We start from the raw sequence: 42680 nt of genomic DNA on the forward strand, positions 1-42680 counted from the left end.
CATCCAGGTAATCATCACATAAATGCCTGACGGCTCGTGACCTGCGGATCCGTCAGATCCGCCGGACGCGCTTCGGCGTGTCGCTACGGCCCCGCCGCAAACGTGGCCCCGACCCCCCCTACGCGCGCCCGCGCCACGGCAGCTCGGCCACCACCACCGTCCCCGCCCCCGGCGCGGACTCCACCACGAACCCCCCGTCAACGGCCCGCACCCGCTCCGCGAGCCCCGCCAGCCCGCTCCCCCCGGACATCCGCGCCCCGCCCCGCCCGTCATCCGCGACGCGGATCAGCAGCCGCGCCCCCTCCCGCCACACCTCGACGCCCGCGCCCCGCGCGGCCGCGTGCTTGCTGACGTTCTGCAGCAGCTCCGACACCACGAAGTACGCGATCCCCTCGATCGCCTCCGCCGGCCGCTCCTCCAGCCGCACCGACACCCGCACCGGCACCAGGCACCGCGCCGCCACCGAGGACAGCGCCGCGTCCAGCCCCCGGTCGGTCAGCACCGCCGGATGGATCCCCCGCGCCAGGTCCCGCAGCTCCTGCAGCGCGAGCTTGACCTCCCCGTGCGCCTCGTCGACCATCGCCGCCGCGCCCTCGGGGTCCTCCAGCAGCTTCTCCTTCGCCAGGCCCAGCCCCATCGCCAGCGCCACCAGCCGCGCCTGCGCCCCGTCGTGCAGGTCCCGTTCGATCCGCCGCAGGTCGGCCGCCGCCGTGTCCACGACCACCCCGCGCCCCGACTCCAGCTCGGCGATCCGCCGCTCCAGCTCGTCGGAAGGCGACAGCAGACCGCGTACCATCGCCCGGTCCAGGTTCGCCATCAGGCGGACGAGGTACGGCAGCAGCGGCCACAGCAGGAACAGCCCCACCAGGGCGATAATGAAGGTCAGCATCCCCCAGGGCAGCCGGACCAGCTCGAACAGCACGGTCCGCCACGCCACCGGGTCCTTGATCCCCGACCACAGCCAGGGGAAGAACCCGCCGGAACGGCGCGGCCCCGGCAAGGGGCTCGGCTCGTCGACCCGCACACCCAGCAGGCCCCGCGCCCGGGCGCGTTCGAGCACACCGAGCTGCCGGGACAGGTACAGGCCCGCCAACAGCACCGGCAGGCCGACCACCGTCACCGCCAGCGCGCCCGCCAGCGCGAGCATGACGATCGTGTAAACGAACCCGATCAGCGCCACCGGGAAATTGGTCAGCAGATAGGCGATCTCCTTCCAGGTGACCGCGTCGAAGGCGGGCCGTACGGGAGGAAGGGCGGGAGCTTGATCGTTCGCGGTCATGCGGCCAGCCTGTCAATTCCACCCCGGCAATGCCATGGGGTGGCCAGGCGCGAGTAAACGGGGGGTAACCCCACCCTGTGCGGACCAGGGCCTAGACTCCCGTCCGTACCAGATCACCGAGAACGTCGACAGTGGCCGAGGAGCGAGGAACGGACGTGCCCGAACCAACGGTATCGAGCGGCGCCGTGACGGGGACCGTGACCGCCGCGGACTACTTCCACGGTTACTCGGTCGTCGGCCTGCTCGCCGTCGTCGGCGTGCTCTTCGTCGCCGTGGCCTTCGGCGCCGGCCGCCTGCTGCGGCCCGTGGTCCCGACCCCCGAGAAGCTGCTGACGTACGAGTGCGGCGTGGACCCCGTGGGGGAGGGCTGGGCGCACACCCAGGTCCGCTACTACGTCTACGCGTTCCTCTACGTCATCTTCGCCGTCGACTCGATCTTCCTCTTCCCGTGGGCGACGGTGTTCGCCGCCGCCGGTTACGGCGCCACGACCCTGGTGGAGATGTTCATCTTCCTGGGGTTCCTGGCCGTCGGCCTGCTCTACGCGTACAAGAAGGGCGTCCTCGAATGGACGTGACACCGGCCGCCGCGGCACCGGAGCCCGTTTCCCTCCCGGAACCCAGGAGGCTGGGGGTCCTCTCCCGCCTGGCCCCCGAGCCGATGAAGGTGGTCCTGAACTGGGGCCGCCGCTACAGCCTGTGGGTCTTCAACTTCGGCCTCGCCTGCTGCGCCATCGAGTTCATCGCCGCGTCGATGGCGCGGCACGACTTCATCCGGCTGGGTGTCATCCCGTTCGCGCCCGGCCCCCGCCAGGCGGATCTGATGATCGTCTCGGGCACGGTGACGGACAAGATGGCCCCGGCCGTGAAGCGGCTGTACGAGCAGATGCCCGAGCCGAAGTACGTCATCTCCTTCGGCGCCTGCTCGAACTGCGGCGGCCCGTACTGGGACTCGTACTCGGTGACGAAGGGCGTCGACCAGATCATCCCCGTCGACGTCTACGTGCCCGGCTGCCCGCCGCGCCCCGAGGCCCTCCTCCAGGGCATCCTCAAGCTCCAGGAGAAGATCGCCCGGGAATCGCTGGCCGAGCGGTACGCGGACCGGCCGTCGGTCGCGCAGCTGACCAGCGGCCTGGTGACGCCCCCGCCCGCCCCGGGGGCCGGCGCGTGAACCTCTACGACTCCCTCCCCGACGGCGCCGCGACCGTCTTCGGCGCCGAGGCCGTGGCCTCCGTCGCCTACGACGTCCTCACCGTGGACGTCCCGGTCGGCTCCTGGATCCCCTCGCTGGAGATCGCCCGCGACAAGCTGGGCTGCACCTTCTTCGACTGGCTGAGCGCCGTCGACGAACCGGGCACCGGCTTCCGGATCTGCGCGCACGTCGTCGCGCTGGAGGGCGGCCGCGTACGCCGCCTCCTGCTCCGCACGACCGTCCCGCACGCTTCCGCCTCCCTCCCCTCCGCGGTCGCCGTCTACGCGGGAGCGGCCTGGCACGAGCGCGAGACGTACGAGATGTTCGGCGTGGTCTTCACCGACCACCCGCACCTCGTCCACCTCCTCCTCCCCGAGAACTTCGAGGGGCACCCGCTGCGCAAGGACTTCGTCCTGGCGGCGCGCGTCGCCAAGGCCTGGCCCGGCGCCAAGGAGCCGGGCGAGGCGCACGACCCGGACGCGCCCAAGCGCCGCCAGATGCTCCCGCCCGGCGTCCCGGACCCGAACGAGTGGGGCCCCCTCAAGGGCCAGCTCCCCCCGGCCCCCGCCCGCCCGGCCCGCACCCCCCGCGCCGCCGGCGCGGCGGCCCGCCCCCCGCGCGAGGGCGCCCCGGCCCGCCGCGTCCGCCCCACAACGGACACCCCGCCCCCGACGGCCACACCCGACCCCACGACGCCCCCGGCGGCCGCACCGGGCGAACCCGCCGCCGAGGCCCCGCGCCCGGCACGGCGCACCCGCTCGGCATCGGACGGCTCGGCCAGCCAGGCCACCCCGTCACCGGGCGACCCGGCCGCCGAGGCCCCGCGCCCCGCGCGCCGCAGCCGCTCGGCGTCGGACGACTCGGCCAGTCAGTCCGCTCCGTCGACCGATTCCCCCGCCGGGGCGCCGGACGACCCGGCCGCCGCACCGGGCGACCCCGCCGCCGAGGCCCCGCGCCCGGCACGCCGCAGCCGCTCGGCGGCCGACGGCTCCGCCAGCCAGGCCGGCCCCGCGCCGGACGCCGGCGCCCCGCGCCCGCCCCGGCGCAGCCGGTCCGCCGCGGACGGGTCCGCCGGTCAGGCCCCTGCGCCGGAGCCGGAGGCTCCCAGGCGCCCGGCCCCGCGCAGCGCGGACGCGCCCTGGCACAACCCGAAGCCCGCCTTCGAGGAGCCGGCCCCCGAGCCCGGCCCGAAGCCCGAAGCCGGGCCCGACCCCGATTCCGACCACGACACCACCGGAGGCGACGCGTGAACGACGTCCTCGACGTCGCCCTGCGACTGATCGTCGTCTTCGCCGTCTTCCTCGTGCTCCCGCTCGTCATCGGGCAGACCGAGCACAAGGTGATGGCGCACATGCAGGGCCGCCTCGGCCCCATGTACGCCGGCGGCTTCCACGGCTGGGCCCAGCTCGTCGCCGACGGCGTGAAGTTCGCGCAGAAGGAGGACATCGTCCCGGCGGCCGCCGACCGGCGGATCTTCCAGCTCGCCCCCGCCCTCGCGCTGCTGCCCTACCTCCTCGTCCTCATCGTCATCCCCATCGGCCCCGGCGAGAGCGCCGTCGGCCAGTCCATCGACGCCGGGCTCTTCTACGCCCTCGCCGTCATGGGCGTCGGCGTCCTCGGCAGCCTGATGGGCGGCTGGGCGTCCGCCAACAAGTTCTCCCTCCTCGGAGGCCTCCGCACCGCCGCCCAGCTGCTCGCCTACGAGCTGCCCATGCTGCTCGCCGCCGCCTCCGTGGCGATGGCCGCCGGCACGGTGTCCCTCCCCGGCATCGTGGGCGCCTTCGAGTGGTGGTGGCTGCCCTGGCAGATCATCGGCGCGCTCGTCTTCTTCACCGCCGGCCTCGCCGAGCTCCAGCGGCCCCCGTTCGACATGCCCGTCGCCGACTCCGAGATCATCTTCGGCGCGTACACCGAGTACACCGGCCTGCGCTTCGCGCTGTTCCTGCTCGCCGAGTACGCCGGCATCGTCGTCCTGTGCGCCCTGACCACCGTCCTCTTCCTCGGCGGCTGGCACGGCCCCCTCGGCGCCGACGGCCTCGGCTGGGTCTGGACCCTCCTCAAGACCGCGGTCCTGGCCTTCGTCGTCATCTGGCTGCGCGTGAGCTACCCCCGCCTGCGCGAGGACCAGCTCCAGAAGCTCGCCTGGACCGTACTCATCCCCCTCGCGCTCGCCCAGATCGCGCTCACCGGCATCGTGAAGGTGGCGATCCAGTAATGCCCCCGATCCCCGGATCCGGCCTCGCCAAGGGCCTGGCCGTCACCCTGCGCACGATGACCAAGCGCGCGCACACCGCCCAGTACCCCGAGGTACAGCCCGAGCTCCCGCCCCGCAGCCGCGGGGTCATCGGCCTGTTCGAGGAGAACTGCACGGTCTGCATGCTGTGCGCCCGCGAGTGCCCCGACTGGTGCATCTACATCGACTCCCACAAGGAGACGGTGCCCGCCGCCACCCCCGGCGGCCGCGAGCGCAGCCGCAACGTCCTCGACCGCTTCGCCATCGACTTCTCCCTCTGCATGTACTGCGGCATCTGCATCGAGGTGTGCCCCTTCGACGCCCTCTTCTGGTCGCCGGAGTTCGAGTACGCGGAGACCGACATCCACGAGCTCACCCACGAGCGCGACAAGCTGCGCGAGTGGATGTGGACGGTCCCGGCCCCGCCCGCGCTGGACCCCGGCGCCGAGGAGCCCAAGGAGATCGCCGCCGCCCGCAAGGCCGCCGAGAAGGCCGAGGCGGCAGCCGCCGCGGCCGCCGAGGCCGTGGCCGCCCCGCCCGCCGACGGCACCCCCGACACCCCGGCGGGAGGCACCGCCTGATGTACGCCGCCCAGCTCACCGCGGCCGCGGTGAAGGCCGCGACCGCCGTCACGGCCGCCGCCCCCGCGGGCCCGGCCCCGACGCCCGGCCCCGGGTTCCTCTCGCCGACCGGCGTCGAGATCGCCTTCGTCCTCGTCGGCCTCGCCACCCTCGGCGCGGCCCTCATCACGGTCACCACCAAGCAGCTCGTGCACGCCGCCCTCTGGCTGGTCGTCGCGCTCGGCGGGATCGCCGTCGAGTACCTGCTGCTGACCGCCGAGTTCATCGCCTGGGTCCAGGTCCTGATCTACCTCGGCTCCGTGGTCGTCCTCCTCCTCTTCGGACTGATGCTCACCAAGGCCCCCATCGGCCGCTCCCCGGACGCCGACTCCGGCAACCGGTGGGTCGCCCTCGGCGTCGCCGTGACCGCCGGCGCCGCACTCGTCTGGGTGGTCGCCGACGCCTTCCGCACCACCTGGATCGACCTCGACGGCCCCGCCCAGGGCTCCACCAAGGTCTCCGGCGAGATCCTCTTCCAGCACTGGGTGCTGCCCTTCGAAGCGCTCTCCGTCCTCCTCCTCGCGGCCCTGATCGGCGCCATCGTGCTCTCCCGACGCAGCACCCCCGCCGAGGAGGCCGCCGACGCGGCCGACGCCGCCGCCCGCACGGGCACCGAGAAGGGGCAGAGCTGATGCACCTCGCCTACCCCGCCGTACTCGCGGCCCTGCTCTTCGCCACCGGCCTCTACGGCGTGCTCGCCCGCCGCAACGCCATCCTGGTCCTGATGTCCGTCGAGCTGATGCTCAACGCCGTCAACCTCAACCTGGTGGCCTTCGACGTCTGGCTGCGCGACACCCTGCACGCCGGCCAGGCCCTCACCCTCTTCACCATCGCCATCGCCGCCGCCGAGATCGGCATCGGCCTCGCGATCGTGCTGATGGTGTACCGCAACCGGGGCACCTCGGACGTGGACAGGCTGCGCGACACCGCCGAGCCCCACGAGCCCGGCCACCCCGACGACCCCACCGCCACCACCGCCCGGCCGGAGGTCGCCGCGTGAGCACCACGACCCTCGCGGTCCTCGTCCCCCTCCTCCCGTTCCTGGGCGCGGTGGCAGGACTCCTCCTCGGCCGGACCGCACCCGGCTTCGTCAGGCCGCTCGCCGTCCTGCCGGCGCTCGCCGCAGCCGTCCTGGCCGTGCTCGTCGCCGTCCGCCACGGCGGCAGCAAGGCGATCGACACCGCCACCGAGCTGACCCCGACCGGCTCGGTGCCCATCGAGCTCTCGCTCCACCTCGACGGCTTCGCGGTCCTGGTCGCCGTCCTGGTCGCAGTCGTGGCCACCTGCGTGCAGCTCTACTCGACCGCGTACCTCCGCGAGGACCCGCGCTACCCGTCGTACGCCGCTCTGGTCTCACTGTTCACCTCCGCCATGCTGCTCGTCGTCTACTCCGGCGACCTCATGGTGCTGCTGGTCGGCTGGGAGATCATGGGCATCTGCTCGTACTTCCTCGTCGGCCACTACTGGGAGACCGAAGCGGCCCGCTCCGCCTCCCTCAAGGCCTTCCTCGTCACCAAGCTCGGCGACGTCCCCTTCCTCATCGGACTGTTCGCGCTCGCCGCCGACGCCGGCTCCTTCCGGATCACCGAGATCCTCGGCACCGTCGCCGCGGGCGGGCTCGACCACCCGACGCTCATCGCGCTGCTCCTGCTCGCCGGCGTCGCCGGCAAGTCCGCGCAGTTCCCGCTGCACACCTGGCTCCCCGACGCCATGGCCGGCCCCACCCCGGTGTCCGCGCTGATCCACGCCGCGACGATGGTCGCCGCCGGCGTCTACTTCATCGCCCGCCTCCTGCCCGTCTTCACGGCCTCCCGGGCCGCCCTGGTGGTCATGGCCGTCATGGCCGCGACGACGATGGTCGGCTCGGCCCTCGCCGCCCTGGCCCAGGACGACATCAAGCGCGTCCTCGCCTACTCCACGGTCGGCCAGCTCGGCTACATGACCGGTGCCCTGGCCGTCGGCGACCGGGGCGCCGCCGTCTTCCACCTCCTGTCCCACGGCGCCTTCAAGGCGCTGCTCTTCCTCGGCGCCGGCGTGATCATCCACGCCGCCGGCACCAACTCCCTCGCCGCCATGTCCCGCATGGACGGCCTGGCCAAGCGCATCCCCGACGCCTTCTGGACGATGACGATCGCGCTGCTCGCGCTCGCCGCCATCCCGCCCTTCGCCGGCTTCTTCTCCAAGGAAGCCGTCCTCGTCGCCGCCGAGCACGCCGCCGGCGGACACTCCGACCTCGCCCCGAGCGCGGCCGGCTGGGTGGTCCTCGTCGCCGGCGTACTGACCGCCCTGCTCACCGCCGCCTACGCCACCCGGCTGTGGCTGATGGCCTTCCGCGGCCGGGGCGCGGCCGCCCCCGACCACGGCAGGGAGCCCGTCGCCATGACCGGCGTGCTGTGGCTGCTGGCCGTCCCCTCGATCGCCTTCGGCCTCGCCGCGGGCCCCCTCGCCGACTGGTTCGACGGCAGGGAACTCACCCCCACCGTGACCACCTCGGTCCTCGGCACCGGCGCCGCCCTCGTCGGCGTCATGCTGACCTGGGCCCTGTGGCAGCGCGCCACCGCGAGGGCCGCGGCCGGTATCCGCAACGGCGGCGCCGTCCCGGCCTCGGTGGCCGCGGCCGAATCCGCCGCCGAGACCCCCGAGGTCGCCGAGGTGACCCACGAGCACCCCGCCGTCCCGGCCACCCCCGCGGCCGACCCCGGCCGGGCCCTCCTCGGCCCGCTGCACCGGCACGCCGCCGACGGCTTCCACCTCGACGCCGTCTACGACCGCCTCTTCGTACGCCCCGTCCGCGCGGCCGCGAGCCTGGTCCGCTTCCTCGACCGAGAGGTCGTCGACACCTACGTCCGCGGCGCGGGCGCCGGACCCCGGCTGCTCGGCGGCCTCGTCCGCCGGGCCCAGACCGGCAACGTGCAGAGCTACCTGAGCGCCCTGCTCGCCGGCGCCGTGGTCCTGGCGATCGCCACGGCCGTCCTCGCCAACCTCAACGCCGGATCGTGAGCCGAGAGTCAGCCGTGATCGATATCAGCCCGTCCGTGATGCAGTTCCTTCTGGCGTTCATCGTGGCCGCACCGCTCCTCGGCGCCGTCGCGGCCCTCCTCCCGGCCCCGCCCGGGCTCAAGGGCAGGAGCCCCGAACAGGCCGTGCTCCGCCACGGCGTCACCGTCACCGGCGTCATCCTCGCCGCGGCCGTCGCCCTCACCCTGGGCTTCGACCACGACAACCCGTCCCGCTTCCAGGCGACGACGGACATCAGCTGGATCCAGGCGCTCAACATCCGGATCCACCTCGGCGTCGACGGCATCTCGCTCCCCCTCCTCCTGATGACCGCGCTGCTGTTCTTCCTCTGCGCGGTGTACAGCTACTTCAAGCTCCCCGAGGGCCCCTCCCCGAAGGCCTTCGTGGCACTGCTGCTCGTCCTCGAGTCCGGCACCCTCGCGACCTTCGCCGTCCTCGACCTGATGCTGTTCTTCCTTGCCTTCGAGATGGTCCTCATCCCGATGTACTTCCTCATCGCCCGCTGGGGCGGCGCTCAGCGGCAGGCCGCCGCCTGGAAGTTCATCCTCTACACCCTCCTCGGATCCGTGGTCATGCTCCTCGGACTGCTGCTGATCGGAGTGAACAGCGGCACCTTCGACATGGTGGCACTCGCCTCTGACAACGGCCGCGGACTGAGCCACACCACCCAGCTCCTGGCCGTCCTCGCCATCGGCATCGGCCTCGCCGTGAAGACCCCGATGTGGCCGCTGCACACCTGGCTGCCCGACGCCCACACCGCCGCCCCCACCGTCGGCTCCGTGCTCCTCGCCGGCGTCATGCTGAAGATGGGCACCTACGGCTTCGTCCGCATCCTGCTGCCCGTCACCCCCGACGGCATGCACACCTTCGCCCCCTACCTGGGCGCCTTCGCCGCCGTCGGCATCGTCTACGGATCCCTCGCCTGCCTCGCGCTGACCCGCCGGAACGGCAAGGGCGACCTCAAGCGCCTCATCGCGTACTCCTCCGTCGGCCACATGGGCTTCGTCCTGCTCGGCATCGCGACGATGACCCCCACCGGCGTCAACGGCGCGCTCTTCGCGAACATCGCCCACGGCCTGATCACCGGCCTCCTCTTCTTCCTGGTCGGCGCCCTCAAGGACCGCTACGGCAGCAGCGACCTCGACACCCTCGCCGGAGCCACCGGCGCCGCCCTCTACGGCCGCGCCCCCCGCCTCGGCGCGCTCCTGGCCTTCGCCGCCGTCGCCTCCCTCGGCCTGCCCGGCCTGGCCGGGTTCTGGGGCGAGATGCTGGCCCTGTTCGGGGCGTTCGACCCGGCCGAGGGCCTCTCCCGCCCGGCCTTCCTCACCTACATGGCCGTCGGCGCGTTCGGCACCCTGCTCACCGCCGCCTACCTGCTGATCGTCGTACGGCGCGTCTGCATGGGCGACCCGAAGGCCGGACCCGAGCTCGCCGTCGCCGACGTCCACCGCTACGAGTTCGCCGCCTGGACCCCGCTCGTCGCGCTCACCGTCCTCGCCGGCCTGTGGCCCGCCACCCTCCTCGGCCTGACCGACCCGGCCGTCCAGAAGCTCCTCGCAGGAGGCAACGCATGACGGCCCTGACGGCCCTGGCCGCCGACACCCCCAGCCTGGTCCAGTCCGTCGACTGGCCCGCGATCACGCCCGTGGTCGTCCCCGCCGCCGTCGCCCTGCTCGTCCTGGTCGCCGACCTCTTCACGCCCGAGGCCCGCAAGCCGGTCCTCGGCTGGATCTCCGTCGCCGGCCTCGCCGCCGCCACCGCCGCCCTGCTGCCGCTGCGCGCCGGCGACCGCACCACCTTCTGCCTCACCGCCGACCCCGGCGCGTGCAGCTACACCGCCGACCACTTCGCGCTCGTCGTCCAGTTCCTGGTCCTGGCCGGGGCCCTGGTCACCGCCCTGCTGTCGGTCACCGGCGTCCGCGACGGCCGCGTCCCGGCCGGCGAGTACTGGTTCCTGCTGCTCTCCTCCGCCGCCGGCGCGGCCCTGCTGCCCGCCTCCCGCGACCTCGCCACCCTGATCGTCGCCCTGGAGGTCGCCTCCCTGCCCGCCTTCGCCCTCGTCGGCATGCGGCGCGGCGACCGGATGTCCTCCGAGGCCGCCCTCAAGTTCTTCCTGTCCTCGGTCACCGCCACCGCCGTCTCCCTGATGGGCGTCAGCCTCGTCTACGCCGCCACCGGAACCCTGCACCTGACGCGGGTCGCCGACCGGCTGGAGGACGTCCCCGGGCAGCTCGACACCCTGGCCATGGCGGGCGTCGCCCTCACCCTCGTCGGCTTCGCCTTCAAGACCGCCGCCGTCCCCTTCCACTTCTGGGTCCCCGACACCTACGTGGGCGCCCCGCTGCCCGTCGCCGGCTACCTGTCGGTGATCGGCAAGGCCGTCGGCTTCACCGGCCTGATCCTCGTCACGGTCATCGCCTTCCCCGCGTACTCCGACGTCTGGGGCCCGGCGCTGGCCGTGCTCGCCGCGCTCACCATGACGATCGGCAACGCCGCCGCCCTGCGCCAGTCCGCGGACCGGCCGCAGAGCGCCGTCCGGCTGCTCGCCTGGTCCTCCGTCGGCCAGGCCGGCTACCTGCTGGTCCCGATCGCCGCGGCCGCGTACTCCGGCCGCGACCAGATCGGCTCCACCGTCGCCTACGCGCTCATGTACGCCGCCGTGAACCTCGGCGCCTTCGCCGTCGCCGCGCTCGTCGCCCGGACCAGGCCGCTGCACCGGATCAGCGACTACCGCGGCCTGTACGCCGAGCGGCCCGCCGCCGCCCTGGCGCTGGCGTTCTTCCTGCTCTGCCTGGCCGGACTGCCGCCGGGCATCATCGGCCTCTTCGCGAAGGTCACCGTCTTCCGGTCCGCCGTCGACGCCGGCCTGGGCTGGCTCGCCGTGGTCATGGCCGTCAACGTCGTCATGGCCCTGTACTACTACCTGCGCTGGACGGCCCTCCTCTTCCACACCCCGCAGACCGAGGGGCGGGCCCCGGCCGTCACGAAGGCCCCCTGGCCCCTCACGGCCGCCATCGCCCTCACCGCCGTGGCCGCCCTGGCCCTGTCCGGCGCCCCGCAGCTGGTCCTGCGCTTCGCCTCGGGCAGCCTCTTCCCGCTGTAACCCGGCCCCGCCCGCCCGCCCTCACCCGTACGGAGCAACACCCGCCGCCGCTCCCGGCCCCCGCCGGAGCGGCGGCGGGGGCCCGCCGTGCCCCGGGAACCCGGCGCCCCCACCTCGCGTTGACAACAGAGGGAGGGTCCACTGGACCGAAGACCCTCAGATCCACGACGGGGCTCCCCTGACGCACCACTTGGAGGGCGTACCGTGCACCGCCGGCACAACGGGCTGAAGACCGCCGTACTCCTCGGCGGGATGTCCGCACTCATCATCGTCATCGGCAGTTTCTTCGGGCGGGGCGGCCTGATCGTCGCCGTCCTGGTGGCCCTCGGGACGAACGCGTACGCGTACTGGAACAGCGACAAGCTGGCTCTACGCGCGATGCGCGCCCGGCCCGTCAGCGAGTTCGAGGCCCCCGAGCTCTACCGCATGGTCCGCGAGCTCTCCACGTCCGCGCGCCAGCCCATGCCCCGCCTCTACATCTCGCCGACCGAGGCCCCCAACGCCTTCGCCACCGGCCGCAACCCGCGCAACGCCGCCGTCTGCTGCACGGAGGGCATCCTGCGCATCCTCGACGAGCGCGAGCTGCGCGGGGTCATCGGCCACGAGCTGAGCCATGTCTACAACCGCGACATCCTCATCTCGTCGGTGGCCGGAGCGCTGGCCTCCGTGATCATGTTCCTGGTGAACTTCGCCTGGCTGATCCCGGTCGGCCGCTCGAACGACGACGACGGCCCCGGCATCTTCGGCATGCTGTTGATCATGCTCCTCGGCCCGCTGGCCGCGTCCGTGATCCAGCTCGCCATCAGCCGGTCCCGCGAATACGAGGCGGACGCCTCCGGAGCGCAGCTCACCGGCGACCCGCTCGCCCTGGCCGGCGCCCTGCGCAAGCTCGACGCCGGCACCAAACAGCTTCCGCTGCCGCCCGAGCCCCGCCTGGAGACGGCGAGCCACATGATGATCGCCAACCCCTTCCGGCCCGGCCAGGGACTGTCCAAGCTGTTCTCGACACACCCTCCGATGGCCGAGCGCATCGCCCGGCTCGAACAGATGGCAGGCCGCAGCCAGTGAAAACCATCCTGAACGTCATTTGGCTCATACTCAGCGGGATCTGGCTGTTCCTCGGCTACTGCGTGGCCGGCCTGATCCTCTGCATCACCATCATCGGCATCCCCTTCGGCATCGCGGCCTTCCGCATCGCCGTCTACGCCCTCTGGCCCTTCGGCTACACCACCGTCGAGCGCCGCGACGCGGGCGCGCCGTCCTGCGTCGGCAACGTCCTGTGGCTGGTCCTGGCCGGCTGGTGGCTGGCGCTGGGCCACATCGCCACCGGCATCGCCCTCTGCCTCACGATCATCGGCATCCCCTTCGGCATCGCCAACTTCAAGATGGTCCCGCTCTCCCTGCTCCCCCTGGGCCGCGAAATCGTCCCGACGGACGCCCCCTTCGCCGCCCGCTGACGCCCCCGGGCCTGAGTTATCCACAGGCTCGGACGGCTGTCAGAGGTCTGCGTCACCATGAACACATGAACGAGACCGAGCAGTTGCTGGAGCAAGTGACCGAACGCGTACGAGACTCCGTGCGCGACCACGGCAAGCCCCTTCCCGTACCGCTGGGGGCGGGGGAGGGCGACCGGGCCGCGCACCGGCTGGGCTTCGCCCTCCCACCCCTGCTGGCCGCGCTCTACACGCGCGTCGGCGACGGCGGATTCGGGCCCGAGTACGGACTGCTGCCGCTGCGTCAGGCCATGGCGGAGTACGAGGCGGGCCGCGCGTCCGACTGGGGCTGGCCCGAGGGCGTCCTGCCCATAGCGGACCTCGGCTGCGGCATGTACGCCTGTGTGGACTGCCGCTCCGAGAGCGCCGGCGTCCTGCTCTTCGAGCCCAACCCCGGGGATCCCGGCCTCGCCTGGTACCACCTCTCCCCGAGCCTGGGGCACTGGCTCCGCGACTGGCTCGACGGAACCGGCTGGTTCCGGGAGGAAGAGGAATGGGGCGAGGAGGAGATGGAGCAGGGCCTCTGGGCGGAGTTCAGCTCCCGGATGTGAAACGGCCCCGCACCGCGTAGGCCAGCGCCCCCAGCGCCAGAACCGCCGCACCCGTGACCGCCGAAGCGGCGGGCAGCGTGCAGGCCAGCAGCACACAGCCGGACAGCCCCGCCGCTGCCACGGCACGACCCTTGACATCTGAACCGAGAGTCCATGCGGAGGCGTTCGCGATCGCGTAGTAGGCCAGCACTCCGAAGGAGGAGAAGCCGATCGCGCCCCGCAGATCGGCGGTGGCCGCGAGCACCGCCACCACCGCGCCCACGGCCAGCTCCGCGTGGTGCGGCACCTGATGCCGGGGATGCACGGCGGCCAGCGCGCGCGGCAGATGCCCGTCCCGGGCCATCGCCAGCGCGGTCCGCGACACCCCGAGCACGAGGGCCAGCAGAGAGCCCAGCGCGGCCAGCGCCGCACCCACCCGGACGACCGGGACCAGTTCGGGCCGGCCGGCCGCCCGCACCGCGTCGGCCAGCGGGGCGGACGACCCCGCCAGGGCGCCGGCACCGAGCACCGACAGCGCCGCCACCGCCACGGCGGCGTACACCAGCAGGGCGATCCCCAGCGCGATCGGCACCGCGCGCGGGATCGTGCGCTGCGGATCGCGCACCTCCTCACCCAGGGTGGCGATCCGGGCATAGCCCGCGAAGGCGAAGAACAGCAGGCCCGCGCCCTGCAACAGCCCGGCGGCCCCGCCCCACCCCCCGCCGGCCAGCCGCCCGGAGTCCGCCGCGCCGGAACCCAGGCACACCACGACGACCCCGGCCAGCACCGCCAGCACGGCCGCCACGATCAGCCGCGCGATCCGGGCCGACTTCCGCACCCCGCCGTACCCCGCCGCGGTCAGCGCCACCACCGCCGCCACGGCCACCTCGTGCTCCCGCCCCGGCCACACGTACGCCCCGACGGTCAGCGCCATCGCGCCGCAGGAGGCCGTCTTGCCGACGACGAACCCCCAGCCGGCCAGGTACCCCCAGAAGGGGCCCAGCCGCTCGCGCCCGTACACGTAGGTCCCGCCGGAGGCCGGATGGCGGGCGGCGAGCCGCGCCGAGGAGTGCGCGTTGCAGTAGGCCACGAGGGCCGCCACCGCCAGGGCGGCCAGGAGCCCGCCCCCCGCCGCGCGCGCCGCCGGGGCCAGGGCGGCGAAGATGCCGGCGCCGACCATCGCGCCGAGTCCGACCACGACGGCGTCGGACACCCCCAGGGTGCGCTTGAGCTCGTTGTCCACGGGCGGGAGGGTAACCGCCCTAGATGACGCCCTCCCTGCCGGGCAGCGGCATCCGCGTGCGCTCCCAGCCCTCCAGCGCGGTCAGGCAGGCGTGGTCCAGGTGCCGCAGCCCGCTGAGGTCGAGCCGCACCGCCGGGCCGTGGGGCAGGGCCTCCAGGGAGTCCAGCAGCTTGGGCAGCCGCAGGAAGCTGGCGTTCCCCACCACCCGCACGCACAGCTCCTCGCCCTCCCACACCTCCTCGACGTGCACGTGGGAGGTCTCCCAGGCGGCCTTGGCCACGGCGAGGCCCAGCCCGACCAGCACCCCCTCGAACAGGCTGGTGGCCAGGATCGAGACGGCCGTCACCACCAGCACCACCGCCTCGCCCCGGTGCGTGCGCCACAGGGCGGCCACCGCCCGCGCCGGCAGCAGCTTCCAGCCCGCGTGCAGCAGCACCCCGGCGAGCGCCGCCAGCGGCACCACCTCCAGCAGCTGCGGCAGCGCCACCGCGAACAGCAGCAGCCAGCCGCCGTGCAGGATCCGGGAAGCCCGGGTGCGCGCCCCGGCCTCCACGTTGGCGGAACTGCGCACGATGACGGCGGTCATCGGCAGGGCCCCGAGCAGCCCGCACACAGCGTTGCCGAAGCCCTGGGCGACCAGCTCGCGGTCGTAGTCGGTCCGCGGCCCGTCGTGCATCCGGTCGACGGCGGCGGCACTGAAGAGGGTCTCGGCGGAGGCGATCAGCGCGAGCGCCACCACGGTCCCCAACGCCCCGACGGAGGCCAGCGCGCCGAAGTCCGACCAGCCCGGCGGCGCCACGGCGTCCAGCACCCCGGTCACCCGGACGGTCTCCACCGGCAGCCGCAGGGCCGCCGCCGCGGCGGTGGCGGCCGCGACCCCCACCAGCGCCCCCGGCACCACCCGCAGCCGGGCCGGCGCCCGCCGCCACAGCACCAGGACGGCGATGGTCCCCGCCCCGAGCGCCACGGCGGCCCAGTCGGCCTGCGCCCCGAGCTCGTGCACCCCGCCCAGCTTGGCCAGGGTCTTCCCGGGAGCCGGCACCCCGCCCAGGGCGTAGAGCTGCCCGGCGATCAGCACGAGCCCGATCCCGGCCAGCATCCCGTGCACCACGGCCAGGGAGATCGCCCGGAACCACCGCCCGAGCCGCAGCGCGCCCAGCCCCAGCTGGACCATCCCCGCCGCCAGCACGAGGACCCCCAGCGCGGGCAGGCCGTAGGTGCCCACGGCCTCGTAGACGAGCACGGTCAGCCCGGCGGCGGGCCCGCTGACCTGGAGGGAGCTGCCCCGGAACCAGCCGGTGACCAGCCCTCCCACCACCCCGGTGACGATCCCCAGCTCGGCCGGTACGCCGGAGGCGACGGCGACCCCGACGCACAGCGGCAGCGCCACCAGCGCGACGACGACGGACGCCCCGAGGTCCGCTCGGAAAGTGCCGGCCCCAGGCATGCGGGTACCCCCTCGTGAGGACGGTGACGGATGCCACCCAGCCTGTGGGGCGCGCCCGGCCGCGCCCAGTGGCCACCGGGGGGCCGGACGGGAGCGTGCGCCGTTCACGCCCGGCACACACCACGGGCGCCGAAACGGCGAAGGGCACAACGCGGGCGCCCGCCGGGAAAGGCCCCGGCGATCCGCCCCCGTTGTGCCCCACGGGGTCCGACCAGTGACGTACGCGCAGGTCAGCGGTAGTTCACGAACTGGATGGCGAAGTCCAGGTCCTTGCCCTTCAGGAGGGCCTGGACGGCCTGGAGGTCATCGCGGCTCTTGGAGCTGACGCGCAGCTCCTCGCCCTGGACCTGGGCCTTGACGCCCTTGGGGCCCTCGTCGCGGATCATCTTGGCGACCTTCTTGGCGTTCTCCTGGGAGATGCCCTCCTCGATCGACGCGAAGATCTTGTACTCCTTGCCGGACAGCTGCGGCTCGCCGGCGTCGAGCGCCTTCAGCGAGATGCCGCGCTTGACCAGCTTGGTCTCGAACACGTCGAGGACGGCCTTGACGCGGTCCTCGGAGTTCGCCTCCATCAGGATCTTGTCGCCGGACCAGGCGATCGACGCGCCGGTGCCCTTGAAGTCGTAGCGCTGCGAGAGCTCCTTGGCGGCCTGGTTGAGGGCGTTGTCGACCTCCTGCCGCTCGACCTTCGAGACGATGTCGAAACTGGAGTCGGCCATGTGCTGTGGCTCCTTGAAGTCGGCTGTGGTGTGCCCCGGAGGGCCGCGGCCGGACATCCCCGGCCCGCTCCGCAAAGCCTAGCCACCGCACCCGTGTGAGGCGCTGATCAATCCGGTGGCGAAGCACCCCCGTACATCGGGTATCGTTTACGTCGTTGCCAAGGAACAACGCCGAAAGGCGGAGGAACCCAGGCGACATCCCATGGCGGTGTGCCCGAGTGGCCAATGGGAACGGACTGTAAATCCGTCGGCTCTGCCTACCCAGGTTCGAATCCTGGCGCCGCCACGCGAGTGGAACCCCCGTTCATCTGCGGAAACGCAGTGAGCGGGGGTTTCTTCGCATAGCCGCGGACGGGCTAGGGAGCGGTCACCGTCAGGTGGTAGGTCGTGTCGACCCAGAAGCCGTTGGCCGCCGCCGCGTCGATCTCCAGGACGAACTGGCCCGCCGGGAGCGGGTCCAGAGCACACCACAGCCCCCAGGCGACCTGGGGTATCCCCAGGACGGGGAACGGCTTCGAGGTGAACTCGCGCAGGGGCAGCGGAGAGCTGTTCAGCGCCGCCGACGCCCGCGTCGTCTCCAGCCGCCACGGCTTCGTCAGGAACGGCACCGCCGGGCGCCGGGTGTTCAGCACGGGGAAGAACAGCGGACGCCCCGTCGGAACCTCGCACCGGCGCACCACCCGGCCGCCGTAGGTGCCCGCCAGGAACCACAGGTCCCCGGGCTGCCGCCGCCCGGCGTACGCGCCGGTGGAGTCCGCCACCGGGTTCTCCTCCTGCGGGGCCGACAGCACCCACTTCCACCACCGGGCCGCGAGCCGACCCCCCTCGGCCGCGCCGACCTGCCAGTTCCCGTCACCCATGCCGTGTCCCGGTCCCCCCTGCGGCCGCCCCCTGCGGCCGGATCGCGGTGACCCTATCGGCCCCCACCGCGCACCGAACCGGGCGGCCGGTCGTTCAGGGGGCGTGAGATGGACTTCGGACACACGCGGAAAAGCCGCGGGCGGGGTACTGGCGGCCCTGCTCGGTGCCGGGATCCCGGCCCTGGTCGGGGCGGCGCTGCACGGCCACGCGGGGGAGCCCTACCGGGAGACGCGGCTGTACTTCGGCACCCAGCGCACCGACGGCCGCCCGCCCGTCGCGAAGGGCGAGTTCATGCGCTTCCTGGACCGCGAGATCACCCCGGACTTCCCCGAGGGCCTCACCCTCCGGGACGGGTACGGCCAATGGCGCGGCGAGGACGGCACGATCGTCCGCGAGGCCTCCTACGAAGTCGTGCTGCTCTACCCCGAGAAGGAGGCCACCGCCCGCGGCGACCGCGTCGAACGGATCCGGCGCGCCTACGAGGAGCAGTTCCGCCAGGACTCGGTGGGACGCTCCGACGACGAGCTGGAGGCCGATTTCTGACGGGCCGCCGGCCGGGCGGTACGGCCTCAGTTGCCGGCCACGTCCTTCACGGCGACCGCGACCGGCGTCGAACCCGACAGCAGCTCCAGCGTCAGACCGGCCGTCGCCGGAGTCTCCACCAGCTCGGCGAGGACCGCCGCCACGTCGTCGCGCGTCACACTGCCCGGCCCGGTGCGCGCCTCCAGCCGGACCAGCCCCGTACCGGGATCGTCGGTCAGCACGCCCGGGCGCACGATCGTCCACTCCAGACCGAGCCGCGTCCGCAGGTGGTCGTCGGCCTCGCCCTTCGCCCTCAGGTACGCGTCGAAGACCTCGCCCCCCTCGTGCCGGGCGTCCGACCCCATCGAGGAGACCATCAGGAAGCGGCGCACCCGGGCCCGTTCGGCGGCGTCGGCGAACAGCACCGCCGCGCCCCGGTCCACGGTCTCCTTGCGCGCCGGACCGCTGCCCGGACCGGCCCCGGCCGCGAACACCGCCACGTCCGCGCCCTGCAGGATGCCCGCCACGTGCTCGACGGAGGCCGACTCCAGATCGCACAGCACCGGTTCGGCGTCGGCCTCGCGCAGATCGGCGCCCTGTTCCGGGTCCCGGACGATCCCGGCGACCTCGTACCCGCGCGCGGCGAGCAGGCGCTCCAGCCGCAGCGCGATCCGACCGTGTCCACCCGCGATGACGATGCGCATGTCCCGACCGTACGACGACCGGGCCCCGCCCGCCCGCGAACGCCCGGGCGCGTTCAGGGGCCGGGCTCCATACGGCCCTGCCGGGGCAGGTCCAGGGCCACCGCGACCGCCGAGTCGCAGTACTCCCGTACGGCACTCGTCCGGGCTACCACCCGGCCCCGGTGGATCACGATCCGGCTGTAGGCCAGCGACAGCACCCCGGCGATCCGCTCCCCGCGCACCGCGAGCAGCTCCGCCGGGAAGCCCGCCTCCACCCGGACCTCCGGCAGGGCCATCACCTCGCGGGCGGCGGCGCTGACCGACGCGTACGCCTCGGCGGCGCGCAGCCCGCCCTGGGAGGCCAGCAGGTAGGCGGCCTCCAGGGGGTCGCCCCGCCCGACCGGGTTCCCCGCGTCCCGCAGCGCCCCGCTCCCGGCGGCGACGCGGACCCCGGCGGCGCGCAGGAGGCGTACGGGGGCGGTGCGCAGGCCGCGCCGCTCCAGCGCGGCGCAGTCGCCCTGGGGCAGGCAGGTGACCCGTACGCCGGCCGCCGCGAGCTGGTCCGCGGCGCGGGAGGCGGCGTCCAGCGGGAGCCGGGACAGGCCGCCGCAGGGGCCGATGGTCACCCCGGGCCGCAGCCCCCCGGCCATCGCCGCCAGCCGGGCGAGGCGGCCGGGGTCGTCACCGTCCGTGTGCAGGTCCACGGGGCAGCCGTGCTCGGCGGCCAGCTCCAGGACCGCCTCGACGAAGCCCGTGGGGTCGGGGTCCAGGTCGGGGCAGCCGCCGATCACCGAGGCGCCCATCTTGACCGCGTCGCGCAGCATCGCGAGCCCGTCGGCGCCGGCCACCCCGGTCAGCAGCCGGGGCACGGCGACCGTGGTCAGGTCGGTGAGCCCGCGCAGGGAGCGGCGGGCCTGGAGGGAGGCCTCCAGCGGGCCCAGCCCGTGCACGTCGCCGATCCGGACGTGGGAGCGCACGGCGGTGGCGCCGTGCCCCAGCTGGAGCAGCGCCGCCTCGGTGGCCCGGCGCTGCACCTCGTCGGGGGCGTACGAGACGGGTCCCTCGCCGTCGGCGGTGAGGGCGGTGTCCCCGTGGGCGTGGGGTTCGGCGGGGGCGGGCAGGAGCAGGTAGCCGCGCAGGTCGACCCGGGCCAGTGCGGGGGCGGGGAGGCTGCCCGCCGTGCCGACGGCCTGGATGCGGCCCCCGCCGAGCCGGACGTCGACGGTGCGGCCGTCGGTGAGCCGGGCCCCGGTGAGCAGGAGTCCCGTCTGCGGTTCCGCCTCGGGCGCGCCGCCGCCGGGGGCGCGGGCCGGGCTGCGCCCCGAGCCTTCGGCCGGACCGCGGCCGGGGCCTTCGGCCGGACCGCGCCCGGAGCCCCCGGACGCGCTGCGGCCCGGCCCCCCGGAGCCCCGGGACGGCCCGCCCGCGGAGCCCTTGGGCGGACCGCCGCCGGGACCGCCTCCGTGCCCCGCGCCGTGCCCCGTGCCGTGGCCGCCGCCGTGACTCGTGCCGTGCCCCGTGCCGTGGCCTCCGCCCGGGCTTGCCCCCGTGCCTCCGCCGGTGGCGCCGGACGGGCCCCCCGCCGGGTTGCGCGGGGAGGGGGAGGGCTGCTGCGGCTGGCTGTCGGACATCGCGCTCCTGCGGGGGGCTCGGGCGGTTCCTGAGCCGTGGCCGCAGCCCGCGGCCCAAGATCACGCAGCGTGCTCAGAGCCTAGGGCGCGGGGCTCTCCGGTTCGCGGAAGAGGCAAATAGTCGTACCGGTGTGGTGCCCGCACGCCCCGGAGTCCACGGCCGCGCCCGCGCGCGGCGGCCGCGCCTGTGACCCCGGCCACAAAAAGGCGCGATTGTGGCTCCAGGGGCGCCCGAGCTGGATCGGGAAAGACCTGCCGAGGTCTTCCGAGCCCAGTCCCCCCAAAGGATTTGGGCGATCGGCGCGCAACCGTGTAATGTCTTCCTCGCTCGCCCCAATAGCTCAGTCGGTAGAGCGTCTCCATGGTAAGGAGAAGGTCTGCGGTTCGATTCCGCATTGGGGCTCTGGTGAGAGAGGTTCCCCACCCTCGGGTGGGGAACGGATCTCATCAAAGCGGCGTAGCTCAGTCGGTAGAGCAAGCGGCTCATAATCGCTGTGTCACCGGTTCAAGTCCGGTCGCCGCTACCAAACCTAGTAGCCGATTGCGGGGTCGGTCTCCCGATCGGCTACTCTTTTATGCGTTCATCCGTCCCATAGTCCGTCAAGGAGCACTCACGTGGCTGCCACCGACGTCCGCCCGAAGATCACGCTGGCCTGCGTGGAGTGCAAGGAGCGGAACTACATCACCAAGAAGAACCGGCGTAACAACCCGGACCGCATGGAGATGAAGAAGCACTGCCCGCGCTGCAACTCGCACACCGCGCACCGCGAGACCCGCTAATCACTGGCGAAGTCTCCACATAGGCACAGTCACGAGGTCGTCCCCTTCCAGGGGGCGGCCTCGTGTCGTTTCCGCACCGGTTCCTTGATCCGGAGTCCGTTCAACAGGAGGTAGTGAGCCATGGCCCTCGACCAGAGCTTCGTGGGGCGGACCTACCCGCCCACCGACCCCTACGAGGTCGGGCGGGAGAAGATCCGCGAATTCGCGGTCGCGGTGGGTGACGCCAATCCCGTCTACACCGACCCCGAAGCCGCCAAGGCGCTCGGCCACCAGGACGTGATCGCCCCCCCGACCTTCGTGTTCGCCATCACCTTCGCGGCGGCGGGCCAGGTCGTCGAGGACCCCCAGCTGGGCCTGGACTACAGCCGCGTCGTGCACGGCGACCAGAAGTTCGCCTACGTCCGCCCCGTGCGCGCGGGCGACCGGCTCACCGTGACCTCCACCATCGAGGCCGTCAAGTCCCTCGCCGGCAACGACATCATCGACATCCGCGGCGAAGTCCACGACGAGTCCGGCGAGCACGTGGTGACCGCCTGGACCAAGCTCGTGTCCCGCGCCCCCGAGGAGGCCTGAGATGACCGCCCAGATCCAGTACGCCGACGTCGAGGTCGGCACCGAGCTCCCGGCGGCGTCCTTCCCCGTGACCCGCGCCACGCTCGTCCGCTACGCCGGCGCTTCGGGCGACTTCAACCCGATCCACTGGAACGAGCGGTTCGCCAAGGAGGTCGGGCTGCCGGACGTCATCGCGCACGGCATGTTCACGATGGCTGAGGCGATCCGCGTCGTCACCGACTGGGTCGGCGACCCGGGCGCGGTGGTCGAGTACGGCGTCCGCTTCACCAAGCCGGTCGTGGTCCCGAACGACGACCAGGGCGCCCTGATCGAGGTCACCGCCAAGGTCGCCCAGAAGCTGGACGACAACCGGGTGCGGGTCGACCTGACGGCGATGAGCGCCGGCCAGAAGGTCCTGGGCATGTCCCGCGCGGTGGTCAGGCTGGCCTGAGCGGCCACCCGGCCGCCCGCCCACCCGGCCGCCCGGGGGCGGGTGGACGGGCCGATGGCCGACGGTTCGACGGGCCGACGGACCGACGGGCCGAGGCGCGGGGAGGCCCCCCGCGCCCCCGCGCCGCCGCGCCGCCCGTCCGGTACCCGCGCACCACACCCCTTGACTTAGTTAGTGATTGAGCACTAACTTTCTGCCCATGGCAAGGATGAGTGCGGACGAGCGACGCGAGAGCGTCATCCGCGCCGCGATCCACGAGTTCGCGTGCGGCGGCTACTACGGGACCTCCACCGAGGCGATCGCCAAGCGCGTCGGGGTCTCGCAGCCGTACCTCTTCCGGCTCTTCCCGGGCAAGAAGGCCATCTTCATGGCCGCCGCCGGCCGGTGTCTGGAGAGCACCCGCAGGGTGTTCGCCGAGGCCGCCGACGGGCTGCACGGGGAGGAGGCCCGCTCGGCCATGGGCGAGGCGTACGTCCGGCTGATCGCCGAGGAGCCGGAGATGCTGCAGATGCAGCTCCAGATGTACGTCACCGTCGCCGCCGCCGAGGCCGCCGGGGACCACGAGCTCGGCGAGCTCGTACGAGCCGGATGGCTGGAGCTGTGGGACACCGTCGGCATCCCGCTCGGCGACGTCCGGGAGACCACGGCCTTCATGGCGCAGGGGATGCTCATCAACACCCTGTCCGCCATGGGGTTCCCGTCGGGCCACCGGATCTGGCACGGCTTCCCGGGCGGCGTCGACAAGGCGGCCGGCGCGGCCGGCCCGGGCGGCGGCCGCACGGTGTGACACGCGGGGCCCGGGCGGCCCCGCGTCCTTCTGCCCATCAAAGTTAGTCAGCAATAACTAACAACCGCTCCAGGGGGAAGCATGACCCAGCAGAAACTCGGACCGTCCGCGGTCTGGGCCCTCGTCCTCACCGGCGCCGCGAGCTTCATGGCCGCCCTCGACAACCTCGTCGTCACCACCGCCCTCCCCGCCATCCGCGCCGACCTCGGCGGCGGCCTGGAGGACCTCGAATGGACGGTGAACGCCTACACCCTGACCTTCGCCGTCCTGCTGATGTTCGGCTCCGCCCTCGGCGACCGCTTCGGCCGCCGCAGGCTCTTCACCGCCGGCCTCGCCCTCTTCACCGCCGCCTCCGCCGCGGCGGCCCTCTCTCCCGACATAGAACGGCTGATCGCCGCCCGCGCCGTCCAGGGCGCCGGAGCCGCCGTCATGATGCCGCTCAGCCTCACCCTCCTCACCGCCGCCGTCCCCGCCGCCCGGCGCGGCACCGCCCTCGGGATCTACGGGGCCGTCACCGGCCTGGCCGTCGCCTCCGGCCCCCTCATCGGCGGCAGCCTCACCGAACACATCTCCTGGCAGTGGATCTTCTGGCTGAACGTGCCCATCGGCCTCGCCCTGATCCCGCTCGCCCGGATCCGCCTCGCCGAGTCCAGCGTCCCGCGCGCCCGCCTCGACGCCCCCGGCACCCTCCTCATCAGCGGCGGCCTCTTCGGCATCGTCTACGGCCTGGTCAACGCCAACGCCCACGGCTGGACCAGCGCCCCCGTCCTCACCGGGCTCATCGCCGGCGCCGTCCTCGTCGCCGGCTTCGTCCGCCACGGCCTGCGCAGCGCCGACCCCGTCCTGCCCATGCGGCTCTTCCGCGACCGCGGCTTCCTCGGGATCAACCTCGCCAGCCTGCTGATGTACCTCGGCATGTTCGGGTCGATCTTCCTGCTCAGCCAGTTCCTCCAGGGCGTCGCCGGCTACTCGCCCACCGAGGCGGGCCTGCGCATGCTCCCCTGGACCGGCATGGGGATCGTCGTCGCCCCGGTCGCCGGGATCCTCGCCGACCGGATCGGCGGCCGTCCCGTCGTCGCCGCCGGCCTGACCCTCCAAGCCCTCGGCCTCGGCTGGTTCGCCCTCGTCCTGAGCCCCGACGTCTCCTACGCCGCCCAGCTCCCGGCCCTCGTCCTCAGCGGGATCGGCATGTCCCTGTACTTCGCACCGGCCAACCACGTGCTCATGTCCACCGTGGCCCCCGCCGACCAGGGCAAGGCCTCCGGCACCAACAACGCCCTCCGCGAGGTCGGCGGAGCCCTCGGCGTGGCCGTCCTCGCCTCCGTCTTCTCCGCCCACGGCGGCTACCGGACCCCGCAGACCTTCACCGACGGCACCGTCCCCGCCCTGTGGATCGGCGCCGCCGCCATCGCCCTGGCCGCCGCCCTGACCCTGCTCCTCCCGCGCCGGGCCAAGACCGCCCCCGCCACGGCGGACCCGGCCGCCGCCCCGGTCCGCGTCGGCTGATCCCATCCGTGCAATGTAGTACCCAAACTCAAGCAGAGACTATTACGATGCGTGCGACCCGAAGAGGTTGAGCGCCCCCACCCGCAAGCCTGATCCGTGCAGAGGAGACCCGTCATGCCCGACATCCCCTGGTCCACGCCCACGCAGGCCGCCCCCGACGCCGAGGTCTACGTCATGGCCTCCCGCTTCGAGACCGCCACCCTCGCCGGCGCCCTCAAGTTCTTCCTCAAAGCGCCCGGCATCATCCTCCAGATCCGCAAGGCCCCCGGCGCCCACGGCGTGGCCCTCCGCGCCCGCGTCTTCCGCCGCACCTTCCTCACCCTCTCCGCCTGGGAGGACCGGGACGCCCTCTACCGCTTCGCCCGCAGCGAGCCCCACCGCTCCAGCTCCCGCGCCGCCAGCGCCTACATGAGGGAATCCGCCTTCACCTACTGGACCGTTCCCGCCGCCGAACTCCCCCTCACCTGGGCCGAGGCCGAGCGGCGCCTGGCCGAGCAGAACCAGGGCCACTGAGTGCCCCGCCGGGATGCGAGGGGGACGGACCGTACTCTTGTCCACGTGCAGGAACTCCACGACGCCCCCCTCGCCCCGCTGACCACCTTCCGCCTCGGCGGCCCCGCGGCCCGGCTGGTCACCGCGACCACCGACGCCGAGGTGATCGAAACCGTCCGCGCCGCGGACGCGAGCGGCACCCCGCTCCTGGTCATCGGCGGCGGCAGCAACCTCGTCATCGGCGACGGGGGCTTCGACGGCACCGCCCTGCGCATCGCCACCACCGGCTTCACCCTCGACGGCACCACCCTGGAGCTCGCCGCCGGCGAGAACTGGAGCGACGCCGTCGCCCGCACCGTCGAGGCCGGCCTCGCGGGCATCGAGTGCCTCGCCGGGATCCCCGGCTCCGCCGGCGCCACCCCGATCCAGAACGTCGGGGCGTACGGCCAGGAGGTCTGCGACACCATCACCGAGGTCGTCGCCTACGACCGCACCACCGGCGAGACGGTCACCCTGACCGCCGCCGAATGCGCCTTCCGCTACCGCAACAGCCTCTTCAAGGACCGGCCCGACCGCTACGTCGTCCTGCGCGTGCGCTTCGCCCTGGAGGACGCCGGCGGCCTCTCCGCGCCGATCAAGTACCCCGAGACGGCCCGCGCCCTCGGCGTGGAGGCCGGCGACCGCGTCCCCGCCGCCACCGCCCGCGAGACCGTCCTGCGCCTGCGCGCCGGCAAGGGCATGGTGCTCGACCCCGCCGACCACGACACCTGGTCCGCCGGCTCCTTCTTCCACAACCCGATCCTGACCGACGAGGCCTACGCCGCCTTCCTCGTCCGCGCCCAGGACCGCCTCGGCCCCGACACCGCCCCGCCCGCCTACCCGGCCGGCGAGGGCCGTACGAAGACCAGCGCGGCCTGGCTGATCGACAAGGCCGGCTTCACCAAGGGCTACGGCACCGGACCCGCCCGCATCTCCACCAAGCACACCCTCGCCCTCACCAACCGCGGCGAGGCCACCACCGAGGACCTGCTCACCCTGGCCCGCGAGGTCGTCGCCGGGGTCCGCGAGGCCTTCGGCGTCACCCTCGTCAACGAGCCGGTGACGGTCGGCGTCCGCCTCTGAGATGAACTGCCCCCTGCACGGGGCCGGTACGGACCCCACGCGCCTGGTGGGACGCCAGATCAGCCGTGTCGTCGCGTCCTGGCACATCTGCGAGGGCGAACGCTCCGAGGCCCCCCTCGACGTCTGGCTGATCGACAGCGCGGGCGAATCCACCCGGATCACCACCGGGTCCGACTGGTGCCTCATCGTCGAGTCCGCCCCGCCCCACGAGCCCTACGACATGGGGGAGTGGGGCCGCGTCGAGGTCGGCGAGGACCTCGGCGAGCACCCGTTCCTGCGCCACCTCGGCCAGACCGTCGAATCGGTCGCCGAGTTCGCCCTGCCCGAGCAGGGCCGCACCCACCTGGAGATCGGCTTCCCCGACGGCCGCCGGGTCCGGGCCGACTGCCACGACGGAGACCTGCGGCTCACCCGCTGAGCCAGTGCTCGATCCCGTCGAGCAGCTTCGCCTTGACCTCGTCCGGCGCCGCCGAACCCCGCACCGACTGCCGGGCCAGCTCCGCGAGCTCCGCGTCCGTGAAGGCGTGGTGGCGCCGCGCGATCTCGTACTGGGCCGCCAGCCGCGACCCGAAGAGCAGCGGGTCGTCCGCGCCCAGCGCCATCGGCACCCCGGCCTCGAAGAGGGTGCGCAGCGGGACGTCCTCGGGCCGCTCGTAGACGCCCAGCGCCACGTTGGACGCGGGGCAGACCTCACAGGTGATCTGCCGGTCCGCGAGCCGCTTCAGCAGCCGGGGGTCCTCGGCCGCCCGGACGCCGTGCCCGATGCGGGAGGCGTGCAGGTCGTCGAGGCAGTCGCGGACCGAGGACGGGCCGGTGAGCTCGCCGCCGTGCGGGGCCGCCAGCAGACCGCCGTCACGGGCGATCGCGAAGGCCCGGTCGAAATCGCGCGCCATGCCCCGGCGCTCGTCGTTGGAGAGCCCGAAGCCGACGATCCCCCGGTCGGCGTAGCGGACGGCCAGCCGGGCGAGCGTACGGGCGTCCAGGGGGTGCTTCATCCGGTTCGCGGCGATCAGCACCCGCATCCCCAGGCCCGTCTCGCGGGAGGCCGCGTCCACGGCGTCGAGGATGATCTCCACGGCCGGGATCATGCCGCCCAGCAGCGGGGCGTACGAGGTGGGGTCGACCTGGATCTCCAGCCAGCCGCCGCCGTCCCGGACGTCCTCCTCGGCGGCCTCGCGGACCAGCCGCTGGATGTCCTCGGGCTCGCGCAGGCAGGAGCGGGCGGCGTCGTAGAGCCGCTGGAAGCGGAACCAGCCGCGCTCATCGGTCGCCCGCAGCTTGGGCGGCTCCCCGGCGGTCAGGGCGTCCGGCAGCCGGACGCCGTACTTGTCGGCCAGCTCCAGCAGGGTCGACGGGCGCATCGAGCCGGTGAAGTGCAGGTGCAGGTGGGCCTTCGGCAGAAGCGTGAGATCGCGTACGTGCTCCATCTGGTGATCCTGCCGCATCGGTCACCCGATTGGCAGCGCATTACCTGAACGGGACGTTGCCCGAACACGAATATGACCCCGCACGCGCCGGAGCGGCGCCGCCCCGGGGTGGGGTGACGCCGCTCCGGAGGGTTCGTGCTTACGCCTTGGCCTCGGCCAGCAGGTTCTGGATCCGGGTCACGCCCTCGACCAGGTCCTCGTCGCCCAGGGCGTAGGACAGGCGCAGGTAGCCCGGGGTGCCGAAGGCCTCGCCCGGGACGACCGCGACCTCGGCCTCGTCCAGGATCAGCGCGGCCAGCTCGACGGAGGTCTGCGGGCGCTTGCCGCGGATCTCCTTGCCGAGCAGCTCCTTGACCGACGGGTACGCGTAGAACGCGCCCTCGGGGGTCGGGCAGAGGACGCCGTCGATCTCGTTGAGCATCTTGACCATCGTCTGGCGGCGGCGGTCGAAGGCCTTGCGCATCTCCGCCACGGCGTCCAGGTCGCCCGAGACGGCGGCCAGCGCGGCCACCTGGGCCACGTTGGAGACGTTGGAGGTGGCGTGCGACTGCAGGTTCGTCGCGGCCTTGATGACGTCCTGGGGGGCGATGACCCAGCCCACGCGCCAGCCCGTCATGGCGTACGTCTTGGCCACGCCGTTGACGATGATGCACTTGTCGCGCAGCGCCGGCACGAGCACGGGGAGCGAGGTGAACTTCGCGTCGCCGTAGACCAGGTGCTCGTAGATCTCGTCGGTCAGCACCCACAGGCCGTGCTCGGCGGCCCACTCGCCGATCGCCTTCGCGTCGGCCTCGCTGTAGACCGCGCCCGTCGGGTTGGACGGGGAGACGAACAGGACGACCTTGGTGCGCTCGGTGCGCGCCGCCTCGAGCTGCTCGACGGAGACCCGGTAACCGGTGGTCTCGTCGGCCACGACCTCGACCGGGACACCGCCGGCGAGACGGATCGACTCCGGGTAGGTGGTCCAGTAGGGGGCCGGGACGATGACCTCGTCGCCCGGGTCGAGGATCGCCGCGAAGGCCTCGTAGATGGCCTGCTTGCCGCCGTTGGTCACCAGGACCTGGGCCGCGTCCACCTCGTAACCGGAGTCGCGCAGCGTCTTGGCCGCGATCGCCTTCTTGAGCTCGGGCAGGCCGCCCGCCGGCGTGTAGCGGTGGAACTTCGGGTCGCGGCAGGCCGCGACCGCCGCCTCGACGATGTAGTCCGGGGTCGGGAAGTCGGGCTCGCCCGCGCCGAAGCCGATCACCGGGCGCCCGGCGGCCTTGAGGGCCTTGGCCTTGGCGTCGACGGCGAGGGTCGCGGACTCGGAGATGGCGCCGATACGGGCGGACACCCGGCGCTCGGAGGAAGGCGTTGCAGAGGTCATGCGGCCAATCGTCCCAGACGCTCCGGAGCCCCCGCACAACGTTTCAGTCACCGGACGGAGCAGGTCCGGATGTTCTCTGTTCGACGTCAGGCCCAGGAACACGTATGCTCTGCTGCTGTTGGTCCTCACCAAACGCCCCGGGGCGTGAGCACACAGTGCACTCGTCCGGATGCGGTAGGTTGGGGAGCGCAAAGGGTCGTAGCTCAATTGGTAGAGCACTGGTCTCCAAAACCAGCGGTTGGGGGTTCGAGTCCCTCCGGCCCTGCTCCACACTCCTTCTCGGATGTGTGCGCAGGTACGTATTTCGATGCAACGCCGTGCGGCGCAACCGGGCGCGGCTACGGCCACGACCCGGATTCAGGTGAGAGACGTGACGGACGCCCTGGGCTCCATCGACATGCCTGATGCCGACAGCGACACTCACGAGAAGAAGGCCCGCAAGGGCGGCAAGCGCGGGAAGAAGGGCCCCCTGGGCCGCCTCGCGCTTTTCTACCGTCAGATCGTCGCGGAACTCCGCAAGGTCGTCTGGCCCACGCGCAACCAGCTCACGACGTACACCACCGTGGTGATTGTCTTCGTCGTCATCATGATCGGTCTGGTGACCGTGATTGACTATGGGTTCCAGGAAGCCATCAAGTTCGTCTTCGGCTGATCCCCGCGGAGGGCGGCGCCTTGATGGGTGCCGCCCCTTTTCGCATGTTCCACCACCTTTTGTATCCAGGAAGAAGCAGCCACCGTGTCTGACCCGAACCTGAACGCGAGCCACGACTCCGTCGAGTCCGTCGAGGACGAGCTCGACATCGTCGAGGCGGCGGACGCTGTGGACCCCGACGAGGTTGAGCTCGCCGACGCCGAGGCCGGCATCGCCGCCGAGGAAGCCGCGCTGCACGTCGAGGACGAGGCCGCCGAGGCCGACGAGGACGAGGTCGACGCCGAGGAAGCCGACGAGGACTCCGAGGACGAGGACTCCGAGGACGAGGGCGACGTCGAGGACGCCGTCGAGGCCGAGGACGCGGAGGAGGCCGAGGAGGCCGCTCCCGCCGAGCCCGTCGACCCGATCCAGGCCCTCCGCGACGAGCTGCGCCTGCTCCCCGGCGAGTGGTACGTGATCCACACCTACGCGGGCTACGAGAAGCGCGTGAAGGCGAACCTGGAGCAGCGTGCCGTCTCGCTGAACGTCGAGGAGTTCATCTACCAGGCCGAGGTGCCCGAGGAAGAGATCGTCCAGATCAAGAACGGCGAGCGCAAGAACGTCCGGCAGAACAAGCTGCCCGGCTACGTTCTCGTCCGCATGGATCTGACGAACGAGTCCTGGGGCGTCGTCCGCAACACCCCCGGTGTCACCGGCTTCGTGGGCAACGCGTACGACCCGTACCCGCTGACCCTGGACGAGATCGTCAAGATGCTCGCCCCGGAGGCGCAGGAGAAGGCCGCCAAGCAGGCTGCCGAGGAGGCCGGCCTGCCCGCGCCCGCCGTGAAGCGCACCATCGAGGTCCTGGACTTCGAGGTCGGCGACTCGGTCACCGTCACCGACGGCCCGTTCGCGACGCTCCAGGCGACGATCAACGAGATCAACCCGGACTCGAAGAAGGTCAAGGGCCTCGTCGAGATCTTCGGCCGCGAGACCCCGGTCGAGCTGAGCTTCGACCAGATCCAGAAGAACTGATCTTCTGAGCGACGCTTCCGAAACAGGTCAGACCAGCCCGAAAAAGGCGGTCTGACCTGCTCGGTTTTTAGCCCCGCACCCATACCCGTTATCGTGGTGCGGTATGCCTCCATCCGGATGACCGGACGGACGGCTGAAAACTCTCACTAGGACCCGGAGAGAGCAATGCCTCCCAAGAAGAAGAAGGTCACGGGGCTTATCAAGCTCCAGATCAAGGCCGGCGCGGCCAACCCGGCTCCGCCGGTCGGCCCCGCGCTCGGTCAGCACGGCGTCAACATCATGGAGTTCTGCAAGGCCTACAACGCCGCGACCGAGTCGCAGCGTGGCATGGTCGTGCCGGTGGAGATCACGGTCTACGAGGACCGTTCCTTCACCTTCATCACCAAGACGCCGCCGGCCGCGCGCCTCATCCTGAAGCACGCCGGCATCGAGAAGGGCTCCGGCGAGCCGCACAAGACCAAGGTCGCGAAGCTCACGCGTGACCAGGTCCGTGAGATCGCCACGATCAAGATGCCCGACCTCAACGCGAACGACCTGGACGCCGCGGAGAAGATCATCGCCGGCACCGCCCGTTCGATGGGTGTCACGGTCGAGGGCTGATTTCGCCCCTCGCAGTTCCCCAGTGGTAGGGCCAAGCGCTGGTCCGTACCACGACTCCATGCCTGAAGCACTTACACAGGAGCAGAAGTGAAGCGCAGCAAGACTCTCCGCGCTGCGGACGCCAAGGTCGACCGGGAGAAGCTGTACGCCCCGCTCGAGGCCGTCCGTCTCGCCAAGGAGACCTCCGCCACCAAGTTCGACGCCACCGTCGAGGTCGCCTTCCGCCTGGGTGTCGACCCGCGCAAGGCCGACCAGATGGTCCGCGGCACCGTGAACCTCCCGCACGGCACCGGCAAGACCGCCCGGGTCCTGGTCTTCGCGACCGGTGACCGTGCTGCGGCCGCGGAAGCCGCCGGCGCCGACATCGTCGGCGACGACGAGCTGATCAACGAGATCGCCAAGGGCAACCGCCTGAACGAGTTCGACGCCGTCGTGGCGACCCCGGACCTCATGGGCAAGGTCGGCCGCCTCGGCCGCGTGCTCGGTCCGCGTGGTCTCATGCCGAACCCGAAGACCGGCACCGTCACCATGGACGTCGCCAAGGCCGTCACCGAGATCAAGGGTGGCAAGATCGAGTTCCGCGTCGACAAGCACTCGAACCTGCACTTCATCATCGGCAAGGTCTCCTTCTCCGATGAGCAGCTGGTCGAGAACTACGCGGCGGCCCTGGACGAGATCGTTCGTCTGAAGCCGTCCGCCGCCAAGGGCCGCTACATCAAGAAGGCCGCCCTCAGCACCACGATGGGCCCCGGCATCCAGCTGGACTCCAACCGCACCCGGAACCTCCTCGTCGAGGAAGACCCGGCCGCGGTCTGAGCCTGACGGCTCGCCATCACGGCTGAACCGGCCCCCCGCCTCCCTCACGGGAAGCGGGGGGCCGGTTTCGTTTGTCCCCCGGAGCCCGAAATCCCGTGCGACTTTCCCGTCTCTTTACCGTATGGTCAGACGGTTGATCGATTACAAGGGGTGGGGACTCCATGCTGAAGCACCACAAGACCACCATGGCCGCGCTGGCGGCCGTGCTGCTCGTCGGCGGGGCCACGACCGCCTGTGAGGGCGGCAAGAAGGACGACGGGGGCAAGGCGGGGGCCGCGCAGTCCGCGGCGCCGTCCACCGGGGCGTCCGCGGCCGGCAAGCCGGCCCAGGGGGCCGCGGACGCCGCGCCGGCGGCGTACCTGGAGAAGGTGAAGAAGAACTCCGAGGAGATCACCTCCCTCCGCTACACCATGACCGGTACCGCGCAGGGCCAGCCGGTCAACGCCGACGTCTCGCTGCGCATGAAGCCGTCCGTGGCCATGTCCATGAAGATGTCCGCGCCGGGCGAGGACAAGGCGGCGGAGATCCGCCTCCTCGACGGGGTCATGTACATGGGCTCCGAGGGCGCGTGGCTGAAGTTCGACATGAAGAGCGCGGACCCCAACGCCGCCAAGCAGCTGGACAGCCTCGGCGCCGGCTCCGGCGCCGCCGCCGAGAACCCGGGCGACCGCGCCGGTGACCTCCTGGGCGCCAAGGACCTCAAGACCGTCGGCGAGGAGACCATCGACGGCGTGAAGACCAGGCACGTCTCCGGCACGGTCTCCATCGAGCAGATGCGGGCCTCCCTCGCCGCCCTCACTCCCGAGGCCAAGGAGCGCCAGGAGAAGTCCATCCAGAAGATGGAGGGCGAGGGAATCAAGAGCATGAACATGGACATGTGGATCGACGAGAGCAACCACACCAAGCAGTTCCGCACCCGCGCCGAGTCGGCCAAGGGCCCCATGGACATGACGATGAAGTTCCTGGACTACAACAAGCCGGTCGACATCGCCGCCCCGCCGGCCGACCAGGTCATGGACTTCGGCGCCAAGGGCTCCGGCCAGGGCTGAGGCATCGCCTCCGGACCCGTCGGGGGGCGGGTCCGGAGGCCGATTTGCTCCAGGTCGCATGCTTCACGTACGCTTCCACAGAAGCCAAAGACCGCTGGTCGTTGCCGTGCTCGTAGAGGGTATGGCGGCCGAAGGATCCGCTACTGCGGACGACCCGCGCAGGTGACTGTGGAATCGTTCCCGGAATTTTCCGGTTGAGCTACGCCCTGACGCCTGCGTCGGGGCGTTTTGTATGTCAGCCCCTTCTGAGCGGTCCTCATCACCCGGAAGGAGGCCGACGCTCTATGGCAAGGCCCGACAAGGCTGCCGACGTAGCCGAGCTTGAGGACAAGTTCCGCAGCTCGAACGCCGTTGTGCTGACCGAGTACCGGGGTCTCACCGTGAAGCAGCTCAAGACGCTGCGTCGTTCGCTCGGTGAGAACGCCCAGTACGCCGTGGTGAAGAACACGCTGACCAAGATTGCGGCGAACAACGCCGGGATCACCTCGCTCGACGACCAGTTCACTGGTCCGACGGGTGCCGCCTTCATCACCGGTGACCCGGTGGAGTCGGCCAAGGGTCTTCGTGACTTCGCCAAGGAGAACCCGAACCTGATCATCAAGGGCGGTGTCCTTGATGGTAAGGCGCTGTCCGCCGATGACATCAAGAAGCTTGCGGACCTCGAGTCCCGCGAGGTTCTGCTCAGCAAGCTGGCCGGCGCGTTCAAGGGCAAGCAGTCCCAGGCTGCCTCGCTCTTCCAGGCGCTGCCGTCGAAGTTCGTCCGCACTGCGGAAGCGCTTCGCGTCAAGCTCGCCGAGCAGGGCGGTGCCGAGTAATTCGGCTCGCGCACTGATCCACGCCGCCTAGTGCGTGGGTCGTAGCGGGCCGTTACGCCCGCCTCTCTAGACATATCGGCACCTGCCGAATTAGTGGAAGGATCGCCCATCATGGCGAAGCTCTCTCAGGAAGACCTCCTCGCCCAGTTCGAGGAGATGACCCTCATCGAGCTCTCCGAGTTCGTGAAGGCCTTCGAGGAGAAGTTCGACGTCACCGCCGCCGCGGCCGTCGCCGTCGCCGCCCCGGGTGCCCCGGGCGCCGGTGCCGCCGCCGAGGTCGAGGAGAAGGACGAGTTCGACGTCATCCTCACCGGCGCCGGCGACAAGAAGATCCAGGTCATCAAGGTCGTGCGCGAGCTGACCTCCCTGGGTCTGAAGGAGGCCAAGGACCTCGTCGACGGCACCCCGAAGCCGGTCCTCGAGAAGGCCAACAAGGAAGCCGCTGACAAGGCCGCTGAGGCCCTCAAGGCCGCTGGCGCCTCCGTCGAGGTCAAGTAACACCTCTGAGGCCGTCTGACGGCCTCAACCAAGGGCGATCACCCGTAAGGGTGGTCGCCCTTTGGCGTATTCGCAGTGCCTGACTTGCCCTGGTCTCGTTGGGGAGTAGGGTGATCTTCGTTGCCCCGACGCAGGGTCCGGAGATGATCCGCTCGGAGCACGGGGCCTTGACGAACGGCCAGCGGCGCGCAATTCTCAGACCCGTCGCGAGGTCACCTGGTTCGATCCGGGATCCGAGGCATGGATCGACTACGAAGAGGGCAGTACTCATACGCGCTCTGTGTGCGGGCGCTGCGGCAACGGCCGCGGTGTTGGTTGGACGCGGTGTTGGTTGAGGACGTGGGGAAGGGCCTGTTGCCGGTTTCCGGAAACCTGGTCTGGACATCAGTGAGCCAAGTGGCTACACTGACCCTTTGCGCTGCCTGTTAGCTGTCCCCTGCCCGTCGCCAGGGGCATGCCCACGCTCGAGCACACCGGATTGATACGCCCTGACCTGGTCTTTTAGTCCAGCTGGGGAGGCTCTGTCTTCTGTGTCGGCTGGGACCGGTACGCGCGTAGTGAGTCCGAGCCCTCGGAAGGACCCCCTCTTGGCCGCCTCGCGCAACGCCTCGACCAATACGAACACCGGTGCCAGCACCGCCCCGCTGCGCATCTCCTTTGCAAAGATCAAGGAGCCCCTCGAGGTTCCGAACCTCCTGGCGCTGCAGACCGAGAGCTTTGACTGGCTGCTCGGCAACGCCGCCTGGAAGTCTCGCGTCGAGTCGGCGCTTGAGAGTGGACAGGACGTCCCCACCAAGTCCGGTCTGGAGGAGATCTTCGAGGAGATCTCGCCGATCGAGGACTTCTCCGGGTCGATGTCGCTGACGTTCCGCGACCACCGGTTCGAGCCGGCGAAGAACTCCGTCGACGAGTGCAAGGAGCGCGACTTCACGTACGCGGCGCCGCTCTTCGTCACGGCCGAGTTCACGAACAACGAGACCGGTGAGATCAAGTCTCAGACGGTCTTCATGGGCGACTTCCCGCTCATGACCAACAAGGGCACCTTCGTCATCAACGGCACCGAGCGCGTCGTCGTGTCGCAGCTCGTCCGTTCCCCGGGTGTCTACTTCGACTCCTCCATCGACAAGACGTCCGACAAGGACATCTTCTCCGCCAAGATCATCCCTTCCCGGGGTGCCTGGCTGGAGATGGAGGTCGACAAGCGCGACATGGTCGGTGTCCGCATCGACCGCAAGCGCAAGCAGTCCGTCACCGTCCTCCTCAAGGCCCTCGGCTGGACCACCGAGCAGATCCTCGAGGAGTTCGGCGAGTACGAGTCCATGCGCGCCACCCTGGAGAAGGACCACACCCAGGGCCAGGACGACGCGCTGCTCGACATCTACCGCAAGCTGCGCCCGGGCGAGCCGCCGACCCGCGAGGCCGCTCAGACGCTGCTCGAGAACCTCTACTTCAACCCGAAGCGCTACGACCTCGCGAAGGTCGGCCGCTACAAGGTGAACAAGAAGCTCGGCGCCGACGAGCCGCTCGACGCCGGTGTGCTCACCACCGACGACGTCATCGCGACGATCAAGTACCTCGTGAAGCTCCACGCGGGCGAGACCGAGACGGTCGGCGAGTCGGGCCGGGAGATCGTCGTCGAGACCGACGACATCGACCACTTCGGCAACCGTCGTATCCGCAACGTCGGCGAGCTCATCCAGAACCAGGTCCGTACGGGTCTCGCCCGTATGGAGCGCGTCGTGCGCGAGCGCATGACCACCCAGGACGTCGAGGCGATCACGCCGCAGACCCTGATCAACATCCGGCCGGTCGTCGCCTCCATCAAGGAGTTCTTCGGCACCAGCCAGCTGTCGCAGTTCATGGACCAGAACAACCCGCTGTCGGGCCTGACGCACAAGCGTCGTCTCAACGCCCTCGGCCCGGGTGGTCTGTCCCGTGAGCGGGCCGGCTTCGAGGTCCGTGACGTCCACCCGTCTCACTACGGCCGCATGTGCCCCATCGAGACGCCCGAAGGCCCGAACATCGGTCTGATCGGCTCGCTGGCCTCCTACGGCCGCATCAACCCGTTCGGCTTCATCGAGACCCCGTACCGCAAGGTCGTCGAGGGTGTCGTCACCGACGAGGTCGACTACCTCACGGCCGACGAGGAAGACCGCTTCGTCATCGCCCAGGCCAACGCCGGCCTGAACGACGAGATGCGCTTCACCGAGAACCGCGTCCTGGTCCGCCGTCGTGGCGGCGAGATCGACTACATCGCCGGTGACGACGTCGACTACATGGACGTCTCGCCGCGCCAGATGGTGTCCGTCGCGACCGCGATGATCCCCTTCCTCGAGCACGACGACGCCAACCGCGCCCTCATGGGCGCGAACATGATGCGCCAGGCCGTTCCGCTCATCAAGGCGGAGGCCCCGCTCGTCGGCACCGGCATGGAGTACCGCTGCGCGGTCGACGCCGGCGACTCGATCAAGGCGGAGAAGGACGGTGTCGTCCAGGAGGTCTCGGCCGACTACATCACCGTCGCCAACGACGACGGCACGTACACCACGTACCGCGTCGCCAAGTTCTCCCGCTCGAACCAGGGCACCTCGGTCAACCAGAAGGTCATCGTCAACGAGGGTGACCGCATCATCGAGGCCCAGGTCCTCGCCGACGGTCCCGCGACCGAAGAGGGCGAAATGGCCCTCGGCAAGAACCTGCTCGTCGCGTTCATGCCCTGGGAAGGCCACAACTACGAGGACGCGATCATCCTGTCGCAGCGCCTCGTGCAGGACGACGTCCTCTCCTCGATCCACATCGAGGAGCACGAGGTCGACGCCCGTGACACCAAGCTGGGCCCCGAGGAGATCACCCGGGACATCCCGAACGTCTCCGAGGAGGTCCTCGCCGACCTCGACGAGCGCGGCATCATCCGCATCGGTGCGGACGTCGTCGCCGGCGACATCCTGGTCGGCAAGGTCACGCCCAAGGGTGAGACCGAGCTGACCCCGGAGGAGCGCCTGCTCCGCGCGATCTTCGGTGAGAAGGCCCGCGAGGTGCGTGACACCTCGCTCAAGGTGCCTCACGGTGAGATCGGCAAGGTCATCGGTGTCCGCGTCTTCGACCGCGAGGAGGGCGACGAGCTTCCTCCGGGCGTGAACCAGCTGGTCCGCGTCTACGTGGCCCAGAAGCGCAAGATCACCGATGGTGACAAGCTCGCCGGCCGTCACGGCAACAAGGGTGTCATCTCCAAGATCCTTCCGATCGAGGACATGCCCTTCCTCGAGGACGGCACGCCGGTCGACATCATCCTGAACCCGCTGGGTGTCCCGTCCCGAATGAACCCGGGTCAGGTCCTGGAGATCCACCTCGGCTGGCTCGCCAGCCGCGGCTGGGACGTCTCCGGCCTCGCGGACGAGTGGGCGCAGCGCCTCCAGGCGATCGGCGCCGACCAGGTCGCCCCCGGCACCAACGTCGCCACCCCCGTCTTCGACGGTGCGCGCGAGGACGAGCTGGCCGGCCTGCTCCAGCACACCATCCCGAACCGCGACGGCGAGCGCATGGTGCTCCCGACCGGTAAGGCGCGCCTGTTCGACGGCCGCTCCGGCGAGCCGTTCCCGGACCCGATCTCGGTCGGGTACATGTACATCCTCAAGCTGCACCACCTGGTCGACGACAAGCTCCACGCCCGTTCGACCGGTCCGTACTCGATGATCACGCAGCAGCCGCTGGGTGGTAAGGCGCAGTTCGGTGGTCAGCGCTTCGGTGAGATGGAGGTGTGGGCGCTTGAGGCATACGGCGCCGCGTACGCGCTCCAGGAACTCCTGACGATCAAGTCCGACGACGTGACCGGCCGCGTGAAGGTCTACGAGGCCATCGTCAAGGGCGAGAACATCCCCGAGCCGGGCATTCCCGAGTCCTTCAAGGTGCTCATCAAGGAAATGCAGTCGCTCTGCCTCAACGTGGAGGTGCTGTCCTCGGACGGCATGTCCATCGAGATGCGCGACACCGACGAGGACGTCTTCCGCGCGGCGGAGGAGCTCGGTATCGACCTGTCCCGGCGCGAGCCGAGCAGCGTCGAAGAGGTCTGACGGGCCTGGCCGGGGGATCGAGAAGATCCCCCGGCCGCCCCGGGACCGTTCAGACCATGATTGAGACTCGACCCCGAAAGAGGGATTGACGCACAGTGCTCGACGTCAACTTCTTCGACGAGCTGCGGATCGGCCTTGCCACCGCGGACGACATCCGAACCTGGTCGCACGGCGAGGTCAAGAAGCCGGAGACCATCAACTACCGCACCCTCAAGCCCGAGAAGGACGGACTCTTCTGCGAGAAGATCTTCGGTCCTACCCGGGACTGGGAGTGCTACTGCGGCAAGTACAAGCGTGTCCGCTTCAAGGGCATCATCTGTGAGCGCTGTGGCGTCGAGGTCACGCGCGCCAAGGTGCGTCGTGAGCGCATGGGCCACATCGAGCTCGCCGCTCCCGTCACCCACATCTGGTACTTCAAGGGCGTCCCGTCGCGCCTGGGCTACCTGCTGGACCTCGCGCCGAAGGACCTCGAGAAGGTCATCTACTTCGCCGCGTACATGATCACGTTCGTCGACGACGAGCGCCGTCAGCGCGACCTGCCGTCGCTGGAGGCCCACGTCTCCGTCGAGCGCCAGCAGATCGAGAACCGCCGCGACGCCGACCTCGAAGGCCGCGCCAAGAAGCTCGAGAGCGACCTGGCCGAGCTCGAGGCCGAGGGCGCCAAGGCCGACGTGCGCCGCAAGGTGCGCGAGGGTGCCGAGCGCGAGATGAAGCAGCTGCGCGACCGTGCGCAGCGCGAGATCGACCGTCTGGACGAGGTCTGGTCGCGCTTCAAGAACCTCAAGGTCCAGGACCTCGAGGGCGACGAGCTCCTCTACCGCGAGCTGCGTGACCGCTTCGGCACGTACTTCGACGGCTCGATGGGTGCCGCGGCGCTGCAGAAGCGCCTGGAGTCCTTCGACCTGGAGGAGGAGGCCGAGCGCCTCCGCGAGATCATCCGTACCGGCAAGGGCCAGAAGAAGACCCGTGCGCTCAAGCGCCTCAAGGTCGTCTCCGCGTTCCTGCAGACCAGCAACAGCCCCAAGGGCATGGTGCTCGACTGCGTGCCGGTCATCCCGCCGGACCTCCGTCCGATGGTGCAGCTCGACGGTGGCCGCTTCGCGACCTCCGACCTGAACGACCTGTACCGCCGCGTCATCAACCGCAACAACCGCCTGAAGCGCCTTCTCGACCTCGGTGCCCCCGAGATCATCGTGAACAACGAGAAGCGCATGCTCCAGGAGGCCGTGGACGCCCTCTTCGACAACGGTCGTCGTGGTCGCCCGGTCACCGGTCCCGGCAACCGTCCCCTGAAGTCCCTCAGCGACATGCTGAAGGGCAAGCAGGGTCGATTCCGCCAGAACCTCCTCGGCAAGCGCGTGGACTACTCCGCGCGTTCCGTGATCGTCGTCGGTCCGCAGCTGAAGCTGCACCAGTGTGGTCTGCCCAAGGCCATGGCGCTGGAGCTCTTCAAGCCGTTCGTGATGAAGCGCCTGGTCGACCTGAACCACGCGCAGAACATCAAGTCGGCGAAGCGCATGGTCGAGCGCGGCCGCACGGTCGTGTACGACGTGCTCGAAGAGGTCATCGCCGAGCACCCGGTCCTGCTGAACCGTGCGCCCACGCTGCACCGCCTCGGCATCCAGGCCTTCGAGCCCCAGCTGGTCGAGGGCAAGGCCATCCAGATCCACCCGCTCGTCTGCACCGCGTTCAACGCGGACTTCGACGGTGACCAGATGGCCGTGCACCTGCCGCTCTCCGCGGAGGCGCAGGCCGAGGCCCGCATCCTGATGCTGTCCTCGAACAACATCCTCAAGCCGGCCGACGGCCGTCCGGTCACGATGCCGACGCAGGACATGGTCCTGGGTCTGTTCTTCCTGACCACCGACGGTGAGCTCCGTGACGTCAAGGGCGAGGGCCGCGCGTTCGGCTCGACCGCCGAGGCGATCATGGCGTTCGACGCCGGCGAGCTCGCGCTGCAGTCGTCCGTCGACATCCGCTTCCCGGTGGGCACCATCCCGCCGCGCGGCTGGGTGGCGCCGGTCGCCGAAGAGGGCGAGCAGGAGTTCCAGCCGGGCGACAGCTTCCGTCTGAAGACGACCCTGGGTCGCGCGCTCTTCAACGAGCTGCTGCCCGAGGACTACCCGTTCGTCGACTACTCGGTGGGCAAGAAGCAGCTCTCCGAGATCGTCAACGACCTGGCGGAGCGCTACCCCAAGGTCATCGTGGCGGCGACGCTCGACAACCTGAAGGCGGCCGGCTTCCACTGGGCGACCCGTTCGGGCGTCACCGTGGCCATCTCCGACGTCGTCGTGCCCGAGGCCAAGAAGGCCATCGTCGCGGGCTACGAGGCGATGGACGAGAAGGTCCAGAAGCAGTACGAGCGCGGTTTGATCACCAAGGACGAGCGCACGCAGGAGCTCATCGCGATCTGGACCAAGGCGACCAACGAGGTTGCCGAGGCGATGAACGCGAACTTCCCCAAGACGAACCCCATCTTCATGATGGTTGACTCGGGTGCCCGAGGAAACATGATGCAGATGCGACAGATCGCCGGTATGCGTGGTCTGGTGTCGAACGCGAAGAACGAGACCATCCCGCGTCCGATCAAGGCGTCCTTCCGTGAGGGCCTCACCGTTCTGGAGTACTTCATCTCCACGCACGGTGCCCGTAAGGGTCTGGCGGACACCGCCCTGCGTACCGCCGACTCGGGTTACCTCACCCGTCGTCTGGTGGACGTCTCGCAGGACGTCATCATCCGCGAGGAGGACTGCGGCACCGAGCGCGGCCTCAAGCTCAAGATCGGCGCCAAGGACGAGACGGGTGTCCTCCGCAAGGCGGACGACGTCGAGACCTCCGTGTACGCCCGCATGCTGGCCGAGGACGTCGTCATCGACGGCAAGGTCATCGCGCCGGCGAACGTGGACCTCGGTGACGTGCTCATCGACGCCCTCATCGCGAACGGCGTCGAGGAGGTCAAGACCCGCTCGGTCCTGACCTGTGAGTCCGCCGTCGGCACCTGTGCCTTCTGCTACGGCCGCTCGCTGGCCACCGGCAAGCTGGTCGACATCGGTGAGGCGGTCGGCATCATCGCCGCCCAGTCCATCGGTGAGCCCGGTACCCAGCTGACGATGCGTACCTTCCACACCGGTGGTGTGGCCGGTGACGACATCACGCAGGGTCTGCCGCGTGTGGTCGAGCTCTTCGAGGCCCGTACCCCGAAGGGTGTCGCCCCGATCTCCGAGGCCGCCGGCCGCGTGCGGATCGAGGAGACCGAGAAGACGAAGAAGATCGTCATCACGCCCGACGACGGCAGCGAGGAGACGGCGTTCCCGATCTCCAAGCGCGCCAAGGTCATCGTGCACGAGGGCGACCACGTCGAGGTGGGCCAGAAGCTCACCATGGGTGCCACCAACCCGCACGACGTGCTGCGCATCCTCGGCCAGCGTGCCGTCCAGGTCCACCTGGTCGGCGAAGTCCAGAAGGTCTACAACTCGCAGGGCGTGTCGATCCACGACAAGCACATCGAGATCATCATCCGGCAGATGCTCCGCCGCGTGACGATCATCGAGTCCGGCGACGCGGAGCTCCTCCCGGGCGAGCTCGTCGAGCGCTCCCGCTTCGAGACCGAGAACCGTCGTGTGGTCACCGAGGGCGGTCACCCCGCCTCCGGCCGTCCGCAGCTGATGGGTATCACCAAGGCCTCGCTGGCGACGGAGTCCTGGCTGTCGGCCGCCTCCTTCCAGGAGACGACCCGAGTTCTGACGGACGCGGCGATCAACGCCAAGTCCGACAGCCTCATCGGCCTCAAGGAGAACGTCATCATCGGTAAGCTCATCCCGGCCGGTACGGGTCTGTCCCGCTACCGCAACATCCGGGTCGAGCCGACCGAAGAGGCCAAGGCCGCGATGTACTCGGCCGTCGGCTACGACGACATCGACTACTCCCCCTTCGGCACCGGCTCCGGCCAGGCTGTCCCGCTGGAGGACTACGACTACGGCCCGTACAACGGCTAAGAGCTCGTAAGAGGAAGCCCCCCACCGCTCCGAGAGGAGAGGTGGGGGGCTTCTTCGTGTCCGGGGGAGGGGGGCCGGGCGGGCCGCCGCGGGGAGGGCGGCGGCCCCCGCCCCCGC

The 42680-nt window shown here is 71.0% G+C and carries 40 protein-coding genes and 4 tRNA genes; 35 read left to right on the forward strand and 9 right to left on the reverse strand.

Annotation, left to right across the window (positions count from 1 at the left end; translation table 11 throughout):
* Positions 1 to 118 precede the first annotated feature (118 nt).
* Positions 119 to 1279 (reverse strand): sensor domain-containing protein, encoded by a 1161-nt coding sequence (locus AB0O29_RS18015; protein ID WP_365152736.1) that lies wholly within the window; start codon positions 1277 to 1279, stop codon positions 119 to 121.
* A gap of 155 nt (positions 1280 to 1434) precedes the next feature.
* Here AB0O29_RS18015 and AB0O29_RS18020 point away from each other — a divergent pair, with 155 nt between their 5' ends.
* The 13 genes from AB0O29_RS18020 to AB0O29_RS18080 all read left to right on the forward strand — a co-directional run bounded on the left by AB0O29_RS18020 (position 1435) and on the right by AB0O29_RS18080 (position 13486).
* Positions 1435 to 1854, forward strand: coding sequence for an NADH-quinone oxidoreductase subunit A (locus tag AB0O29_RS18020; protein WP_344163339.1), 420 nt, complete (start codon positions 1435 to 1437; stop codon positions 1852 to 1854).
* Positions 1845 to 2447 (forward strand): NADH-quinone oxidoreductase subunit B family protein, encoded by a 603-nt coding sequence (locus AB0O29_RS18025; RefSeq protein WP_344163342.1) that lies wholly within the window; start codon positions 1845 to 1847, stop codon positions 2445 to 2447. The genes AB0O29_RS18020 and AB0O29_RS18025 overlap by 10 nt, the downstream gene beginning before the upstream one ends.
* Complete coding sequence (locus AB0O29_RS18030; protein WP_365152738.1) at positions 2444 to 3718, forward strand: NADH-quinone oxidoreductase subunit C; 1275 nt, start codon at positions 2444 to 2446, stop codon at positions 3716 to 3718. Before AB0O29_RS18025 ends, AB0O29_RS18030 begins: the two co-directional genes overlap by 4 nt.
* A complete protein-coding gene (locus AB0O29_RS18035; protein WP_365152740.1) occupies positions 3715 to 4683 on the forward strand; it encodes a complex I subunit 1 family protein in 969 nt (322 codons plus the stop codon). The genes AB0O29_RS18030 and AB0O29_RS18035 overlap by 4 nt, the downstream gene beginning before the upstream one ends.
* Positions 4683 to 5282: an NADH-quinone oxidoreductase subunit I gene (locus AB0O29_RS18040; RefSeq protein ID WP_365152742.1), complete on the forward strand. Its 600-nt coding sequence runs from the start codon at positions 4683 to 4685 to the stop codon at positions 5280 to 5282. Before AB0O29_RS18035 ends, AB0O29_RS18040 begins: the two co-directional genes overlap by 1 nt.
* Entirely contained in the window at positions 5282 to 5953 is a 672-nt protein-coding gene (locus tag AB0O29_RS18045) for an NADH-quinone oxidoreductase subunit J (RefSeq protein WP_365152744.1), read from the forward strand. Before AB0O29_RS18040 ends, AB0O29_RS18045 begins: the two co-directional genes overlap by 1 nt.
* Positions 5953 to 6321: an NADH-quinone oxidoreductase subunit NuoK gene (gene nuoK / locus AB0O29_RS18050; protein WP_365152746.1), complete on the forward strand. Its 369-nt coding sequence runs from the start codon at positions 5953 to 5955 to the stop codon at positions 6319 to 6321. The genes AB0O29_RS18045 and nuoK overlap by 1 nt, the downstream gene beginning before the upstream one ends.
* Complete coding sequence (locus AB0O29_RS18055; RefSeq protein WP_365152748.1) at positions 6318 to 8321, forward strand: NADH-quinone oxidoreductase subunit L; 2004 nt, start codon at positions 6318 to 6320, stop codon at positions 8319 to 8321. The genes nuoK and AB0O29_RS18055 overlap by 4 nt, the downstream gene beginning before the upstream one ends.
* A gap of 38 nt (positions 8322 to 8359) precedes the next feature.
* Positions 8360 to 9913, forward strand: coding sequence for an NADH-quinone oxidoreductase subunit M (locus AB0O29_RS18060; RefSeq protein WP_365152803.1), 1554 nt, complete (start codon positions 8360 to 8362; stop codon positions 9911 to 9913).
* Positions 9910 to 11442 (forward strand): NADH-quinone oxidoreductase subunit N, encoded by a 1533-nt coding sequence (locus AB0O29_RS18065; RefSeq protein WP_365152750.1) that lies wholly within the window; start codon positions 9910 to 9912, stop codon positions 11440 to 11442. The genes AB0O29_RS18060 and AB0O29_RS18065 overlap by 4 nt, the downstream gene beginning before the upstream one ends.
* Positions 11443 to 11646: 204 nt before the next feature.
* Entirely contained in the window at positions 11647 to 12510 is an 864-nt protein-coding gene (gene htpX, locus AB0O29_RS18070) for a zinc metalloprotease HtpX (RefSeq protein WP_365152752.1), read from the forward strand.
* The gene (locus AB0O29_RS18075; RefSeq protein WP_365152754.1) at positions 12507 to 12899 is read left to right on the forward strand and encodes a YccF domain-containing protein; all 393 of its coding nucleotides are present in this window, start codon (positions 12507 to 12509) and stop codon (positions 12897 to 12899) included. Before htpX ends, AB0O29_RS18075 begins: the two co-directional genes overlap by 4 nt.
* 65 nt (positions 12900 to 12964) lie before the next feature.
* Positions 12965 to 13486, forward strand: coding sequence for an SMI1/KNR4 family protein (locus AB0O29_RS18080; RefSeq protein WP_365152756.1), 522 nt, complete (start codon positions 12965 to 12967; stop codon positions 13484 to 13486).
* Here AB0O29_RS18080 and AB0O29_RS18085 read toward each other — a convergent pair.
* The 3 genes from AB0O29_RS18085 to AB0O29_RS18095 all read right to left on the reverse strand — a co-directional run bounded on the left by AB0O29_RS18085 (position 13470) and on the right by AB0O29_RS18095 (position 16874).
* Entirely contained in the window at positions 13470 to 14708 is a 1239-nt protein-coding gene (locus AB0O29_RS18085) for an APC family permease (protein WP_365152758.1), read from the reverse strand. The two genes, AB0O29_RS18080 and AB0O29_RS18085, sit on opposite strands and share 17 nt — an antisense overlap.
* 19 nt (positions 14709 to 14727) lie before the next feature.
* Complete coding sequence (locus tag AB0O29_RS18090; RefSeq protein WP_365152760.1) at positions 14728 to 16155, reverse strand: SulP family inorganic anion transporter; 1428 nt, start codon at positions 16153 to 16155, stop codon at positions 14728 to 14730.
* A 230-nt stretch (positions 16156 to 16385) separates the two neighbouring features.
* Positions 16386 to 16874 carry a YajQ family cyclic di-GMP-binding protein gene (locus AB0O29_RS18095; RefSeq protein WP_365152762.1) on the reverse strand — a complete coding sequence of 163 codons (489 nt, stop codon included), beginning with the start codon at positions 16872 to 16874 and terminating at the stop codon, positions 16386 to 16388.
* A 204-nt stretch (positions 16875 to 17078) separates the two neighbouring features.
* Here AB0O29_RS18095 and AB0O29_RS18100 point away from each other — a divergent pair.
* Positions 17079 to 17160 (forward strand) — tRNA-Tyr (locus tag AB0O29_RS18100).
* A 70-nt stretch (positions 17161 to 17230) separates the two neighbouring features.
* Here the strand turns inward: AB0O29_RS18100 and AB0O29_RS18105 are convergent.
* Positions 17231 to 17734 (reverse strand): hypothetical protein, encoded by a 504-nt coding sequence (locus AB0O29_RS18105; RefSeq protein WP_365152764.1) that lies wholly within the window; start codon positions 17732 to 17734, stop codon positions 17231 to 17233.
* Positions 17735 to 17837: 103 nt separating this feature from the next.
* On the opposite strand from AB0O29_RS18105, the gene AB0O29_RS18110 reads away from it, so the two are divergent.
* Entirely contained in the window at positions 17838 to 18278 is a 441-nt protein-coding gene (locus AB0O29_RS18110; protein ID WP_365152766.1) for a DUF3574 domain-containing protein, read from the forward strand.
* A gap of 26 nt (positions 18279 to 18304) precedes the next feature.
* Here the strand turns inward: AB0O29_RS18110 and AB0O29_RS18115 are convergent, their stop codons facing one another.
* Together AB0O29_RS18115 and AB0O29_RS18120 are read right to left on the reverse strand one after the other, a co-directional pair.
* A complete protein-coding gene (locus tag AB0O29_RS18115; RefSeq protein WP_365152768.1) occupies positions 18305 to 18961 on the reverse strand; it encodes an SDR family oxidoreductase in 657 nt (218 codons plus the stop codon).
* 53 nt (positions 18962 to 19014) lie between these two features.
* Positions 19015 to 20571, reverse strand: coding sequence for an amidohydrolase family protein (locus tag AB0O29_RS18120; protein ID WP_365152770.1), 1557 nt, complete (start codon positions 20569 to 20571; stop codon positions 19015 to 19017).
* Positions 20572 to 20901: 330 nt separating this feature from the next.
* On the opposite strand from AB0O29_RS18120, the gene AB0O29_RS18125 reads away from it, so the two are divergent.
* The 10 genes from AB0O29_RS18125 to AB0O29_RS18170 all read left to right on the forward strand — a co-directional run bounded on the left by AB0O29_RS18125 (position 20902) and on the right by AB0O29_RS18170 (position 26679).
* A tRNA-Thr gene (locus tag AB0O29_RS18125) sits at positions 20902 to 20974 on the forward strand.
* A 48-nt stretch (positions 20975 to 21022) separates the two neighbouring features.
* Positions 21023 to 21098, forward strand: a tRNA-Met gene (locus AB0O29_RS18130).
* Positions 21099 to 21186: 88 nt separating this feature from the next.
* Entirely contained in the window at positions 21187 to 21351 is a 165-nt protein-coding gene (rpmG, locus tag AB0O29_RS18135; RefSeq protein WP_007265873.1) for a 50S ribosomal protein L33, read from the forward strand.
* A gap of 120 nt (positions 21352 to 21471) precedes the next feature.
* Positions 21472 to 21924 (forward strand): MaoC family dehydratase N-terminal domain-containing protein, encoded by a 453-nt coding sequence (locus AB0O29_RS18140; RefSeq protein ID WP_365152772.1) that lies wholly within the window; start codon positions 21472 to 21474, stop codon positions 21922 to 21924.
* 1 nt (position 21925) lies between these two features.
* Positions 21926 to 22354, forward strand: coding sequence for a MaoC family dehydratase (locus AB0O29_RS18145; RefSeq protein WP_365152774.1), 429 nt, complete (start codon positions 21926 to 21928; stop codon positions 22352 to 22354).
* A 199-nt stretch (positions 22355 to 22553) separates the two neighbouring features.
* Entirely contained in the window at positions 22554 to 23141 is a 588-nt protein-coding gene (locus AB0O29_RS18150) for a TetR/AcrR family transcriptional regulator (RefSeq protein WP_365152776.1), read from the forward strand.
* Positions 23142 to 23222: 81 nt separating this feature from the next.
* Complete coding sequence (locus tag AB0O29_RS18155; protein WP_365152777.1) at positions 23223 to 24647, forward strand: DHA2 family efflux MFS transporter permease subunit; 1425 nt, start codon at positions 23223 to 23225, stop codon at positions 24645 to 24647.
* Positions 24648 to 24761: 114 nt separating this feature from the next.
* Positions 24762 to 25160, forward strand: coding sequence for a DUF3291 domain-containing protein (locus AB0O29_RS18160; RefSeq protein WP_365152779.1), 399 nt, complete (start codon positions 24762 to 24764; stop codon positions 25158 to 25160).
* The gene (locus AB0O29_RS18165; RefSeq protein WP_365152781.1) at positions 25161 to 26261 is read left to right on the forward strand and encodes a UDP-N-acetylmuramate dehydrogenase; all 1101 of its coding nucleotides are present in this window, start codon (positions 25161 to 25163) and stop codon (positions 26259 to 26261) included.
* A gap of 1 nt (position 26262) precedes the next feature.
* A complete protein-coding gene (locus AB0O29_RS18170) occupies positions 26263 to 26679 on the forward strand; it encodes a hypothetical protein (RefSeq protein ID WP_365152783.1) in 417 nt (138 codons plus the stop codon).
* On the opposite strand, the gene AB0O29_RS18175 is transcribed toward AB0O29_RS18170, so the two are convergent.
* Entirely contained in the window at positions 26669 to 27688 is a 1020-nt protein-coding gene (locus tag AB0O29_RS18175) for an adenosine deaminase (protein WP_365152785.1), read from the reverse strand. The two genes, AB0O29_RS18170 and AB0O29_RS18175, sit on opposite strands and share 11 nt — an antisense overlap.
* A gap of 139 nt (positions 27689 to 27827) precedes the next feature.
* On the reverse strand, positions 27828 to 29054 hold the full coding sequence (locus tag AB0O29_RS18180) for a pyridoxal phosphate-dependent aminotransferase (RefSeq protein WP_365152787.1): 1227 nt from the start codon (positions 29052 to 29054) through the stop codon (positions 27828 to 27830).
* Between the two features lie 192 nt (positions 29055 to 29246).
* Between AB0O29_RS18180 and AB0O29_RS18185 the strand changes: the two genes are divergently transcribed.
* The 10 genes from AB0O29_RS18185 (at position 29247) to AB0O29_RS18230 (ending at position 42563) form a co-directional block, all read left to right on the forward strand.
* Positions 29247 to 29319: transfer RNA gene (locus AB0O29_RS18185), tRNA-Trp, on the forward strand.
* Between the two features lie 105 nt (positions 29320 to 29424).
* Positions 29425 to 29706, forward strand: a complete 282-nt coding sequence (secE, locus tag AB0O29_RS18190) for a preprotein translocase subunit SecE (RefSeq protein WP_365152789.1) — start codon at positions 29425 to 29427, stop codon at positions 29704 to 29706.
* Positions 29707 to 29790: 84 nt separating this feature from the next.
* Positions 29791 to 30720, forward strand: a complete 930-nt coding sequence (gene nusG, locus AB0O29_RS18195; RefSeq protein WP_365152791.1) for a transcription termination/antitermination protein NusG — start codon at positions 29791 to 29793, stop codon at positions 30718 to 30720.
* A gap of 165 nt (positions 30721 to 30885) precedes the next feature.
* Entirely contained in the window at positions 30886 to 31320 is a 435-nt protein-coding gene (rplK, locus tag AB0O29_RS18200; RefSeq protein WP_351878424.1) for a 50S ribosomal protein L11, read from the forward strand.
* A gap of 87 nt (positions 31321 to 31407) precedes the next feature.
* Positions 31408 to 32136: a 50S ribosomal protein L1 gene (gene rplA, locus AB0O29_RS18205; RefSeq protein ID WP_365152793.1), complete on the forward strand. Its 729-nt coding sequence runs from the start codon at positions 31408 to 31410 to the stop codon at positions 32134 to 32136.
* Positions 32137 to 32297: 161 nt separating this feature from the next.
* A complete protein-coding gene (locus AB0O29_RS18210) occupies positions 32298 to 33185 on the forward strand; it encodes an LppX_LprAFG lipoprotein (RefSeq protein WP_365152795.1) in 888 nt (295 codons plus the stop codon).
* A gap of 284 nt (positions 33186 to 33469) precedes the next feature.
* Positions 33470 to 34000, forward strand: coding sequence for a 50S ribosomal protein L10 (gene rplJ, locus AB0O29_RS18215; protein ID WP_042818555.1), 531 nt, complete (start codon positions 33470 to 33472; stop codon positions 33998 to 34000).
* Between the two features lie 111 nt (positions 34001 to 34111).
* Complete coding sequence (rplL, locus tag AB0O29_RS18220; protein WP_365152797.1) at positions 34112 to 34498, forward strand: 50S ribosomal protein L7/L12; 387 nt, start codon at positions 34112 to 34114, stop codon at positions 34496 to 34498.
* A gap of 587 nt (positions 34499 to 35085) precedes the next feature.
* On the forward strand, positions 35086 to 38568 hold the full coding sequence (gene rpoB / locus AB0O29_RS18225; RefSeq protein WP_365152799.1) for a DNA-directed RNA polymerase subunit beta: 3483 nt from the start codon (positions 35086 to 35088) through the stop codon (positions 38566 to 38568).
* Between the two features lie 95 nt (positions 38569 to 38663).
* Complete coding sequence (locus AB0O29_RS18230) at positions 38664 to 42563, forward strand: DNA-directed RNA polymerase subunit beta' (RefSeq protein ID WP_365152801.1); 3900 nt, start codon at positions 38664 to 38666, stop codon at positions 42561 to 42563.
* The last annotated feature ends 117 nt before the right edge of the window (positions 42564 to 42680 follow it).

Origin of the sequence: Streptomyces sp. NPDC089915 (assembly GCF_040684675.1) — a bacterium.
Classification (GTDB): Bacteria; Actinomycetota; Actinomycetes; order Streptomycetales; family Streptomycetaceae; genus Streptomyces.

What these genes read in the sequence shown, in the direction of transcription:
- AB0O29_RS18015 (WP_365152736.1), bottom strand. Translation starts at nt 1,279, where the DNA reads ATGACCGCGAACGATCAAGCTCCCGCCCTTCCTCCCGTACGGCCCGCC.
- AB0O29_RS18025 (WP_344163342.1), top strand. Translation starts at nt 1,845, where the DNA reads ATGGACGTGACACCGGCCGCCGCGGCACCGGAGCCCGTTTCCCTCCCG.
- AB0O29_RS18040 (WP_365152742.1), top strand. Translation starts at nt 4,683, where the DNA reads ATGCCCCCGATCCCCGGATCCGGCCTCGCCAAGGGCCTGGCCGTCACC.
- AB0O29_RS18045 (WP_365152744.1), top strand. Translation starts at nt 5,282, where the DNA reads ATGTACGCCGCCCAGCTCACCGCGGCCGCGGTGAAGGCCGCGACCGCC.
- nuoK (WP_365152746.1), top strand. Translation starts at nt 5,953, where the DNA reads ATGCACCTCGCCTACCCCGCCGTACTCGCGGCCCTGCTCTTCGCCACC.
- AB0O29_RS18060 (WP_365152803.1), top strand. Translation starts at nt 8,360, where the DNA reads ATGCAGTTCCTTCTGGCGTTCATCGTGGCCGCACCGCTCCTCGGCGCC.
- AB0O29_RS18065 (WP_365152750.1), top strand. Translation starts at nt 9,910, where the DNA reads ATGACGGCCCTGACGGCCCTGGCCGCCGACACCCCCAGCCTGGTCCAG.
- AB0O29_RS18080 (WP_365152756.1), top strand. Translation starts at nt 12,965, where the DNA reads ATGAACGAGACCGAGCAGTTGCTGGAGCAAGTGACCGAACGCGTACGA.
- AB0O29_RS18090 (WP_365152760.1), bottom strand. Translation starts at nt 16,155, where the DNA reads ATGCCTGGGGCCGGCACTTTCCGAGCGGACCTCGGGGCGTCCGTCGTC.
- AB0O29_RS18095 (WP_365152762.1), bottom strand. Translation starts at nt 16,874, where the DNA reads ATGGCCGACTCCAGTTTCGACATCGTCTCGAAGGTCGAGCGGCAGGAG.
- AB0O29_RS18105 (WP_365152764.1), bottom strand. Translation starts at nt 17,734, where the DNA reads ATGGGTGACGGGAACTGGCAGGTCGGCGCGGCCGAGGGGGGTCGGCTC.
- AB0O29_RS18115 (WP_365152768.1), bottom strand. Translation starts at nt 18,961, where the DNA reads ATGCGCATCGTCATCGCGGGTGGACACGGTCGGATCGCGCTGCGGCTG.
- AB0O29_RS18120 (WP_365152770.1), bottom strand. Translation starts at nt 20,571, where the DNA reads ATGTCCGACAGCCAGCCGCAGCAGCCCTCCCCCTCCCCGCGCAACCCG.
- AB0O29_RS18140 (WP_365152772.1), top strand. Translation starts at nt 21,472, where the DNA reads ATGGCCCTCGACCAGAGCTTCGTGGGGCGGACCTACCCGCCCACCGAC.
- AB0O29_RS18145 (WP_365152774.1), top strand. Translation starts at nt 21,926, where the DNA reads ATGACCGCCCAGATCCAGTACGCCGACGTCGAGGTCGGCACCGAGCTC.
- AB0O29_RS18150 (WP_365152776.1), top strand. Translation starts at nt 22,554, where the DNA reads ATGGCAAGGATGAGTGCGGACGAGCGACGCGAGAGCGTCATCCGCGCC.
- AB0O29_RS18155 (WP_365152777.1), top strand. Translation starts at nt 23,223, where the DNA reads ATGACCCAGCAGAAACTCGGACCGTCCGCGGTCTGGGCCCTCGTCCTC.
- AB0O29_RS18160 (WP_365152779.1), top strand. Translation starts at nt 24,762, where the DNA reads ATGCCCGACATCCCCTGGTCCACGCCCACGCAGGCCGCCCCCGACGCC.
- AB0O29_RS18170 (WP_365152783.1), top strand. Translation starts at nt 26,263, where the DNA reads ATGAACTGCCCCCTGCACGGGGCCGGTACGGACCCCACGCGCCTGGTG.
- AB0O29_RS18175 (WP_365152785.1), bottom strand. Translation starts at nt 27,688, where the DNA reads ATGGAGCACGTACGCGATCTCACGCTTCTGCCGAAGGCCCACCTGCAC.
- AB0O29_RS18180 (WP_365152787.1), bottom strand. Translation starts at nt 29,054, where the DNA reads ATGACCTCTGCAACGCCTTCCTCCGAGCGCCGGGTGTCCGCCCGTATC.
- rplK (WP_351878424.1), top strand. Translation starts at nt 30,886, where the DNA reads ATGCCTCCCAAGAAGAAGAAGGTCACGGGGCTTATCAAGCTCCAGATC.
- AB0O29_RS18210 (WP_365152795.1), top strand. Translation starts at nt 32,298, where the DNA reads ATGCTGAAGCACCACAAGACCACCATGGCCGCGCTGGCGGCCGTGCTG.
- rplJ (WP_042818555.1), top strand. Translation starts at nt 33,470, where the DNA reads ATGGCAAGGCCCGACAAGGCTGCCGACGTAGCCGAGCTTGAGGACAAG.
- rplL (WP_365152797.1), top strand. Translation starts at nt 34,112, where the DNA reads ATGGCGAAGCTCTCTCAGGAAGACCTCCTCGCCCAGTTCGAGGAGATG.